Origin of the sequence: Hahella sp. KA22, from assembly GCF_004135205.1 — a bacterium.
GTDB lineage: Bacteria > Pseudomonadota > Gammaproteobacteria > Pseudomonadales > Oleiphilaceae > Hahella.
This window is the reverse complement of sequence record NZ_CP035490.1, coordinates 2,778,178-2,835,848: the sequence shown is the minus strand read 5'-3', so window position 1 is coordinate 2,835,848 and position 57,671 is coordinate 2,778,178. Positions and strand designations below refer to the sequence as shown.

Genomic DNA, 57,671 nt, shown 5'->3' with positions numbered 1-57,671 from the left:
GACCATACCGATCATCAGCTCCACCACCCCTTCGCCAGCCTTCAGAGCGACATTACCGACAAAACCATCACACACCACCACATCAGCAATGGTTTTAAATATATCCCCGCCTTCTACGTAGCCAATGTAGTTAACCGACTCACACTCCGCCAGCATACGGGAAGCCAACCGCACCTGCTCATTCCCCTTGATTTCCTCTTCTCCCACATTCAGAAGCGCCACCCTTGGCTCTGGCTTGCCTTCCAGCGCCTCAACCAAAGCAGACCCCATAAGAGCGAACTGATATAAATGCTCAGCCGTACAATCAACATTGGCGCCCAAATCCAATACATAGCAGCGATTTTTAGGCGACGGAATGCGTTTCACAATAGCGGGGCGATCCACCCCTGGATGCGTTTTCAGAATCGATCTGGCCAACAACATCAGGGCCCCAGTATTACCCGCGCTCACACAGGCATGAGCAGCCTTTTGTCGCACCAATGATAGCGCCACGGCCATAGAGGACTGCTGCTTTTTCCTAAGCGCATGACTGGGACGGTCATCCATTCGGACAACATCAGGAGCATGAACGATTGATATACGGGGAGAAGTAGGCTGATTGCGAAGCAGGCTTCTTAACTCAGCCTCATCGCCAACCAAAATCAAACTTACGAAGGGATTATTTTTGATGCATTTTAATGCAGCAGGAATCACGATGGAGGGACCGAAGTCCCCACTCATCGTATCGACCGCAACTGTTATATTGCGTTCCAAGACAGGGCTTCTTAGTCCTGAGAAACCTCAACCACTTTCTTGCCACGATAGAATCCGTCTGGAGTAACGTGGTGACGACGATGCTTCTCGCCAGTAGTCGGGTCGATGGACAACGCCGCTGAAGACAATGCATCATGTGAACGACGCATACCGCGACGTGAACGGGATTTACGATTCTGTTGAACAGCCATTGCAATTCTCCTGAGCTAGCTCTTTCGCTAAAACTAATAAAACAGGTCTACTTTTTTAACAGGTCGCCCAGCACCGAGAAAGGATTATCAGCCTTTGTCTCGAACGCCTGCCCCTTAATTTCGTTTAACTCACCGCTACAGTGCTCATCTTCATGATAAGCGAACATGGGCAAACTCAGCAGCAGCTCGTCTTCAATTGCCTGGAGCAGGTTAACCTCGCTCCCTTCCATAAGGACTGGCTCATAGGAACGCGGTAACTGATCTAATTCAGACTCGGAACCTAAAAAGGCGAAGGTAGTTTCACCGTTAATTTTCAGCCCAACTTCACCTAAACAGCGCTGGCAGGTTAGTCTCGCCAAAGTAGAATATGCGATATACGCCACTCTGGAACCCTGCTCATCACGCTTAAAACGAGCCGACGCTTCAACTTGATCACTATCAGTTGCGCCGCCCGCCAGCTGATCCGCGTATCTGGGGAGTTCTTTAGCCAAAATAATCCCTTCAAGCGTGAGTTCTTTCTCACACATCTTGTTGGGATCTACCAATTCCGGAATACCAGGCTTTTTCATAAGCGCGCAATTCTAGTGATGCGCCCAAACAAAGTCAAAGAGATGATTGCAAAATCACGGAATTAAAGCGATAAAAGAGCCGCAAAGCGATTATTCGCCCTGAACCACAAAGATTAAGCCCCAAAAATGACGAATAGAAACACACCTCCTTCTATTATATTAGGCTCAACTTCCCCTTACCGGGCCGCATTGTTACAAAAACTAAACCTGAGCTTCCAACAAGCCGCCCCGCCCTTTGACGAAAATACGACACCAGACAGCCGCCCCAAAGATATAGCCATCAACTTCGCAAAAGGAAAAGCAGAAAGCCTTCGCAAACAGTTTCCAGACCACCTAATAATTGGCTCCGATCAAACGGCCGCACTTGACGGACAGTTACTCAGGAAGCCAGGCGACAAAGCTAACGCTATTAAACAGCTAACCGCCTGCTCCGGCAAATCAGTGACCTTTTATAGCGGGATGGCGCTAATAAACACCAGACTCAACACCATAAGAACATGCGTCGATTGGCAAACCGTTTATTTCAGAGAATTATCTAAAGAGGAAATCGAGCGCTACCTTGAACTCGAAGAGCCTTACGACTGCGTCGGCAGCTTCAAAGTCGAAGGCCTAGGGATTAGCTTATTTGAAAAAATAGAAGGAAAGGACCCTAACACTCTCGTCGGCCTCCCCCTAATCGACCTTATCACTCTACTAAAAAAAGAAGGGTTACATATACCGTAACCCTTTCATTGCAGTGTTTACTACACCCCAACCAAAACGCTACTGAAGCTGAGGCCCTGAACCCAACACCGCCTGAGCCACTCCTTTACCGACACTTACACCGAGCTTTCCGAGCAGCTCATCAAATGGATTGCGCTTCGGCGTATAGTTAATAAGCTTTTCCGCTTTCACAACCTCTCTGGCAACATAACCAGAGCTGCCCAGACCATCAATCAAACCCAAGCCCAAAGCCTGCTCGCCACTCCACACCATTCCGGAGTATAGCAACGGATTATCTTTATGAATGCGATCGCCCCGCCCCTTCTCAACCTGTTCAATGAACTGCTTATGAGTTGTATTTAATACACCCTGCCACAGTTCGCGCTCATCCTCTTTTACCGGCACAAAGGGATCCAAGAATGACTTGTGCTCACCTGCAGTAAAGATTCGGCGCTCGACACCCAACTTATCCATCGCATCAACAAACCCAAAGCCGGAGGCTGTCACACCAATAGATCCTACAAGACTCGCTTTGTCAGCATAAATCTCATCCGCCGCGGCCGCGATGTAATAAGCCCCACTGGCGCCAATATCCATAATCACCGCATACACTTTCTTATCTGGATGCTCACCTTTCAGGCGCCCGATCTCATCATAAACATAACCCGACTGCACCGGACTTCCACCCGGGCTATTGATACGCAGGATAACCGCCTTTGCCGCATCCTCTTCGAACGCATCCCTTAAGGCCGACACGATGGCGTCAGCATTAGCCTCTTCAGTAGCAGCGATCACACCATTCACCTCAATGACAGCCGTATGAGGCTCCGTACGCGCGGCAACGTTTTTACCTACTCCTGGACTGATAGCGATCACAATGAAAAACAGATACAAAAAAGTCAGCGACTTAAAAAAGATACCCCAACGACGCGCTTTGCGCTGCTCATTGAGAGAGCTCATCACCATTTTTTCAATAAGACGCCATTCTTTTTGGTTTCCTGGTTGCCCAGTAGATTCGCGCATGACTTTATCTTCAGAATTTTCAAACATATTCGTTTTTACACACCTGCTAGCTTGGTCTTAACATCTATAGTCACAACTACAAGGCTATCACAGGAACAATTCCTGCAATTCAGCCACATTATTCGCGACCGCTACCGGCTGATATTTTTGCAACCGGGAAACTTGATGGGCGCCATGAGACATCGCCACACGATCCATACCCAATCGCATAGCCATTTCCATATCATATTCCGTATCCCCCACCATCACCGCTTCATGCGGCTGCAGCGAAAATTTTTCCAACAATTCCTGCAGCATAAGCGGGTCCGGCTTGGAACGAGTTTCGTCCGCACATCTGACAGCATCGAAGTAAGCACACATTTCCATTGCTTTGAGCGCCCTGTCCATTCCGCGCCGACTCTTGCCTGTTGCGATCGCAGTCAAATATCCAGCCTCACGCAAACCAACCAGCATATCGATAACGCCCGGATACAACCCGCTTCGAGTTATCTCAGCCAATAGAAATTGCGCCGAATACGCTTCTTTAAAGCTATCGACAAACAATTCATCCTCGATGCCAAATAACTCGATAATCGCCTCAGACAAACCAAGCCCGATTATATTCTTGGCCGCCTCTCTTCCTGGAAAAGGGGCCTGCATTTTATTACTAGCAGCCTCCAGACATTCCACAATATGAGAAGTGGAGTCAGCCAAGGTTCCATCCCAGTCAAATATCAACAACTTATACATATGATTCAGACTTCAGCTTCTCAGCACAGGAGAATGATCCTCATCCCACTCACATACAATTTTTTGCTCTGGGCGATCAGGCCAACTCAAGCGTAACGAATAGGCATGCAGACACAGCCTTTTAACACCCATATCCCGATAGACCTTATTCGTTTCCGAGTCGCAGTATTTGTCATCACCGATAATGGGATGTCCGGCAAATTTCGCATGCACTCGAATCTGATGCGTTCGACCCGTAATTGGCTGCGCTTCAACCAATGACCGCCCCGCCCCGGAATACAACACTCTAAAGCGCGTCTCACTGGCCTTGCCATCTTCACTTACACTCACCATCCGCTCGCCTGAGCGCAGAACGTTCTTTTTCAACGGAGCGGTTATCACTGACTTGTGCTTGGGCCATTTACCACACACCCATGCGTGATAGATTTTCTCAACCCTGCCCGCTTTCAACATACCATGAAACTGCACCAAGGCCCGGCGCTTTTTCGCCAACACCAAAACACCAGACGTATCACGATCAAGCCGATGAGCTAACTCTAGAAAACGCAAGTCCTGGCGCGCAGCGCGAAGTATTTCAATGACGCCGAAGCTAACGCCGCTTCCGCCGTGCACAGCGACGCCGCATGGCTTGTTTATGATAAGCAGTTCGTCGTTTTCAAACAGTGTCGACTGTGAAACCAATTCAATCAAGCCAGCAGGAATAGCAGGCTCCGAGTTATCGCTTTCCGACACTCGAATCGGAGGGATTCTGACCTGATCCCCATCTTTTAATTTGGTCTCGGGTTTGCATCGCCCTTTATTTATCCGCACTTCCCCCTTGCGAATTATTTTATATATCTTCCCTTTCGGCACGCCCTTCAGCTCCCGCACCAGGAAATTATCCAGACGTTGGCCATCAGACCCACTATCGATAGTAACAACTCGGGCGCCAACGCTGGCCCCGCCATCTAATTTAGTCACAAATATTTAACTCTGGCGTAAACCGCAAATATTCTTGGATAAAAACCGGACAAAACAAACGTGATTGAATGCCAGGGGTTTAACTGCTATATTTTCAAGGCGCTAACTCGGCGGAAAAAAGGTAGGCGATTTAGCATCCGAATAGCCGAGCGATGACATAACATCAAGCGCGAAGAGATTATACAGAGTTGAACACGGGTTATAAACCGAGCGTTGACTCCAAGCCTATATGCTGTAATCAGACTGGCAACCGATAAAACGGCGCCGAGAGACGCATATCCAGGCGGAACGAATTCCCGCGGTAGGGTCAATCACCTTCCCGCCCATCCTCTGATTATAAAAGAGGGTGGAAAACTAGTGACGACACGGCGCACGCATAGATAATGTACGGCTCGCACAATAGAGGCACAATCTGTAACTCTATGGTTGACCCGGATGATCCCATCCCATGGTCCACCAGCACACCTTCGCTGTGGCCTCACGCATCACCGTTCCGACTTGCTTAAGCGGTTTTTGGCGCCCACAGAACACTGAGTGGGACAAAAACATAAATGAAGCGAATGTTGATCAACGCTACTCAACCAGAAGAGTTGCGTGTAGCCCTCGTTGACGGACAAAAACTGTACGACCTGGACATTGAGTCCGGCACCCGCGAGCAAAAAAAATCCAATATCTACAAAGGCAAGATTACCCGCATAGAGCCCAGCCTTGAGGCCGCCTTCGTAGATTTCGGCGCAGAGCGCCACGGTTTCCTGCCCCTGAAAGAAATTTCCCGCGAATACTTCAAGAGTCAGCCGCAAAAAGGCGGCAAGATGAACATCAAGGATTTGCTGCAGGAAGGTCAGGAAATCATTATCCAGGTGGACAAAGAAGAGCGTGGCAACAAAGGCGCAGCACTCACGACCTTTATCAGCCTGGCTGGCCGCTATTTGGTGCTAATGCCAAACAACCCTCGTGCGGGCGGCATCTCTCGTCGTATTGAAGGCGATGAACGCGACCAATTGAAAGACGCCATGTCCGGCCTGACAGTTCCCAAAGACATGGGACTGATTATCCGCACTGCAGGAGTTGGTCGCTCCTCCAAGGAGCTGCAAAGAGACCTGGACTACCTGCTGCAATTCTGGGACTCCATTCGTCACGCATCGGATAGCAAGCCAGCTCCTTTCCTGATCTATCAGGAGAGCAATGTAGTTATCCGCGCCACTCGCGACTACTTACGTCAGGATATTGGCGAAGTTTTAATCGATCATCCACAAGTGCATCAGGACGCGCTTAACTTTGTAAAAGCGGTGATGCCGAACTTCGAAAACCGCATCAAGCTGTATCAGGATGATATCCCGCTATTCAATCGCTACCAGATTGAAAGCCAGATCGAGACCGCGTTCCAAAGGGAAGTAAAACTGCCATCTGGCGGCTCTATTGTTATCGACCCTACCGAAGCCCTGGTTTCTATCGACATCAACTCTGCTCGCGCCACCAAAGGCGGCGACATTGAGGAAACTGCGCTGCAAACCAATCTGGAAGCAGCGGACGAGATCGCCCGGCAACTACGCCTGCGCGACATTGGCGGCCTGATCGTTATCGACTTTATCGATATGACGCCCAACAAGAACCAGCGCGAGGTGGAGAACCGCCTGAAAGAAGCACTGGAGTTGGACCGCGCTCGCGTGCAAATCGGCAAAATTTCCCGCTTCGGCTTACTGGAAATGTCGCGCCAGCGTTTGCGCCCATCATTAGGCGAAACCCGCAACGAAATGTGCCCGCGCTGTAAAGGCCAGGGCTCAATTCGCGGAGTCGAGTCTCTTGCCCTATCCGTCATGCGCCTGATCGAAGAGGAAGCATTTAAAGAGCGTACGGCGGAAGTCCGCGCAATATGCCCTATCAGCGTCGCCACATACCTACTTAACGAAAAACGCGAGAACTTGGCCAAAACGCAAAAGCGTCATGGCGTAAAAGTGATTGTGGTGCCCAACTCGCATATGGACACCCCTCATTTCGAAGTTCAGCGCATCCGGGATGACAACGCCAATGTCAGCGAAATCAGCTACAACGTTAAGCCCGAGATGGAAGAGAAAAACCCGGTTGAAAGCCTGCTGCACAAAGAAATTGTACGCCAGGAAGCCGCGGTAAAAACTATTGTTCCAAGCTCAGCGCCTGCCGCCGCGCCAAGCGAAGAAATTGGCCTACTGAAACGTCTGCGACAGAAAGTGTCAAAAATGTTCTCCGGCGAGAAGAAGGACAGCGATCTCAAGATCACTGTTGCAGAGTCTCCGCAAGCGTCGCAAGACAAAGACGCTGGCCGCAGAAAAGTTAAAGTACGTGACCGCCAGGATGGCCAACGCGACAATCAACGCCAGGACAACCGTCAAGCCGAATCCCGAGATGGCGGACAGGATAATCGTCGCAGCAACCGTGGCCGCAATGACGACCGCAACCAGCGCCGCAACGAACGCAATGAGCGTAACGACGGACAGAAAGATAGACGTCAACGTGATCGCGACTCCAGCAAAGGCGACACTCCGCGTGAGCAAAGAGGCCGCAATGAATCAGCGAAAGCAGAGTCAGGCAGCCAGGAAAAGTCGGAGTTTAGTCGCCCGAGACGCGACCGCTCCTCCGGCAAGCCAGTTCCTCGCCCACAGCGCCAGGATAGACCTGAGCGCCAAGACAAGCCCGAAGCTCAGGAAAAAGTAGCCGAAGAGGCCGCAGAACGTCGCACTCCTGACGCAGCCGCCAACATCGCAGATGAGCCCGTAAAGTCTGAAATCGCTAAAGAGGTGTGGAACAAATCTGTAGAAGCTATCACTGAAGCAGAAACCACCGACAGCGCGCGCCCATCGCAGCCCAAAACGGAAGAAAAAGACGCAGCGCCTGCTCAGCAGTCAGCACAGCCCAGTGAAGCCGTCGAGCCTGGCAAAGCACCACAGGAACGCGCAGCAGAGCGGCCGGCGAAACAGCTCGATGCAGACACACGTCAACGCAAACACGATGTCGCCGAGGCCAAACAGCAGGACGCAAGCGAAGGCGAACAGGAAAAGCCTGCGCGCAAAGCCCGGGCGGATAACGATCCCCGCAATAAAACACGCAGACCCAAGCGTGATGCTGTAGAAGCAAAATCAGTGGAAGCGCCCAAAGAGAGCCAAGTAGAGAAGCCTGCCGCACGCGCAAAAGTAAGTGCGCCAAACGCAGACAGCCCCTCTGTGGAAACCAAGAGCAAGGAAGACAAAAAAGAGGAGCGCGCAGCTAAAGCGCCTGCTGTTGAGCAACCAAAGAAAGAGGCGCATACAGAGGCCAAGGACAAGCCAGACACGGCAACGGATAAAGGCGCAGAAAAAGCAGCTTCAGCACCAGCTGCTGAGAAGAAAGCTTCTGACAAGCCAGTTGCAGCTGCTGCGCAATCCGAAGAGGAGCCTAAGCGAGCCTTCAACGATCCTCGCGAGGTGCGCAAGCGCATACAGGCTCAGAAAACTCAAACCAGCAGCAACTCGACTAGTGCTTCCGCCCCTCAGCCAATGGCGGCCCCCAAAGCTCCCGAAGCGGCGACCATCGAATCCAAGGTGGAAGCGAAAGAGCCTGAGCAGCCTCCAAAAGCGCCAGTTCCAGTGGTGGAGAAAACTCGCGAGGAGGCCGAGCCTCCCAAGAGCGCTCCCAGCGCCCCAGAGGCGACTGTCGCTGACGTAAAGGCTGAAGACAAGCCTTCATCTCAGGACAGTAAGGCGTCACAAGCCTAAGCTGGCGCAACGACGCCGACGGCAGGCAACAGCGCCCGCCGTCGGCGTCTCGCTTTTTGCCCCCAGACTCAGACCGAGACACAGTGAAAACCGTTATAAACGGGGCGCTTATGTCAGTGCAAAATGCGGATATTAATACTTCACATTTTTGCTGTAGCATCCGCTATCGGCATAAATTAGACTGATTCAAAGCGTCCTCTAAGGAACCCGTCATGCAATCCGAAGCTTTTCCCTTTACCTCCCAGGAAATCGACCATCTTGAGTCACTGTTGTTCGACAACGACCAAGAAGAAGAAAACCTGGATCTATTTGGGATTCACGGTCTCTTGAGCGCATTTGCCGTTGGTCCGGCGGACGCGGACGTCAATGAGTGGCTACGCCTTATCCTCGACGGCTCCTGCCAGCTGGAAAGCCAAGAGCTTGAGGAAATCAAACAAGCCATTCTGAAGCTGTTCAAACACATCGAACAGCAACTTCACAGCGAGGAAAACGTCTCTGTACCAGAGGAAATTTTTGACGACGAGGACGCACTCGCCAACTGGTCTGCAGGATTTATTGAAGGCTTTCTGAGCAATGAAAAGCAGTGGTTTGAAGGCTACGACGAAGCCGCGGTAGCCTCGCTATTACTCCCGATGATGGCGCACTCTGAACTCTTCGAAGATGAAGACTTCGAGGATATCAAACACAATGACAAGCTGATGGCGGAGATGGCGGACCAGATCCCAGAAAATCTGACCGATCTCTACCTGCTCTATCACGCAAAGCAATAATCTTGTTTTTAGGCAGCCCTCAAACCTTAGTGAGGGCTGCCCTATCTCAGAAATCGAATCAGCAGTTCGTCTAGCTTCCCCATCAAATAGACCATCAACCGACTATACCAACCCATCTTATTCAGAGAGGCCAAGGTTACCGCCCTGCTCTTTCTACGACACTGTTCGAAAAAGCCCGCCACCTGAGTCGTAAATTCTGCATTCCATACTTCCTGATTCGCTTCCAAATTCCAACGATATGTCCAGTGATCAAGATTGAATGACCCGACTGAACACCAGTCGTCGCAGATATACACCTTGGCATGAATAAACGTCGGCTGATATTCAAACAACTCCACCCCAGCTCGCAACAAAGAACGATAATGGCGCCGCGCCGCGTAGGTCACCCCCGGGTGATCACTCGTCAGTCCCGGAACGATAATCTGCACCTTTACCCCTTGTCGCGCCGCCCAACGCAGAGCGCGCCTGACCCGCCAAGACGTAACAAAATAAGGCGTGATGATCCGCAAGCTTCCGTGTGAGCGCTTAATACGACGCAGTAATTCACGCACAATGTCCTGCTTTCGCCACCCCCAACCAAAGGCGGCGCGTCCAGCCATCTCTCCACCTTTAACTGCTGCACGACCCAGTGGGAGCACGATCTCACTGCTTTCACGCCAGATTTCCCGAAACCCCCTGTCCCAGTCCACCAACACAGGACCGGAGGTGGTCACCGCCACATCCAACCAAGCCGCCCTGTCTTCTTGACCAGTAGACTCAATAGTCTTTTCTGGCAAGGGCACACCAGGATCTGGAACTTGCGGGAAAAAGTCATCCGTAATTCCAAAGCCACCCACCAACGCAACCTCGCCATCCACTAACACCAGCTTGCGATGATCTCTATGGAAGTTTCGGGTCCAACGTCGATAATTTATGGGGTTGTATGCAGCGACATGAATATTCGACGGCAAGGCATGGGACAAAAAGAGATCGCGTAAGACAGGGCGGGAGCCGAAATCGTCCAGCAGTAAAAACACCTGCACACCACGCTTCGATGCATCTTCCAATAAGGCATATACCCATTGAAAGGCCCGCCCTCTCTCCACCAAATACATTTCAATAAATATGTAATGACGAGCGGAGGAAAGCGCCTTGTGCAGCGCATGCAAAATTTCAATGTGCCCGATACTGAAACTAAAAGCGTTGTCTCCGACAACCTTGCATCTATCCATGAGCGTTCATTTATTGTCGAGCGCGCAAGACGTCAATGAGACTGGGTAAAGACTGAGCCATTTTGGGAAATCGGCCCAATTGACGCCAAGGCATCATAGCGCCGTGATAGTCGCTACCAGCGGATTGCGCCAACCCAAGCTTTCCTGCCTCTTGCTGAATCCAGCCAAACTCGCCAGAGTTGATGTCGGGCACCGAGATCTCTACCGCATCTCCGCCACAGGCTTTAATTTCCGCCATTAGACGCCGCAGTTTCGTAGCCGTCATTTTGTATTTGAAAGGGTGCGCCAAGGAACTGTATCCCTTGCTACGCTTCACCGCAGTAAGAACCTCTTCCAGATCCGGCCAATACAACTTCACATCGCCAATTTTCCCTGCGCCCAAATACTTCTTGAAAGCCACATCAATGGATTCAACCGCCTCCATTTCCACCAACGCTTGAGCAAAGTGCGGGCGAGCTGGCACCCCACTTTCCGCAAAGGTCTCCGCCCTGGCGTACAACTCGCCAATTTTCAGCTTCTTCTCCAGCTTATCGGCGATCACTCTGGCGCGATCCAAACGACGCGTTTTCTGCTTTTCCAACAGCGCAGCGACTTCACTGCCTTCCAGATCAAAACCAAACGCCAACATATGTAACGTCATCCCTTGCCATAGGCATGAGAACTCCGTACCGGCAATCAACCTGATCCCTTGCTCCTTATCCAGTGACGCATTCATCAATGAACGCATCCCTTCCACTGTATCGTGATCAGTAATCGCTAAAGTTGTCAGCCCCCGGCTTGCAGCCAACTCCAACAGCTCTGCTGGACTTCGGGAGCCATCCGAAGCGGTGGTGTGACAGTGAAGATCGAAGTCATGATTGACAGTCTGCATAAATGGTTACAAAACCCTAAAGTACAACGCTAGTAGAAAATACAGTATCATCTCGTCTAATTTAAGTTCTAATTAAAAAAGTTCTCCGCGCGCCTAAACTTGCGTCATTCTAGGAGACAACAACGCCGACGGTCCTGACTGATCGTCGCCAAACGACACGGCTATCTATGAAACTGTTATTTGATTTTTTTCCGATCATTCTTTTTTTCGTGGTCTATAAAGCGACTAACGATATCGTCACCGCTACCGCCGCGCTTATCCCCGCTACTGCCGCACAAGTCGCCTTCTCCTGGTTTAAATACCGGAAAGTGGAAAAGATGCATTTATTCGCCCTAGTTATCGTTGTGATACTGGGGGGCGCTACGATTCTATTTAAAGACGACACATTTATTAAGTGGAAGCCCAGCGTAGTGTGCTGGCTATTGGCCGTCGTATTCCTGATTGGCGGCTGGGTAAGCAAGAAAAACCTTTACCAACGCATGATGGAGGCGAACATCAGCCTGCCGCAGCACGCATGGTCCAAGCTGAATTATTCCTGGGTAATTTTTAATGCCCTATTGGGGGGACTCAACCTGTATGTCGCCTACCACTACACCCAAGACCAATGGGTTAATTTCAAGCTATTCGGCATGCTCGGTTTGTCCCTGGTTTTCGCATTGATGCAGGGCGTTTACATCAGCCGCCACATGGAAGAGGACGAGCCAGCGCCATCCGATAGCGCTACAGGTAATGGCGATAACAAGTCCTTTTAGTTAACAAAGAAACTTCCAACATACTTCAAAGAATCAAGAGTCGCACAATGCTCTACGTCATTTACGCAGAAGATAAAGCTAACAGCCTGGAAGACAGAATGCAGGCAAGACCGGACCACCTGCAGCGTCTGGAAACACTGAAACAGCAAGGCCGCCTCATCCTCGCCGGCCCCACTCCGCACATTGACGCCATGGACCCGGGACCAGCCGGTTTCAGCGGCAGCGTAGTGATTGCGGAGTTTCCGTCACTGGAAGACGCTAAAGCCTGGGCGGACGCAGACCCCTATATAAAAGCAGGCGTGTACGAAAAAGTCACCGTCAAGCCATTCAAAAAAGTATTGCCCTGAGAACAGCCAAACGCTCCGGGCGCTTGCACTACCCTGTCGATATAGTTTAAAAAACATTCGACTAATACTTCCGCTGTTAAGAGCGGAAAGCAGAGTCAACTCAAACTGAGACAATGATACAAACGCGCCCGGGCTTTCCAACAATGTCACCGCATACTACTTAGGAATAACAACGTGGGAAAAAAAGCGCTTTTATTAGCCGGTTTGCTAATTTCCTCATTTGCATTTGCAGATACGAAATACATTGACGACACCATGTACGCTCCACTGAGAAGCGGCCAGGGACTGGAATTTCGTATCGTTCACAAAGGCGTCAAAAGCGGCACGCCGGTGGAGCATCTGCAAACCAACGCTGAGTCTGGATACAGCCTTATCCGCACCCCTGAAGGCATTGAAGGCTGGCTGCCCACCCGTTTTTTGATCAATGAGCCCGTCGCCAGAGACAAGCTCAACAGAATGACCCAGCAATATACTGCGCTACAGCAGAAATTTAACGACCTACAGAACGAATACAACCAGATCAAGGGCGAAAACTCCAACCTCGGCGGCGCTCGAGAGCAACTGGAAAAGTCCAATAAAGAACTCCAATTGGAGCTTAGCAATATCAAACGCATTTCCGAGAACGCCATTGCTCTGGATACCCGCAATCGTGAGCTCAGAGAAAGCAATGAGAAGTTGAAAAACGAAGTGGAGTTGCTCTCTGCAGAAAATTTGCGCCTGAAAGACAGCGATGAGCGCGACAAGATGCTATTGGGCGGCGGACTAGTGTTGCTTGGGGTCATTATCGCCCTGATTGTCCCCATGTTCAAAAGAGAGAAGAAAGCAGGCTGGTAACGCCAGCCTCCACCCCTCCTGATAATTTGTCCGCAATAACATCCGGGTATGTTTGCGGACGAGTGCTACACTATTCATATATAAGGAAGCAGGCGACCGTTTGCTTCTTTAAAATCTTTTATAACCGGATACTTTCATCACTATATTTTTTATACCACAGTGAGCTGAAAACGCGTCCGGAATAATGGAAGCGGGTGTGCTTGAAAGGGGGGAAAGGTTTTCATGCTATCAATATATAGTGCCTTGATTCAATAGCACATACCAAATGTTCTACCAATAGGCCAACTTATAACAAATCCAGCTTTGACAGGTCCTTTTTAGCAGCGTATAAAACTAAGGACCCAATAACAATAAGTGAGGCCGCGATGAGACTGACAACTATGCGCGATTACAGCGAGAAACGTGATTTCATCCGTATGAAAGTCGACTCAGAAATTGTGTTGACTATCGCCGACACTGGCAGAAGCTTAACAGGGGTTTGCAAAGACCTAAGTGGGGCAGGAATGTCCATCGAAATTGGTGAACCGTTCGCCGAGGGCGCGGAGTTCCAAACGTCCCTCCCCTCGTCCAACGAGGCATTTCCTTCTTTTGAGACCATCGTCAGAGTGATCAGATGTACGCCTGTATCTGAGGACAGATATGTCATAGGCGTAGAGATCACCAAGGTCGTCAATTGATATCCATGAAAGGCGTCATTCGACGCCTTTTTTGTTTCCTTTGGCTCAATTACTCTTGAGGCATACTTAGCTGCTCAGGAGATACAATCACGCCATTATTGTCTGCATAGATATAATGGCCTGGCTTAAATGTGACGCCGCCAAATGTAATGTCCACATTCAGATCGCCAATTCCCCTCTTATCCGTTTTCATGGGATGAGTACCTAATGCCTGAACGCCAAGTTCAGTTTGGCGAATCACATCAACGTCGCGAATGCATCCGTAGATAATGATCCCCTCCCATCCATTGGCCGCCGCCTTTTCCGCCAACATATCTCCCAACAGCGCCGCCCTTTTGGAGCCGCCGCCGTCCACCACCATAACCTTACCCTGTCCCGGTTGATCTACCTGCTGCTTGACGACAGAGTTATCTTCGAAACACTTAACCGTCACAATCTCTCCGCCAAATGAGCTCCTGGCGCCGAAATTCTGAAACATTGGCTCCACCACTTTAACCAGCTGTGGATATGCGTCGCATAAATCCGGAGTGACATATTTCACTTATTCGTTCTCCCTATTTTTATGAAAGTGCAGAGGCATTATTAAAAGGCTTTTACCAAAAAACTTAAACGGCCAAGGCCGCCTTTTAGAGAACCTTTTGCAGGCAATCGGATTCAAGCGTCAGAATAGGTGGTCGGTTTGTAGTTAAAGCTTGTTCCACTTCATGAACCATACGGTACGCCAGTTTGTTTGCATCCAGTCCGGCGTACTTTCTGAGCGGCCCTTGCATCAGCGGGTTCAACCATGCCGCCGCCTTCATACCTATTCCCTCCAAAAATCGAGACTCGTGACGCTCACCAAGCAACAACGAAGGCCTGAAAATCGTCACAAAAGGAAAACCCTCTTCCAATACCGCCCGCTCAACTTTTCCTTTGACGCGATTATAGAAAAACAGCGACTTTTCTGACGCCCCTAGAGCCGACACCAGCAAGAAGTGACTGGAGCCATTACGCTTCATCGCATGAGCCGCAGCAGCAGGGTATTCATAGTCGACTAACTTAAATGCATCCTGACTACCCGCCTTTTTCATAGTTGTACCCAGACAACAAAATACGTCATCTGCACTTATATCCGCCAGCTCTTGCTCCAACCAATCAAAATTGATCACTCTCTGATCTAACTTTTCGCATTCCATTTCAAGAGGACGACGCACAATCGCAGTAACTTGCTCATAGCACGCTGACGCAAGCAGGTGACGAAGACAAAACCCACCGACAAGGCCACTCGCCCCCAATACTAAAGCACTGCGCTTCCCATCCACCATTCAGTCTCCTTTATATTCTTTTCCGATCCGCACCTGACACAACAACAAACAGTCACCTAAACGCAAAAAGCCGGCATCAGCCGGCTTTGCAAACATACCCAACGCTGTCGTTACGCGTGCTTTTCCGCCAGGAAGAACCAGGTATCCAGCACAGAGTCAGGGTTCAAAGAGACACTATCGATACCCTGATCCATCAGCCACTTGGCGAAATCAGGGTGATCGGATGGACCTTGCCCACAAATACCGATGTATTTATCCGCGTTCTTACAGGCCTGAATAGCCATGGACAGCAGGCGCAATACCGCATCGTTACGCTCATCGAACAGATGCGCCACAATGCCGGAATCACGATCCAAGCCCAGGGTCAGCTGAGTCAGGTCATTGGAACCGATAGAGAAGCCATCGAAGTATTCCAGGAACTGTTCGGCCAATAGTGCATTGGCGGGCAGCTCACACATCATGACCAGTCGCAGACCGTTTTCGCCGCGACGCAGTTCATTTTGCTCAAGCAGTTCAACTACCTGTTTGGCCTCGCCCACAGTCCGCACGAACGGAACCATGATCTCCACGTTGGTGAAGCCCATTTCATTACGAACTTTCTTCAGCGCGCGACACTCCAGCTCAAAACAGTCGCGGAAAGAATCCGAAATGTAACGGGAGGCGCCACGGAAGCCCAGCATGGGGTTTTCTTCTTCCGGTTCATAGATGGTGCCGCCGATCAGGTTAGCGTACTCATTGGACTTGAAGTCAGACAAACGCACGATGACGCGCTGCGGATAAAACGCCGCCGCCAGTGTGGAAATACCCTCAACCAGTTTCTCAATGTAGAAATCGACAGGAGACGAATAGCCGGAAATACGCTTCTCCACGACCTGCTTAACATCGCGTGGAAGTGTGTCGAAGTTCAACAGCGCCTTGGGATGCACGCCGATCATACGGTTAATGATGAACTCCAAACGCGCCAGGCCCACGCCTTCGTTGGGCAATGCCTGGAAGTCAAACGCGCGATCCGGGTTGCCGACGTTCATCATGATTTTGAACGGCAGTTTAGGCATGGATTCAACACTGTTTTTCTGCAATTCGAAGTCCAGCAAACCTTCATAGATCATACCGGTATCGCCTTCGGCGCAGGATACCGTCACATTGACGCCGTCCTGCAACAGCTCAGTAGCGTCTCCGCAACCGACGACCGCCGGAATACCCAACTCACGGGCGATAATCGCCGCGTGACAGGTACGACCGCCGCGATCTGTCACGATGGCGGAAGCACGCTTCATTACAGGCTCCCAATCCGGATCGGTCATATCAGTGACCAACACGTCGCCATCCTTAACCTTATCCATCTCGGAGATATTGGTGATGACCCGAACTGGGCCGCTTCCAATTTTTTGACCGATACTACGCCCTTCACAAAGCACTTTACCCTTCTCTTTCAACAGGTAACGCTCCATGACGGCGGATGCGCGGCTCTTAACGGTCTCCGGACGAGCCTGTACGATATACAGCTTGCCATCGTCGCCGTCTTTCGCCCATTCGATATCCATCGGACGGTCGTAATGCTTTTCGATAACTAAAGCCTGACGCGTCAGCTCATAAATTTCCGCGTCAGTCAGAGAAAACTTACCGCGATCTTCCTGATCGACATTCACTGTCTGCACGGACTTGCCGGCGGAGCCGTGATCGCCATACACCATTTTGATGGCTTTACTGCCCAAATTACGACGCAATACGGCGGGACGACCGGCTTCGAAAGTGGGCTTATGGACATAGAATTCATCAGGGTTCACTGCCCCTTGTACAACCGTTTCGCCCAGACCGTAAGATGCGGTGATAAACACAACATCCTTAAAGCCTGACTCCGTATCCAAGGTAAACATAACCCCACTGGATGCGGATTCGCTGCGCACCATGCGCTGAATGCCCGCGGACAACGCCACGTGACTGTGCTCAAAACCATGGTGGGCGCGGTAGGAAATAGCGCGATCATTAAACAGAGACGCAAAAACTTCTTTCACTGCGTGTCTGATGTTTTCGACGCCGACGATATTCAGGAATGTTTCCTGCTGGCCTGCGAATGAGGCGTCCGGCAGGTCTTCTGCAGTAGCGGAGGAACGAACCGCCACCGCCATATTCTGATTGCCTTCCTGCAGTTTAGCGACGCCAGAGGCGATCGCATCATCCAACTGCTTAGGGAAAGGAGTGTCAGTGATCCACTGGCGAATACGGGAACCGGTTTCCGCCAACGCTACCACATCGTTCACATCCAACTTGGCCAGCTCATCATGAATACGCTTATCCAATCCTTCGGTTTGGAGGAACTCACGATAAGCGTGAGCGGTAGTGGCGAACCCCAACGGAACGGTAACCCCGGCGTGAGCCAGGTTACTGATCATCTCGCCAAGTGAGGCGTTCTTTCCCCCCACTTTGTCGATATCGCCCATACCCAGGCTTTCAAACCAAATGATGTAATCTTCCAAGGTGCTTCTCCCTAGTCAAATCATAGCGTTTGGCGTCAAACTACGAAGCATGTCGCAAATCATAGCTCAGCGGCGCCACACAGTTGTAACCGTTTACCGAGATAACTACAAGTAGCAGCCATCCCTATGATGTTTATGCCTAATCTTATTTGTGATTCACTTTATAAGCGACTTATCCGGCGTAGTCTAGCATCTGTATACTGGGCTCTGCACCCAACAATACAGGAAGACAATTAGCAATTAGGCGATTACGATCAAGTCTTGCGATTGCAGCATTCCAAGCCAGTCTTGTCGGCGGCGGGACTCGCGACAAAGGAAACGCACAAATACATTTAAATCATAACTAACTATTACTTCCGCCTTTTATATGCTTTGAGCAGGTTAAACTTCATGAAAAGAACCGCATTTTTTATATCCGACGGCACCGGTATTACCGCCGAAGCCCTGGGACAGAGTCTGCTGGCGCAGTTTGAATTCATAGAATTTGAAAAGATCACCCTGCCATATATCGACTCACTGGAAAAAGCCCGCAAAGCCGTCGCACGCATAGATAAAGCATCGGAAATAGACGGCAATAAACCCGTCATATTCGACACCATCGTCAACAGTGAAATTCGCGCTGAAATACGCAAAAGCCAGGGGTATATGATTGATATCTTTGGCACTTTCCTGGAGCCGCTGGAGCAGGAACTGGGATCAAAATCCACTTACACTGTCGGCAAATCCCACTCTATCGTCAGCAACTCCTCTTACAACCGTCGTATTGACGCTATGAACTACGCTCTGGAGAACGACGATGGCGCACGGGTCCGCTACTATAATGAGGCGGACATCATTTTGGTCGGCGTCTCTCGTAGCGGCAAAACGCCCACTTGTATTTACCTTGCGCTGCAATACGGCATCAAAGCGGCCAACTTTCCTTTGACCGAAGACGACATTCTGGACCAGCGCCTGCCGGAATCACTACGCAGCTATCGCGAAAAGATTTTCGGCCTGACCATAGACCCCGAGCGTCTCGCCGTCATTCGTAATGAGCGCAAGCCCAACTCCAAATACGCCTCTATCAAGCAGTGCAATTACGAAGTAGAGGAAGTAGAGCTGATGTACCGTCGCGAGCGTATTCCTTACCTCAACTCCACCGACTATTCCGTCGAAGAAATATCCACCCGCATCATGATGATGACGGGCATAGAGCGCCGCATTCGCTGATAAAAAAGCCCCGACGATCTGCATCGTCGGGGCTTCTGTGTCATGACATCGCCGTGAGGCGAAGCAATTTATATCTTGTGAATAGCCAGATTCAGCTTGGTGAACGTGTCTTTGGCGTTCTCTCCACTCACCACCGCTACACTGGCCTCTTTGTTCAGCAGATAAGTGCTGGCCACTCTCTCCAAATCTTCCATCGTCACAGCAAGCACACGACGACGGAACTGCTTCCGCTGCTCAGCCGTACGTCCGAACAACTCACTGTGGAAAGCGGACTTCGCCTCGCCAGCAGGAGAGCGCGGTTTATCAATGTTGCTCACCACTCCCAATACCGCCTGCTCAAGCTCAGCAGGATCGTGCTCACGATTCAGCAGCCAAGTGACTGATTCGTCAAAGTCGCTCAACGTTCCTTCTATCCGCGGGTCGCGGTAAGAGTAGAAACGGAATACGGAGTTGGCGTTATCCTGGCCCGCCCCTGCTCCATAGGCGCCGCCCTGCTCACGAATCGCCCGATGCAGGAAACCGTTGCGCAGATAGTGCCCCAATACAGTCAGTGCAGCAGCATCACCATGTTCACTGGGAACCGTCGCATAGACTTTGGCGCAGAAACTTACCTGGCTATTGGTGATCCAGCCCACCTGACAATGCTCTCGCGTAGCAGGCAAGTTAAGCAGACTGACGTCAGAATCAGACGCAGCCTCACCCCATCCAGTAAATGCGGCCTGATTGAACGCATCCAAATTGGCGGGCTCTGCAACGCTCAGGAACTGCGCCGGATTGGCGACAAGCTTCTGGTGCAATTGCTTCAAGCTATCTGCAAACGCCTGCAGCTTCGCTTTATCCGCAAAGGATTTATCCAGCGCCTTAATCCACTGGATGCCAGCCAAACCGCCAGTGCGGTGACCAATCGCCCCTGCAGGACTCAGACGACTGGCCGCCGCCATCATCGCCATACCGTGACCATTACTGGTAACGCCCTGCTCCCGCCTGGAAGCCAGCAGCGCCACAAGCTCTTTGATACGATCAAGCTCATCAAAACGCGGTTGATATAAAAACTCTTTCATCAGGCCAATCAACTCGGCTTGATTGCGCTGCAAAGCCTTACCGGAAACTACCAGAAAGCCCTTACACTTCTGCTCATCCGCCACTTCGCCGCGAATCTCCCAATAACAGGAAACGCCGCCGGTGTAGGCGGACTGACGCTCTTGCATTTCCAAGTAAGAGCGCTCACCAGCGCCGACTTCCGCCAGACAGAAAGTCAGCAGCGGCAACAGCGACAATTCCTCATCACTCAGATCCGGCAATGGCAAAATAGCCTGATGGTAGATTAGGCCGTTAGTCCCCTGAGCATACGCCGTCAGCGGCAGAGCGCCTTGAGCCTTGACCGGCTCAGGAATCGCGATATCCAGAGGAACATCATCCAACCCTACTTTAGGAAGAATATCTTCCGGGTCTTTTTGGTTCTGGCGCTCGTTCAATGCTTGCGCCTGAGCGACGATTTTCTGCTTTTCTTCATCCGACAAACGGCTCTTAACCGCCTGCAATTTCGCGTGCGTATACTTTTCCCGTTGAGCTTCCAGTTGCGCGTCTGGCGCCAATGTCAGAGTAATGCGATGTGGATTATCCAGCAGTAGCTCTTTCACCAGGGTCTTAATGTATTCAGGGTTCTTGATGCGCTCACGCAACTTCACCAGCACCGGATCGATGTCCAATAATTCCGCGGGATCTACGCCTTGCAGCGCAGGCGACATCGCCGCCAGAATCAATTGCAGACCATAAGGATAGGAATCTCCGGAAATCTCACGCTGACTCAGTTCCAACTGGTGCAACACAGCTTCCAGTTTCTCCAGAGGCACGCCTTCCGTTGCTACTTTTTCCAGCACGCCCACGACCAAAGACTCAAACGCCGCTGCGCGCTCAGGCTCAGAGCCCTCTATTCCGCACACAAACGCCATCTCTTTATAGGAGTCTTCCAAGCCGCAAAGTCCGGACGGCGAATGGCCCAAATCCGTAGTCTCCAATGCATGCATTAATGGAGATGCGCTGTTTTCCAGCAGAACATTGGACAGCAGGTGGGCTTCCAAATTGCGCTCGAGATCGCCGCTCGGCGTCAACAGCCAGCCCATAACAATATGTGACTTGGAAGCGGACTCTTCTTCCGCCGCCAGCGGATAGGCCTCTTGCACACGAATTGGCGAGAAGTAGCGTTTTTCATCACTGATGACGGGAATATCGTCAGAACGATCAAACTGCTGCAGCGCCTTGTCTTCAAACACTTTCTGCAGCTCATTCGCCGGCAGGTCGCCAAAAGTCATGAACACCGCATTGCTGGGATGATAATGCTTACGATAAAACTGCAGCAGTTGCTCGTGAGTCAGGTCGGGAATATGGTCAGGCTCGCCACCACTGTTGTAGTGATAAGTGGATGTCGGGTACAGATATTTGGTGACCGCCCCCCACAACTGCGACATCGGCGAACTCATTGCGCCTTTCATCTCATTGTAGACAACGCCTTTGTAGACCAGGTCAGAATTGGGATTTTCCGCTTCTTCAAACTCAAAGCGGTGCCCTTCTTGCGCAAAATCCAGCTCATTCAGATTCGCAAAAAACACGGAATCCAAATAGACATCCAGTAGATTAAAGTAATCTTTGCGGTTCTGACTGGCGAACGGATAAGCCGTCCAGTCACTACTGGTGAACGCGTTCATGAAGGTATTCAGTGAACGCCGGGTCATCATGAAAAACGGATCACGCACAGGGAAATTCTTGCTGCCGCACAGCGTCGTATGCTCAAGAATATGGGCGACGCCAGTAGAGTCCGTCGGCACCGTGCGCAACGCCACCAGAAAGACGTTTTCTTTTTGCTCGGAACTCAAGTGAAAGTGCCTGGCTCCGGTTTTCAAATGCCGGAATTCCTGAAGCTCAATTTTCAACGCATCTATTTTGCGTCGGCTAATGCATTCAAATGTGGGATGGGCGATATCCAAAGACAACGAGTCAGACATTTATTTCCAGCCAATCTTTACGAGTGTCGAGTTAGTTTTAGTTCCTTGCGCCGCCCTCCTGAAGACTGCCGGCACGCTCAAAACCGCGCCTACAGAGAACGACAATTGAAACAAGTGTAACAGAGAGAACAGATATTTACCGAATACCGCACCAGACATATCTTTCTATCTCCTCGATTGCGCATTCCTATGGCAGACAATCATTTACCAAGAACATCCCGGTTGAGATAGGAGTCGAAATCCGGACGCTGCGGCAGAAACTCCTCAAACAAGTTTGAGTTGACCAAAAAGTCAGCGGTCGCCGAATTGCAGGCGCTGGGCACATTCCATAAAGTCGCTAAACGCAGCAGCGCCTTGATATCCGGATCATGCGGCATCGGCTCCAACGGGTCCCAGAAGAATATCAGCAAATCAACTTTTCCCTCTGAGATCAAAGCGCCTATCTGCTGATCTCCGCCAAGTGGACCGCTATGGCAGCGCCTGACATCCACTCCCGTTTTTTCAGCAATTAATTTTCCCGTCGTGCCTGTCGCGTAGACTGTACATTTGTTCAGTTTAACGCTATTTTTTTCCACCCAGGCAATCAGGTCGGCCTTTTTGTTATCGTGAGCGATAAGAGCGACACTGGTGACGCCCTTGGGGCGATTTACTTGATCTGTCATGTAGTTACATCCACTATTTCAGACTTTATTCTATACATGCTAAAACGCTGACATCGGCAGATCGGATGTAGCTTTTTATACGAATATGTCAGAACCCAAAGGCAAAGACCAGACTCTATGACAAGCGAAAACAACAACGAAACGCCGACCGGCGAGTCTCCAGCTCCAGCTCCAGCTCCAGCTCCAGCTCCAGCTCCAGCTCCAGCTCCAGCTCCAGCTCCAGCTCCAGCTCCAGCTCCAGCTCCAGCTCCAGTAGAGATTGAAGCCTATTGGGTGGAACGCAAGCGCTATTTAAATGAAATCAAGAAAATCCCGGAGCTGCGCACCCGTTATATGAAATCAGCGCTCATCTACCTGCTACGGCGCTTTTTATGGTCATTCACGTTCTTTCCTGTATTCATCGCATTCTGGGTGCCTCTGGTGCTGTCCCGATTCAACCCGGTAGCGATGGTTCAGGACATTCTTCCCAGTTTGCAATCTTTTGTGGAAGCCAACCCGCAAAGTCAGGCGGCGACAATAGAAACTTTATTTATCGCCTGGTTTTCAATCGGCTTCACCTTCGCAGTTTTTGACTTCATACTTACGCCCTTTAAAAGCCCTTATGAATATGAGGCGGATGTCCACATGCGCGCCTGGGAGGAGTTGCAAACTCGCAACAAAACTTAACAAGGACAGATATTTAGCGTGAGCCAATACCAACAGCAATGTGACACTATATGCATTTAATAGAAGCCGTGACCTATTTGGTTACAATCAGCAGGATTAGGGGCTAAGATGAATTACAATTTACACATGGGTTGGTAGGCAAGGTAGTAATAATGGTCGATCTGAGACCACTTTTATTTATCAATGCGCTTGTCCTGATGCTGCTGGTGACCGCCGGCTTCGCCCATAGGCAAGATATCAACATACCGGTGCTGGCGGATACCTTATCCCCCGCGACCGAGCGCAGGGCAGGCGATATTAAAACCACCGATTACGGCACGCCCATCGGCAGTGCGGATCTCAGCGCCCAGCTGGAAAGTTTCCGTTCTACTGAAAACGCACCAGGGGAATCGCTGGAAGAGGCTATCCTGTTCGTCGATCAGTTAACGCCGGAACAACAGCAGGCGCTTGAAGCATCGAACGCCGCACAAGATGCGGAAAACGGCGCGCTAATGGCCTCAGCGGACGCGGACCAGACGCTCTCCTTACCACAGCAGGTTGTTGCGAAAGAAACCCAACAGTCGCCCTCCCCCACTATGTCGGATACCGGCAAACTGTTTATCCGTTCGAATGTCGCCAATGATAATGTCCTCATCAATGGAAAACCCTATGGAGCCAGCGCCGTCGAAGTAGAGTTGCCAGCAGGCGAATACGACATAGAAGTCAGCAAAGAAGGCTACAAAACCTTTCGCAATAAGATCGACCTCGCCCGAGGCGACTCTCGCACCATCAGCGTAACCCTAGATCGCATCACGGTTGTGGAATACAAAGATGGCGTCTGGAAACACGGCGTGGTAACTGGCGAAGGAACCTATGTCGGCAAAGACGGCTCCCGCTATCAGGGAGAGTTCGTCAACAAGCTGTTCCATGGCAAAGGCCTGCTAAAAATGGCCAACGGAGCGGAGTACAACGGGGAATGGTATGAAGGTCGCAAGCACGGACACGGCTCTTTCAAACAGCCGAACGGCGACCTGTATGTCGGCGATTTCAGAGACGACCAGTTCAATGGCGAAGGTACGCTGACGCTGAAAAGCGGTGATATCTACACAGGCTACTGGGTTGATGGAAAGCTGAACGGCGAAGGCACGCTGACCGGCAAAAACGGCATGCTCTTTGTTGGCGGTTTTTCCGAAAGCAAATATCACGGCTCCGGTTCGTTAACCTATCCGGACGGAACTCATTACGAGGGAGGTTTCGCCAACGGGCAGTTCCAGGGCAAAGGGGAACTCATCTATGCGGACGGCAAAAAGTACACCGGACAGTTCTTTGAAGGGAAGTTTCATGGACAGGGGGAATTACTGAACCCCAATGGCAGTAAGATCAGCGGTACATTTAAATTCGGTAAACCATATGGACTGGCGACGCTGACGACGCCGGAGGGCGAGATCTTTACCGCCCGCAGCAGTAACCCCGGCGTTTGCTATCGCCTGAAAAGTTATAGAGCAACTCAATGCCCGCCTTTAGAAGGCTGGTAACAAACACCCAAAGTCAGCTATGTTAGCCCGCTGTGACGGTGACATTGGTATTTGAGGTACACCATGACAATTAAAACTGCGTTACTCGTTGACGACTCCAAAGTAGCGAGGTTTGCGCTCAGCAAGCTACTTGAGAACGTCAGCATGAACGTAAATCTGGCCGGCTCTGCGGAGGAGGCGCTCGATTATCTGAGCAAGAACTCGCCGCCCGACGTGATATTTATGGATCACCTAATGCCGGGAATGAACGGAGTGGAAGCCTCCAAGGCGATCAAGTCCAATCCGGATACCGCCGCCATTCCGATCATTATGTGCACGTCGAAAAAGTCCAAGGAATTTGAGGACGCAGCAAAACGCTTCGGCATTTACAACATTCTGACCAAACCGCCGCAAACTGATGGCTTGCACAGTATTCTGGAGCAGCTTAACCGGGATATTGAAGCCGGCAGTCTCACTTCAGCGCCTATCGATCTGACCGCCATGGATTTCGCCTTCAGCGACCATGACGTAGATGATGCTGAGGAAACCGCCGTCACGAAGGTCAAGGCTAAAGAAGAAGAGCAACCACCCTCTCCTCATGACGCCTTGCCCGTAAACGGAAAAGCCTTCAGCCTGCCAATAGAAATGATTGAACAGGTCGCGCGCTCTACAGTGAAAACCAGCTTGAACACGCGCGTTCACGAACTATTAAGCGACCTGTTCGATGAGCAGTACGCCCACCTCAAGCGCTTATCGGAAGAACTACAAAACAGACATGATGAGCGTATAGAAACTTTTTATAGCCGCATTGAAAGCCAAATTACCACCAGCTTCGCAGCACTCAAAGAAGAGGTGTCCGCTGAGCTGGCCAGAGAAATCAGCCAAGAGCTGAATGAAATCAAGGAAGAGCTTAAAAACGCCGCGCCGGCGGCTCCCGCCGCAGGCGCTTCACCCGCCATCACTCAGAAGCAATTGGATGAACTGAAGGACCACATGACGACAGTGCAATCCATTGACACCGAGTTCTGGCAAACCCTGCAGGCGGAAGCCATCCAACAAGCGCATGATATCTCCCGGGAAACGGCGGAAGACATCGCTCAGCGCACTATTGAGCTGTATGGGGAATCACAGCGTAGCGCCAGTAATAAAGCTTATATGATTGCTTTATCTATCAGTATCGGCGTTTTCGCCGCCGGCGTCGCCTTTATCTCCGGCATATTTGGCTGATTGCTCTCCCATCATCTCCCGCCCCCATTCATTGATTGGCGAGGCGGGAGAAGTCCCAGGAAAATACTCAACTTTACTGGACTTACACGCTTTTAAGCGATATAACGCAGCATTAATTTCGCACACATAGCTCATTTTATAGCCACCCCTTATGAATCGTCTGTTTGTTGATCACCTTACCGTTCTTGATTTCTCTTACCTTCACCCTCTCCGCGGCATCGTTGGAGAAAGCTGGATTATGGATATTGAGCTTTCCGGCGACCTGGACGAACAAGGCATGGTGTTCGATTTCGGCGACGTCAAAAAAATCCTTCGCCAGGCTGCGGAGGATATGATTGATCACAAACTGGTGGTGCCTCAGGATCTGCTGGACATGAATGTCGAGCAAAAGGGCGAGCGCATTGAAGTCAGTTGCAGCTTTCCCGGCGACGCGCAGTTTCACATCTCCTGCCCTACTGACGCCATCGCCGCCCTGCCTCTGACGGAAATTGATATCGAGTCGGTAGAACCTTTATTGACTAAACACCTGCAAAGCGTGGTGCCGGACAATGTAAAGAAGGTGAAAATCCGCTTGCGTGAGGAAAACATTCAGGGCGCTTACTACCACTACACCCATGGTTTGAAAAAGCACGCCGGTAACTGCCAGCGCATCGCTCACGGTCACCGCTCCAAACTGGAAATATTCGCAGACGGACAGCGCAGCCAGCTCACCGAGTATCAATGGGCCAAAAAATGGAAAGATATCTATATCGGTAGCTGGGAAGATGTCGCTCAAGAAGAGACTATCAATGGCGTTGAGCACATACGCTTCAAATATGTCGCCTCGCAAGGTGACTTTGAGCTATTGATGCCGAAGAAGCGCGTATACATGATTGATACTGATTCCACCGTCGAGTGGATCGCTGAACATATTGCGCAGACCCTGAAAAAGCAACGCCCGCAAAACTGGTTTACTGTGCGAGCGTACGAAGGCGTAAAAAAAGGCGCTATCGCTGAACGTTAGCGCCTCTATATACCGAAAAAGCGGAGCGGGCTAAGCCCACTCCCCTCTCAAAGCCTTAACTTTCTCTTCCAGCGCCTCGGAACTGACCTTTTCAGGCTCCCAACTTGCGTCTGCGACCAGTTCAACTTTAGACCAAAAGCGCCGGGGCAGTTTAGCTAACGCCATGCCATCTTTATGGCTGAAGAATGAACCCCACAACCCTCGCAGCGCCATTGGCGTTACAGGCACAGGGTTACGCTGGATAATCAGCTCAATTCCCTTTCTAAACGCGTCGATATCCCCCGTCTTTGTCAAACGTCCCTCAGGGAAGATACAAATCACCTCACCATTCTCCAGCGCTTCGCTAATCGCCTCAAAAGCGCGATGGTAGGTATCCTGGTCTCTCTTTTCGGAAGTAATAGGGATGGTGCGCGCAAGCTTGAAAAACCAGTGCAGCCCCGGCATTTCGTATATGCCTTTATCCATGACAAAACGCACAGGTCTGCGCACGGCGCCGCCAATCAGCATTGCGTCAACATAACTGACATGGTTGCATACCAGCACAACAGGCCCTTCTTGAGGAATATTGCTCAAACCTCGATGCGTAACCCGATACATCGTGTGACCTAACAACCATATGCAAAAGCGTAATGCGAATTCCGGCACTTGCTTGAATATATACACTGCGACAACAGCATTCATAATCGCCAGCACCAGGAAGTATTCAGGAATGGTCAACCCTATTAGCGTCAGGAAAACTATGGCGAAGGCTGCGCTGAACACCATAAAAATAGCGTTCATTACATTATTCAACGCAATGACCTGCGCCCGTTTCTTTTCTTCTGAGCGCTCCTGAATCAATGCATACAAGGGCACAATATAAAAGCCGCCAAACAAACCTATAAACAATAGATCCAATAACACGCCATAACCGGAAGGATCAGCCAGAAATTCTCCAAACGTTCTTAGCTCTATGACATTAACGTCAGGCGTAGCAAAGTAGAGATGAGCGCCAAACAGGGTAAGACCCAGTGAGCCGATAGGAACTAGCCCAAGCTCCACTTTGCCGTCGGACAATTTACTGCACAGTAACGATCCCGTCGCAACGCCGATAGAAAACAACGTCAACAGCCCCGTAGCGACGGCAGGATTCCCCAGTAAATATTCTTTGGTGAAGAGATTGAATTGAGTCAGGTAGCTCGCCCCTAAAAACCAGAACCAGCTGATGGCCATCACCGAGAGAAACACCGCCCGATTGTCTTTAACATCTCGCACGGTTCCCATGGTCTCTGTAATCGGGTTCCAATTAATTCTTAGCTGCGGGTTGACCGAATCCGCCTGCGGTATCGAACGACTTGCGACATATCCAGCGATCGCACAGACAATGATGCCGCCGGCGATCAGATTTACGCCGCCCTGATGACTAAACAAAACGCCAGCGAGAATGGTGCCGAAAAGGATCGCCAAGAAGGTCCCCATTTCAACCAGCGCATTTCCCGCCAATAACTCTTCGTGCTTCAAATGCTGCGGGAGAATGGAGTATTTCACTGGACCAAACGCTGCCGACTGCACGCCCATCATAAACAACAAGAACAACAGCAGGACTTTGGACTCAGAGATAAAAGCAAAGGCGGCCAGCGACATGAGCGCTATTTCCACCAACTTGATGACCCGGATAAGTTTCCCCTTCTCAAACTTATCGGCGAGCTGGCCCGCCAATGGTGAAAAGAGGAAAAAAGGAAGGATAAACAAACCCGCCGCCACATTGACCAGCGTTGCGCTTTCTTCTTCGCTAAGCCTGTATGCGAACAGCAGCAGGATACCCTGCTTGAAAAGGTTGTCGTTAAAAGCTCCAAACGCCTGCGTCAAAAAATACGGCAGAAAACGAATGGAGCCGAGCAAATTAAACACGCCTTTATTAGCCATGAAGGAACTCCGCAAGGGCGAAACGCGATCGGATAACGGGACGTTATCCGGCGAATTTTTTATAACATTTTGTTTTAGCGAAGATTAGCAGCAGCGCTACCAGTACGCCATGCAACATTCGGCAGGTTGCGAATAATTGCCCATCAAGTATCGATATACGCATCATTCCATTAATACATCAACTTGTTACAACCTTCAGAAGCCAAGTCCATTCCATTATCGCCCGCGTCTCTACGAGTTGCAGGCGCTCCAAGAACATTCATCAAGCCCTTACATTCTGTAATTTTTTGTTGAGAAACAATTCGTTACCGAAATAAACAGAATCCCGTCACAGGCTTGGTTTAAACTCCATCGCAAAATTAGGAGTTGGTATAAGGCGGTACCTACAGTGAAGTCCAAGTCATTTGCAGGATTTGCATCAATTTTATCTGCTTGCGTACGTAATAAATCCTTACCCATATTCACAGGCATTTTCTTTCTGACAACCTTGGTTACCGGTTGTGGCGGAGGGGGAGGAAGTTCACAGTCATCGTCAGGAGCCAATGGCGTATATGTATTCTGGGATGCTCCCGTTACTCGGGAAGATGGCACGCCATTAGCTGCGTCAGAGATATCAAGTTATCGGATTTATCACAGTTTCACTCCCCCCAAAGCATCCGGGAGCAACAAAGCAGCGAGCAACGACGAGTGGAAGTCAGTCAAAGTTCCAGCCGACACGGATTCCTATTACTTTGATAATCTTGAGGTGGGCGACCACTATTTTGCAGTCACCGCCGTAGATACCTTTGGAGTTGAAAGCGATCCTTCACAAATTCTCCCCAAAACCATTCACTAACCAGTTTTACACACCTTCCCCTTAGTCCTTGTGTAAGCGCCGCTGAAGTTTTCGGCGCTCTTCTTCCATTCGCGTTAATAGTTGCTCAAGCGGCGATTTAAATTTCACTGTAGCCGGAGCCATCGCTTCCAAATATTGCTTCTGCTGCTCTCTAAGCTCATTTAGCCTCGCAAGCACATCCTGCATACCAAGTACAAAGCTTGAGCCTTGTACGTCATCTGAGACCCCCTGAGCGCTCTCCAAATTAAGCTCAGCCCGAGCTTCTTCAATTACTTCTGCAGAAAAGGGCCTCATACTGGCTGGAGCGGAGTGCGCAAGGTCAATTTCCTGCAAGGTGCGCACATCGCCATTTTCCATCAACATGATGCCCGTAGACTTAGTGCGCCCAAGCACCCGACCATAATCCCCCACCAATTCAAACGAGTCCGAAGTGGAGCCCAAATAGATTGCGCCCACACCCACTTCCTTCAGTGACAATAGTTGCTTATCGCCATTTTCCGAAGCCGCCCAAACGCGCAAGCTGGAGAAGACTGGATCGGATTCGTCAATCCAGCGATTGCCGTCCGCATCATAACGAGAGAGGTCACCAAGACCATCGCCGCTATAGGCGCCGAACATTTCACCGCCATCATTAATTTTTCCATCGCCATTTACATCCAGCACCAAATAGCCGCTGCCAACGCCCAACTCTGCAATATCTTCCTGCCGCCCATCTCCATTTAGGTCAAAGCTGAAGGATGTATTACGCAACGTCGCTGTCTCCGCCCCAAAGTTAAGCACCAGCGGGTCAGTCATTACTCTGGCGCTGACCAAAAGGTTAGATTGGCTTTCAACCACACTCGCACGCTCACGATTAAGATATAAAGTGAACGCAATCTCCCTGCCATCTTCCAGATTGATCACACCGGAAGAAACAGTTGTGGAGCTTTGTGACTCAGAAACAAAGGAATAGCGACTGAATGCGACAACCGCCTCTCCCGCGACGGTCACGCCACCTGTCGCGCCGCCTGAGATCACCTGCACAGCCTCCTCTCCCTGCACCCCAACCTGAACGATCTGCGATAAGGCCGAGCTTCTATCCAGCACCTTTGCCTGACCGTCGCCAGAAAGCACCCTGGAGTATACCTGAGCGCTTTCAGACTGATTGGCGTCATAGTTGAAATAAGACTGTCGCTGACTAAGCAAATAAGAACTGGAAGTATCTACCGGCGAAGATTGCGAGGAGACAAACAAAAGCCGTTCGCGCTCCAGCGTTTTTTCCTGTGAAACACTCTGATTGGTCAACTGAATGGAAGAGGATTGGATCTGCATGAAGCCTCCGCTCAACAAACTGCAGTCACTAACAGTTTATCGGCGGCGATGAGAAAAACTTCAGCCTCGAAAGCATAAAAAAAACCCTCATATCTTTCGATATGAGGGTTTTCGATTTGGCGTCCCCTAGGGGATTCGAACCCCTGTTACCGCCGTGAAAGGGCGGTGTCCTAGGCCTCTAGACGAAGGGGACTAGAAACTTGGTGGAGCCAGACGGGATCGAACCGTCGACCTCAACGCTGCCAGCGTTGCGCTCTCCCAGCTGAGCTATGGCCCCGTGTCACAACGGAGGCGTATGTTAGAGAGATCCCCCCATTGAGTCAAGCGTTACCTTTGAAAAAATTCTAATTTTTTTCAGCCGCGTCGATAGCGGTTGAAATTTGAGCGAACTCTTTCTCCGCCGCCTTCAGCCCCTTCTTGGACAGCCCACCCAATACTTCCAGCGCAAAACGCAGTCTGGCGCGCGTCATATCAGGCCCCAGAGTTTCCATGGAGTCCACTACTGACCAAGAATTTGGCGTGCCCGCGATAGATACGAAAATCGGCATCATGAAGTCGCCCATTTTCACACTCATTGCTTTGCTGAGCGCTTTCAGGTCAGCGAAGATATTCTCTTTGCTCCAGTGACGCTGCGCTTCCAGTCGCCACAGCGAATATTGCAGCACCTTCTTGAGCTGTTCAGCCTCCAATTTAGAGGCGGCGAAATCTTCCTCTTTAATCGGCAAATAGCCACTGAACATAAAAGCCGCCAACGGAGCTACATCGGAAAATGTCTCCGCTCTGCTTTGCACATGAGGAATCATCTTGGCGGCGTAGTCGTTGTTGTAAGACCAGCGCACCAGACGCTCCAGGAACTGAGTTTCGCTCAGATTCTCTCTCATCCAGAGCCCATTCAGCCAACGCAGTTTCACTATGTCAAAAACCGGTCCACCAAGCGAAACACGCTTAATGTCAAAGTTTTCGATCATTTGGTCCAGCGTGAACTTTTCGCTCTCGTCAGGCATGGACCAGCCCATCCGGCCCAGATAATTCAGCAGCGCTTCCGGCATCACGCCCAAACGCTCATAGAAGTTGATGCTGGTTGGGTTCTTGCGCTTGCTCAGCTTGGTTTTATCCGGGTTGCGCAGCAACGGCATATGGCACAGCGTCGGCATTTCCCAGCCAAAATATTTATACAGCAGCATGTGCTTAGGCGCCGAGTTGATCCACTCTTCGCCGCGAATGACGTGGGTGATCTCCATCAGATGATCATCCACCACATTGGCCAGGTGATACGTCGGCATACCGTCGGATTTCAATAGAATCTGACAGTCAACCTGCCCCCAATCGATTTCGATATCCCCGCGCAACATGTCCTTCACAACGCACACACCTTCATCCGGCACTTTCATCCGGATAACGTGAGGTTCACCAGCAGCCAGGCGACGCGTCACTTCATCTTCAGGCAACTCAAGATCGCCTTTTATGCCTGGCGGCAAGCCTTGCGCTTTACGCTCTTCACGAATGACATCCAACTCTTCTGGCGTGCGGAAACAGTAGTATGCATGCCCTTTAGCGACTAATTCTTCAGCATAAGCGCGGTAACTGTCCTTTCTTTCGCTTTGACGATAAGGAGCATGAGGACCGCCCACATCCGGGCCCTCATCCCATTCCAGCCCCAACCATCTCAAAGCGCTCAGAATGTCTTGTTCCGATTCTGTCGTACTGCGAGTCTGATCAGTATCTTCAATACGCAGAATGAATTTACCGCCGTGCTGACGAGCGAAGCACAAATTGAAAAGCGCAATATAAGCGGTTCCTACGTGAGGATCGCCGGTGGGAGATGGTGCAATACGGGTTCTTACCGTCATGGTAGCAGTTACCTGTTTTATATCTCAGTGAATCGGGCCCGATTTCAGGCCACAGCAAAGTGAACAGGCATTATAAACATGGCGACGGCGACTGCACACACCCCCGAGGAAGGTTAGTCGGGGAAGACGTTAAACTCTTACCCCCCCACGCTCGCCAGTGGGCAGATCAAAAATTTTAATGCGGAAATCCACCCTCACATCGTCAACAGGAACCGCTTCTGAGAGGTAGTGCCCCTGCGCCTGATCAGCGCCGACAGTAAGCGCCTGCTCCACTTGCGCACGGCTCTCCACGCCCTGCACCACCACTTTCAGCTCAAGACTACGCGCCAGATCGCAGATCGCCTTAAGAACAACCGGGCTTTCTTTATCCACATATAATTCCTGCATAAAGTTTGGCGAGACTTTCAGCGTATCGATAGGCGCACGACGCAACGCCGACAGTGAGGAATCGCCAGAGCCGAAATCATCCAGCGCCACAGACACTCCGCGCTCACGCAATCGATTCAAGAGAATCAAGGCGTCCTTGTTTTCCGCTTTCAGCAAGTCTTCTGTAATCTCCAGCTCTAGGGTTTCCCCCGGCAGACCGTAACGCTCCAGGCAATTACTGATCTCGCTGAGCACTTCGTTCATCCTTAAGTGATGTGGAGAGAGATTAAATGACACGGTCACGTCCTTACCGACGCTTTGTTGCAGACTCTTTATCGCGCTGCAAACGGCCTCCAGTAACTGTTTGCCTAGCTCAATAAGATGGCCGGACTCTTCCGCCACAGAAATAAATTGCTCAGGGAGCAATATACCCAGGCGCGGATGATTCCATCGAGCCATCGCCTCAAACTCCGTGGCGACTCCAGTCTTTAAATTAACGCGAGGCTGCAGGTGCACCGTAAATTCTTTTACGATCAGGCCATCCTGGATATCCCGTTCCAGCTGCAACCGTTTCTCAGCCGAAGTATTGAGGGCGTGCGTAAAGAAACGGAAGCACGCCCCACCGGCTTGCTTGGCTTCATACATGGCCAGGTCCGCACTTTTCAACAGCAGCTCCGGCGACTGGCCGTCCACAGGATACAAGGCAATGCCAATACTGACGGACATGGAAACGCTGTGCTCATCCAAGGTAAACGGGTGATCAAATGCAGCGAGAATTCGGGAGGCGACCAATGAAACCTGATGCGCCTTGCGGATATCTCTCAGCAGAACGGTGAACTCATCCCCTCCTGTGCGCACCAGAACCCTGTCCATATCGCCAAATTCCGTCATCACCTGTCGCGCCACCTCATCGGAAAGACGCAGGCTGGCGCTGATTCGGTCAGCCACCTGCCGGAACAACTCATCGCCTACCTTGGAACCATAAGTCTCATTGACGCGCTTGAAGTGGTCGATATCGATAAACAGCACCGCCAACGCCTGATCCTGCCTGCGGGTGTAACTGACCGCTTTTTCCAAAATGCCGGAAAAGGCGGTGCGATTAGGTAAGCCCGTCAGCGGATCTAAATTCGACATGCCCTTCACGCGCTCAATTTGCCCGCGCTGGGTTGAGGCCATTTCCTCAAACTCCGCGCTGAGACGACTTAGCTCATCGTTACCGTCGAACACCCAGGCGATTTCAGCGCCACTGCGAAATGCGGCGATTTGGCGCTGAAGGCGATTAATCGGTTCCAGCAGCAGCTTGTTTAGTTTCGAATAAACCAACAAAAACGCCACTATAACCACAATCACCACAAACCAGCCCAAGGCAATCAGAATTGGCGTCACCATCCGGTCCACCACCTCCTCGGTGACGATACCGGTAATAAAAAGCTGCTCATTAACGCGATAGAAGCCCCCAAGGTAATCCTGATCCTCCAGAGTAAATCCTCTCAATCGTCCTATGCCTGAGGTAATAATCTGCTTTACCAGAGGGCCCCATAGCTTCAGTTCCTTATCGTTAAGAAAGTAAGATTTTCCCTGGGGATCGCTGACCACAACGTAGCCTTCCGGATTATTCAGCTTTTTGCGCAGCATCTGCATCACATCCTCAATCCGCATGACTACCAGAAGATAGCCTTTGGTCAGATCTGTCGTGCCCAGATACTCCACCGCCTCGTTGCGGTGATCTATTCGTTGCGCCTGCACATATTCGATGTACCCCCCCTCTTCCACGAAAAACAATTGTTCCGCGTAGCTCGGTCGCTGGGCCGCCACTCGCTCGATAAAATCGTGGTATTTAGGCGGAGCCTTGGGGTCTTCCGCGTCCCTTGAGTCAATACTGCCGTCCGGCAATAACAGGGCAATATCGACATATGATGGAAAGGCTTTACGGTAGTCGGCGAATAATCCCAGCAAGGCGGGCTGCATGACTTTATAGCGCACCGTATCAGGGAGATTCAGGTAGCGGCGAACAATGTCATTGGAGACGAACAACTCCAAATTGGCGCGGGCGGAGCTAAAATCCTTGTTGAGCTCATCACGCCCACTGCGCAAAGAGAGATCAAGCTGATGCTCCAGTATGCGCATGGTATTCTCGCGAATATAAAGGTAGGAGAGACTGCCGAACATGAGCAGCGGCAATACGATAAAAGGCAGGACAAATAGAAAGATGCGCGCTCTTAACTGCAGTTTTAGCATGGCGGCGTATCCATTCTAGCGCTTAATCGAACGAAACATCTGATTGCGCAACTTTAACACCTCCGGCGAAATGACTTTGTAAGTATCCGCCTTATCCATCACGTTTTTAGGCGGGTAAATGTCAGGATTTTCCAGGTGCTCCTTTGACAACTTGGAGGCCGTCGCTTTATTCGCCGAAGCATAGTGCAGAAACTCAGACAGTCTGGCGGCGTTTTCTGGACGCAGTAAAAAGTCGATAAACTGATGCGCCTCCTCTTTATGTTGGCTTTTTTTGACGACGCCAATGTAGTCCACCCACAAATTCGTGCCCTCAGCCGGCGCCACGAACTCCACTCTTGGGTCCAGTTCGTGCAGGCCTACCGCATCTCCGTTGTACATCATGGCCATTACAATATGGCCTTTGATCAGTTCAGAGTTCTCATCAATAAGCGGATAGGCGTAACCCGCCACATAAGGCTTCTGTTGTTCCAGCAGTACGCCAGCCGCTTCAACCTGAGCCAAGTCCGTCGCGTTCATGGAATATCCCAACGCCACCAACGCCATACCAAATGCGTCGGCGGAATCGTCGATCACCATGATTTTTTGTCGCAGGCTATGGTGGGGTTTAAAAAAGTCCCGCCAACTGGAAGGCGGCTGTGGAAGCTTGTCACTTCGGTAGGCGATGCCGATGGTTCCCCACAACAAGGGCACACCGTAACCCTCCACCTCTCCAAACATTTTCATCCAATGTTCGTCCACATTGGGTAAATGGGGCAGTAGCTCCGGCTGCAACGCATCAATCCATTCTGGAATCACATATTCACGCATTGATGCGCCAGCGCTGATAATCAAATCAAGCCCAACGCCCTGGGTTTCCGCCAGCAAGGCTTGCTTACTTTCATCGGAGGAGTAATAAAGTTCCCGCACCTGAACCCCCGTTTCCTTTTGAAAGGCGTCCAGTAACTCAGGAGGCATGTAGTTCGCCCAGTTATACAAAACCAGCTCAACACTATCCGTCCCCCTCGCCGCGAGGGGATAGAGAAGGCTAACCCCCCATATGGTCAACCATAGAATCAGTCGATGCTCCATGTCGGCGGTGTCTATCAGTTGTCCGATATCCGTGTTTTTGCACTACGCCGGGGATATGACGGTATTTGCCGGAAGCCCTGGCCACTCTCTTTGAGATTAGCAGAAGCCTCGGATATAGAAAGAAAAAAGCCGGGAGACTCTCATCACCCGGCTTCTTTAAAAGATTCTTCCATTAGGCCTTGAATTCAGCGACCCATTCGCCGTTAACGTCAGGCCAGCATTGAACCAGCAGCACTGTGTTGGCTGCTATGAACGCGTCCAGTGCGCCATAAGATGCAAAACGTCTAATCACAGCTGGTACCTATTTTCATTTTTTCATTAATACAACTTTACTTCTTTAGCCACCCGGTTAAAGAGCCCGGCATGACTCGACTTCCTGACGACGATCAGCCAATCACCGACAAGTAAAGATGAATTTTAGTCATCTCTATAGGAATAAAAATCCGAGAATCTCCTTATCCTAAAGGGCATACAGAGATTTGCGGGCGTTTGGGACAGGAAGCCTGACAACATCGCCTGCTATAAGCGGAACCTCACCATGTCGTCTTCGACCGTAATTTCTCGCACAGCGCCAACAATTTTACTTGCAATGCTAACAGGCTCTTTCAGCTTATAGACTGGATAGGCTCCATAGTACGCGTTCAGCCAATCGCTAATGCTGCTCCACAACGGCTTACGAACCCCGTCGGGCACGAAACGATTAATAAAGCGAGACTCTACGTTCAGCACTTGAATGTTATCCAGATACAGAGCGCCTGAATCCGCCTCCCACCTTACCGCCGCGCTTCCGGTAATTCGGAGCGGTTCCTCAATACCGACGCCCAAAATTCGGGTGGACAACATCGGCTCGGCATCTAACATGACATAACCACCTTGATCACCCAACAAAGCAATATTCAGTCTCTGCAGGTCCAATTGAGCCTGAACGGACAGGCTTTGCCGCATGAGGTCCGGCAGGATGCCGTCCAATCCACCCAAACCTTCCGGCGCACGAACCTGCACATTGATAATGCCTTGAATAGGGAGCTGCTTGTTAATACTGGCCTGAATTTCCGCCTCCCTTACCGTAAAAGAATCACAGCCGGATAAAACGAAGCTCAAAGCGGATGAAAGCAGGGCAGCAAAACGCATAAAAGTTCACCAAGAATTCGAGATAACTTTGAAAAAGGAGTCAGGCGCTTAACTATAACGCCCAAGTGCGGGAGGACAAATGCTTAAGGGTTGACCGAGTTGTAGGAGCCGCTGCGTTTCATATTGCGCAAATCCGCAGGATTGATCGCCGCGAATCGATTTCGTCCAGATTCCTTGGCTTTATATAAGGCTTCGTCCGCCAATCGAATCCACTCCTCTTTTGTCTCGTCTTCGCCAGGAGAACCTGCCGCGACGCCACAGCTTACGGACACATACTGCGCGACTTGCGAAAAGTGGTGAGGGAGTTTCATTTCATACACGCGTTTAACCAGGCGCTCCGCCACCTGCTCTCCAATATGAAGATCAGCGCCTGGCAACACGATTAAAAACTCTTCCCCTCCATAACGGGCGACTAGATCAAGGCGCTTGTTAGCGCCTCGACGCAACGCCGAGGCGACCTCCTTGAGCACTTCATCGCCCATGTCATGACCATAGTGATCATTAAAGTCCTTAAAGTAATCAACATCGCAGATAATAACAGCGATATCCGACTTCTGCTCCAAAGCCAGTTTCCAGCGCTCATCCAGATATCCAATGACCGCTCTACGGTTCGCCAGCCCCGTCAACTCATCACGAAAGGACATCTCACGCAGCTTTTCACTTTGCTCCTGCAACTGACATAACAACTGATAGAACGCCCTGCCAAGCTTCCCTATTTCGTCTCTAGGCAGCTTGGGTAGATCCAGTTTTTCCAGTTGCGGCTGACTTTGAACACGCCTGACATAGGCCTCCAACCGCGCCAATGGGCGCAGCACCAGCATCAAAACAAGGAAGGCGAAGATGCCCAATACCGCCGTCAGTAAATAAGAGGCGTAGCTCATCGCCCGGTCAAACGTCGCAGCTGTGAGATTAAAAAAGTCGCGGTCGGCGTTGATGCGTACCAGAATACTAAGGTCGCTCTCAATATCGGGAATCAGCGTGTAACCCTCCAACTTGGAGTTGCTGACTTCCCGGGTATAAATAGGTTCATCCACCGTCAACCTGTCGGCGATATTGCGCAAGCCATCATTGAGCTTTGGGTCATGCATCCAAAAGACCGCGAATGGCACTCCCACCAACTGCTGCAGATTCTGTAGCAATCGCCCGCGCACTAAACGGCCAAACAACAACACGCCATTCGCCGGTCCAGTCAGGTTGGAGCGAAACACTGGCCGAACACTGACAAACATCAGCCCGGATTCAGTCCCCATAATCCCGGAATATCCCGAATACGGGTCCTTAAAATCACCGAGCGCCACCCCCAGGATAAAACCAGGATCAGGCGGGCCGTCCAAAGGCAGCTCTTTAACATGCAGCGTTTCCCCAGTTTCCTGATCCAGTGTCTTTCCCCAAACTACCTCGCCGTTGGGCTTATAAAGCATCATCGCGTCGATCTTGAGATTAACGAATGTAGCGTCGCCGAGATTGGACTCTATGTATTCAGGATAAGGAGATTCAACAAAGCGATAGGTGTCGTCCCAAGCAGCCCAGTCCAGGGTATATTGATGCAGATTGGTTAGTTCATGGAATAAAGCGCCAGTCACCCGGTCTATATCAAGACGGGCGCGCTGAGATTCCAAGTCCCTGGCCATTGGGGCAAAAAATACCTGCAACCCCGCCATAAAGATCATGATCAAAATCACGGCGAAGCAGACACAAATTGCTCCGAATTTGAACCAAAGCGATCTCAAATTCATGGCGGATTGTTCTGGTGAGTCTAAATTCACCATAGCATAGAAAATGCAAACCCGCCGGGCTAAAGTATGTCGGCATAAATAGTTAAGACTGATCAAAGCTGAGCTGAGAAAAAAGGGAGGAGTTACAATGGCTAATATTGCTGTGGTTTTGTCAGGCTGTGGGTACCTCGATGGCGCAGAAATCTACGAGTCTGTCATCACTCTTTTGGCGCTGGACAGCAACGACGCGAAATATCAGTGCTTCGCTCCAGATATTAATCTGGTGCAAGTGGTGAATCACATCAGCGGAGAGCCTGTTCCTGAAGCGTCACGCAACGTATTACTGGAGTCCGCCCGCCTTGCGCGCGGCGACATCAAAGAGCTTTCGGAGCTTGATCCCGACGAGTTTGACGCACTGATCTTTCCAGGCGGATTCGGCGCAGCGAAAAACCTATCCACCTTCGCTGTCGACGGCGTTGACATGAAAATTCTCCCGCAGGTGGAGCGAGTCGCCAAAGCCTTTGCCGAGTCAGGCAAACCTGCCGGTTACATCTGCATCGCTCCAACCATGATTCCTCATATTTATGGAGACGGCGTCAAATGCACTATTGGCGACAATAGAGACGTCGCCGGAGCAATTGAAAGTATGGGCGGACAGCACGTGAACTGCGCCGTAGACGACATAGTCGTGGATGAAGGGCGTAAAGTCGCCTCCACGCCAGCCTATATGCTGGCGGGCCGCATTTCAGAGGCCGCCACAGGCATTGAAAAGCTGGTTCGCCAGATTCTAACCTGGATCGACTAATCCCTTGCTCTGCTTCCGCCGGCTTCAAACCGGCGGATTTCCTCTCCTTAAACCTCCTGTCCGAATGCCTGCAAATTAGGATGATTATTCTAATTTTTGCTTCTAGTATTTGATTCAAATTTAGCCATATAACCCGATTTCAAGGCGCTAAAATGTCGGCAAAAAACTCAAAAAGCCAAGTGGACCGGCTAACTACTTTAAAGGACCAGCTACAACGCCAACTGCAATCCGGCCTGAGCACGGTTGAGCAGGAAGGAAAAAAGGTACTGAATCAACTAGGCGCAGATCTGGATAACGAAGATAAGAGCCTGAAAGCCGTCGTCACCCGAATCCGAGCCAAAAACAACACCCTCAAAGACTTCGCCCGCAACATCGACGCAGCCACTTATGACGTACGCGGCAGAATACGCTGGAACGCAACAATGATGTCAGCCTACGCCAAAATGCAAGCCGAAAAAGCCATGGACAAAGAAGTCAAACCACGGCTCGAAACTTACAAGCACAACCTCGAAAGCAGAATTAAAGATCTTTTGGACAAGGTCACCCTGCTCAAGGAAAAGATTTCACACTGAGTAAACCTCACTAGTTTAGAGCTAGAGTAGACTCAGCCCCTTCCCCAGGGGCTTTTTTTAAAAAAGCCCCAAATAAAAACTTTTAAAGTCAAAAAATTCAACACAAACGCCCACGCCCCCTTCCCCACAGAATAGTTAATCGCCACAAAGGTGGCAGGCAGCTTTGAGCTTAGGAAACAATCCTGCTTCTATTGCGAGTAGTAGGTTGACGCTCGATGATAAGGCACCCCAAGAACCAAGAGTTTTCTTGCGGTACTTCTCGAGTACTATCGTTAAGGAGAGAAACCAACCTTTCACGAGATACGCGCATTGGGTGAAAAATTGTACAAAGACCAAGGAAAAGACCCCAAGCAACTGGGCGGATGGGCTTCAGAAAAGATGGTGAAGAACTACGATTCCGGACACAGCGAAATTAGGTGGATAAATGCCGTCGCGGACCTAAAAATAGCTGAAATTTAACGGGAGGTTTTGCAAAACATTTGCAAATCTTTTGCAAGAATAAAATTTAACCACAAGAAAATAGTGGTGTAACTTATTGATACTAGAAAGGAAAATTGGTCGGGACGGAGTGATTTGAACACTCGACCCCTTGCACCCCATGCAAGTGCGCTACCAGGCTGCGCTACGCCCCGACTCGAAGAGGTGCGTATGATAGATAAAAACACCGCACCCTTCAACCCCTAAAAAACCAAATAATTCAGTTTTTTACTTTGATGTGACGGTCCTTGAAACCTATTAGGCTTCAAGGACCAACAACACTTCTTCTAACTCAATAATCATCTGACGAATGAGTTGCTTGGCCTGCGTAGCGTCTTCCTTGGTTTCGGAGCCCGCCAATTTCTGCTTGGCGCCGCCGATTGTGTAACCTTGGTTGTATAGAAGGTCTCGAATCTGGCGAATCATCAACACGTCCTGCCGTTGATAATAGCGGCGATTTCCGCGCCGCTTTACGGGAGCGAGTTGAGGAAACTCCTGCTCCCAATATCGCAGCACGTGAGCCTTAACACTACATAGATCACTAACCTCACCGATGGTGAAGTAGCGTTTTCCTGGAATGGGTGGGAGCTCGTCGTTATGACTGGGTTCCAGCATAAGCTTCTACTTTAGCCTTTAATTTTTGACCTGGTCTGAAAGTAACAACCCGTCTGGCGGTGATAGGAATCTCCTCACCAGTCTTAGGGTTGCGGCCAGGACGCTGTTTTTTGTCCCTCAGGTCAAAATTGCCGAATCCTGACAGCTTTACTTGCTCGTTGTGGCTTAATGCATCTCTGACCTCGTCAAAGAAGGCCTCGACCATTTCTTTAGCTTCACGCTTATTGAGACCCACTTCCTGATAAAGCCGCTCAGCCATATCTGCTTTCGTTAAAGCTCCCATGACTAACTCCTCAAAGACGCACCGAAACGATTACCAAGTTCTTTCACCACGTTGTCAAATGCCTCCGTGATTTCTTCGTCGCGTAATGTTCTTTCAGGATGGCGCCACACGATACTGATGGCCAGGCTCTTCTTGTTCGCACCGACCGATTCCCCATGATATACATCGAACAGCTCGTGGTGAACACGCCACTCCCCTGCGCTCTGAGCAATCGCCAGGGCGACATCCGCGTAAGGTGTTTGTTCATCTATTACAATAGCAAGGTCTCTTCGGATCTCCGGGAAGCGGGAAACTCCTTTAAAAGAAGGCACTTGCCCGTCTGCTATTGAATTTAAGCATAGCTCAAATAAATAAAGTGGGCCATTTAAATTCAAAGTTTTAGCAATTCTGGGATGCAGTGCGCCTAACACACCAATAGGTTGCCCATCTTTTAGAACTTCAGCCGTCTGTCCAGGGTGCAATGCTGGATGCCGAGCGCCTCTGAAACTCAAGTTACAGCCAGGAATTTCCAAAAGCGACTCCAGATCTCCCTTCACATCATAGAAGTCTACCGTGCGCTTTTTGCTTTCCCAGCCTTCCGGCATACTGGCGCCCATAATCAGCCCCGCCAACATCGGGTCTTGTTGAATTTGCCCGCTCTTCTTAAGGAAGCGTAGACCAGATTCAAAAAGACGAATGCGATTTTGTTGGCGATTTTGATTATACAAAGCAGTCTGCAAAAGGCCCGCCCAGAGCGTCGTACGCATCGCAGCCATATCGCTGGCGATAGGATTCGCCAAATTAATGGTATCTTCCTCAGGAGTCAGCAGATTCAACACTTTCTGATCTACGAAAGAGTATGTAATTGCTTCCTGATAGCCTCTCGACACTAAGTGCAGTTTCAAGCGACGCAGAGATACCTTACTCTCTGGCAACGGCTTGATTCCCAACGGCGCCATCGGCTCGGTGACGGGCAGCTTGTTATAGCCATACAATCTCGCCACTTCTTCGATCAGATCAACCTCAATACTGATATCGAAGCGATGGGTCGGGGCGCTGAAAGTCCAGCCGTCTTTAGCAACCTTATGCACGCTAAGACCCAACCTCGCGAGCATTTCCTCTACTCTGGTGCGATCCAGGTGAACGCCAAGCAACTCATCAACACGAGCATGGCGCAGATTGACCAATGCTTTGGCAGGCAAGTGCTCTTTGCTACAGACTTCAGTAACCGGGCCAGGCTGACCGCCCACAATCTCAAGCAACAACTCAGTGGCCCGCTCTATGGCGCGCGCCTGGTGAGCATAGTCAACACCACGTTCAAAGCGATGAGATGAGTCCGTATGCAAACCGTATGATCGCGCCTTCCCAGCCAAATGTAATGGAGCGAAGAACGCGCTTTCCAGGAATATGTCCTTGGTTTTTTCAGAAACGCCGCTGTGCTCGCCCCCCATAATACCAGCCAAGGCTAGAGGCTTTTCTTTGTCGGCAATGACCAAGGTATCAGGATTAATAGTTATTTCCTGCCCATCCAGCAGAACCAACTTTTCACCCGGCGCAGGCATCCGAACCACGATGCCGCCCGCAAGCTCGTTAAGGTCAAACGCATGCATAGGCTGGCCTAACTCGATCATGACGAAGTTAGTGACGTCCACCACTGCGTCAATACTGCGAATTCCGCTACGGCGCAGCTTTTCAACCATCCACTGAGGAGTAGGCGCGGACAAATCCACCCCTTTGATAACGCGCCCGACATACCGCGGACAGGCATCCGGAGCGTCGATTTGGACAGGAAACACGTCGTCAGTAACCGCCGCCATTTTCTTCACTTCAGGCGCTTCAAAAGGAATCTTGTTGAGAGCGGCCACTTCCCGCGCCATCCCCAGAATACTGAGGCAATCGCTACGGTTGGGAGTCAGATCAACATCAATAATATTGTCATCCAGCTTCAAATAGCTGCGAACGTCAGCTCCAACAGGCGCATCTGCGGCCAACGGCATTAAACCATCGGACTTCTCCGCCAGAGTTAGCTCCTCTTCTGAGCACAACATGCCCTGAGACTCTATGCCTCGCAACTTAGCTTTTTTGATTTTGAAGTCGCCGGACAACACAGCGCCAATTTTAGCGAACGGAACTTTCATTCCCGCTACGACATTGGGAGCGCCACATACTACCTGAAACTGCTCTTGACCATCTGAAACCTTACAGACACGAAGCTTATCTGCATCGGGGTGAGGTTCGACTGACAGCACCTCACCCACCACGATTCCACTAAAAGGCTTGGCTACGCGCTCAGCAGCGTCCACTTCCAGGCCCGCCATAGTGATTTGCTGAACCAATGCCTCTGAGCTCAGCTGCGGATCGACCCACTCTCGTAACCAATATTCACTGAATTTCATATCACAAAGCCTATTATTAATCCTTACCGTGTTTTAAGGGGTAATCACGTCTGAGGTTAGAACTGGTCAAGAAAACGCATGTCGTTTTCGAAAAACATCCGCAGATCGTTCACGCCGTACCGGAGCATCGCCAATCGCTCAACGCCCATACCAAAGGCAAACCCTGAATAGGTTTCAGAGTCAACGCCCGCGGCTTCAAACACTTTAGGATGAACCATGCCGCAGCCCATCACTTCCAACCACTTGATTGAACCGTCTTCATTTCTTCCCCACTCAATGTCCACTTCAGCGGAAGGCTCCGTAAACGGGAAGTAAGAAGGACGGAAACGTACTTCAAGGTCTTTCTCAAAGAACTCGCGCAGAAACTCAACGATTGTGCTTTTCAGGTCGGCGAAGCTGACGTGCTTATCCACCATCAAACCTTCTACTTGGTGGAACATGGGCGTATGAGTCATATCCGAGTCACAACGATAGACTCTTCCAGGGCAAATCATGCGGAATGGAGGCTTGCTTGACTCCATTACCCGAATCTGCACTGGGGATGTATGCGTGCGCAGTAATGTCTTGGGATCGAAGTAAAAGGTATCGTGCATGGCGCGCGCCGGATGATGAGACGGGATATTGAGGGCCTCGAAGTTATGATAGTCATCTTCGATTTCAGGCCCCTCTTCCACGGTGTATCCAGATCGCGCGAAGAAGTCTTCTATACGTAACATCGTCCGGGTGACAGGATGAAGAGTTCCCAGTGACTCTTTACGTCCCGGCAGGGTTACGTCGATTGATTCCGCTGCCAGTTTGGCCGCTTCGTTTTTGCTGGAGAGCTCGCTTTTGGCTTCGTTGATAAGGTCTTGCACCAACAGCTTGGCTTCATTGATCTTTGCTCCCGCCGCAGGTCTCTCCGCAGCGTCAAGACGCCCCAGTTCTTTCAGAAGTTGGGTGATTTGCCCTTTCTTGCCAAGGTAGTCAACTCTTAGTTGTTCAAGGCTCTGTTCGCTCTCCGCCTTGGCGACGGCGTCTTTGGCGCGATCAACAATGCCTTCAAGATTCTCCATTTTTCCGCTCCGAGAAACAAAAATAGGGGAAGAGCAGCCCCTTCCCCTATCAAATATTAATCAACAAAATCAAGAATTTGCTGAAAAGTTAGATTACGCCAGGGCCTCTTTAGCTTTCTGAACTACAGCAGCAAAAGCTGCTTTTTCGTTCATAGCCAGATCCGCCAAAACCTTACGGTCAATTTCGACGTTGGCGCGCTTCAGACCAGCGATCAAACGGCTATAGGACAGACCGTTGTCACGCGCACCGGCGTTAATACGGGCAATCCACAGCGCGCGGAATTGACGCTTACGCTGACGACGGTCACGGTAAGCATATTGTCCGGCTTTGATAACCGCTTGTTTGGCTACACGGAATACACGACTACGCGCTCCGTAGTAACCCTTGGCTTGATTCAGAACTTTCTTATGGCGACGGCGAGCCGTTACACCACGTTTAACTCGAGGCATATTTCAATCCTTCCGTATTAATTACTGGCAGAGCATACGCTTGATCAATGGAACATCCGAAGGGTTCACTTGCTTCTTAGGACGCAGGTGACGCTTACGCTTGGTGCTCTTCTTGGTCAAAATATGACTGGTGAAGGATTGGCGGTGTTTAAAGCCGTTAGCGGTTTTTTTGAACCGCTTCGCCGCCGAGCTTTTGCTTTTCATCTTAGGCATATGAATACTCCGCATTCATTTAGATATAAATGAGCAGCCTCTATATTGCTGACAAGGCTACTTTTTCTTTTTCGGGGCTACCACCATCATAGCCTGACGCCCTTCCATCTTGGGCCTTTGCTCGACGACGCCGAACTCCTCCAGGTCTTTCTCGACCCTTTGCAGTAACTGCAGCCCGAGCTCTTGGTGAGCCATTTCCCGTCCGCGAAAGCGAATGGATACTTTGGCCTTGTCCCCGTGCTCTAGGAAACGTATCAGGTTGCGCAGCTTTACCTGATAATCCCCTTCTTCCGTCCCTGGTCGAAATTTCATTTCTTTTACTTGCGTCTGCTTCTGCTTCTTCTTAGCAGCAGCTTTCTGCTTCTTCTCTTCAAAAATCTTTTTCCCGTAGTCCATTATGCGGCAGACTACCGGGTCAGAATCCGCGATCTGCACTAAATCCAAGCCTTCCTGCTCTGCTTTTTCCAAGGCTTCTTTTATAGGAACTATACCGACCTGCTTCCCGTCGGATGCTATCAACCGAACTTCGGGTGCAGTTATGTTCTCATTTATTTTTGGACGATCGGATTTGCCTTGTGGCGTATTGCGCTTAATCGTGTTTTCTCCGTGTTAATTAATCATTTCTAGCTACGGCTGCGTTTGGCTTCTTCTTTTTGAAGCAATTCTTCAAACGCAGAAATGGACATCACGCCGAGGTCTTCGCCTTGACGAGTCCGGATAGCTAAACATTGAGTTTCGACTTCTTTGTCCCCGACCACTGCCAAAAAGGGGACTCTGTTCAAAGTATGCTCGCGAATTTTATAGTTGATTTTTTCGTTTCTCAAGTCCAGACGCACCCTAAACCCTTTATCATTCAGGATTTCGCCTATTTTTTTACAATAATCCGCTTGTTTATCGGTAATATTGAGGATTGCCACCTGAGTTGGCGCCAGCCAGGAAGGGAATGCACCTTCGTAATGCTCAATGAGAATACCAATAAATCTCTCAAAAGAACCCAAAATCGCCCGGTGCAACATGACTGGCGTTTTTCTGACCTGCTCATCGGATACGTATTGCGCGCCCAAACGGCCTGGCATAGAGAAATCCACCTGCACAGTACCGCATTGCCACAAGCGTCCCAGGCAGTCTTTCAGTGAAAACTCAACCTTCGGACCGTAAAACGCGCCCTCACCGGGCAACTCATCCCAGGGCAAACCTTTTGCGTCCAGCGCATCAGCCAAGGCCTTTTCCGACTTATCCCAGATTTCGTCTGAACCTACACGCTTCTCTGGACGTGTGGACAGCTTGTAGATGATCTCAGAGAAGCCGAAGTCCGCATAGACCTCATGCAGGAAGTCGATAAACTTACCGACCTCTTCCTGGATTTGCTCTTCAGTACAGAAAATATGCGCATCATCCTGCGTAAAACCACGCACTCTCATCAGACCGTGAAGCGCGCCAGAAGCTTCGTTACGGTGGCAGGAACCAAACTCGGCCAATCGCAACGGCAGATCACGGTAGCTACGAAGCCCTTGATTGAACACCTGAACGTGACAGGGGCAGTTCATCGGCTTGATGGCGAAGTCGCGATCTTCAGACTGAGTGGTGAACATATCGTCGCGGAACTTCTCCCAGTGTCCGGACTTCTCCCACAAAGTGCGCTCAACTACCTGAGGCGTTTTGATCTCTTTGTAGTCGTGCTTGCGCAATTGCTTACGCATGTATTGCTCGATTACCTGGTACAAGGTCCAGCCATCAGAGTGCCAGAACACCATACCCGGCGCTTCTTCCTGCATGTGGAACAGGCCCAGCTTTTTACCGATTTTACGGTGATCGCGCTTTTCCGCTTCTTCGATTCTGTGCAAATAGGCCTTGAGGTCCTTTTTATTACCCCAGGCGGTGCCATAAATTCGCTGCAGCATGGCGTTGTTGGAATCGCCACGCCAATATGCGCCCGCCACTTTGGTCAGCTTGAAGGCCTTGATTTTGCCTGTGCTGGGAACATGGGGGCCGCGACACAAATCAATAAAGTCGCCCTGAGAATAGAAAGACAGATTTTCTTCGGTAGGAATACTGGCGATGATTTCGACTTTGTATTCTTCACCCATTTTCTTGAACAGCTCTACCGCCTCGGAACGAGACATCAACGAGCGGGTGACCGGCAAGTCGGCGTCGGACAGCTCCTGCATTTTTTCTTCGATCTTAATCAGATCGTCTGGAGTGAAAGGGCGCTCAAAAGCAAAATCGTAATAAAAGCCGTCTTCGATAACTGGACCGATAGTTACCTGCGCACTGGGAAAAATGCTTTGCACCGCCATCGCCAGCAAGTGGGCGCTAGAGTGTCTGATCACATCCACGCCTTCAGGGTCCCGCTCCGTTACAATCGCCAGTTCGGCGTCGCTATCAATAACATGAGAGCAGTCGACCAGTGTTCCATCCACTTTACCCGCCACGGCGGCTTTGGCCAATCCAGGACCGATGTCGGCAGCAACATCCAGCACAGTGACAGGGTTGGAAAATTCTCTCTTACTGCCATCCGGCAATGTAATTACGGGCATAAAAAACTATCCTTCACCAGTGGTGGTCCATACCAAAGACCACTTGCACACACATTTCAGGGGCAGAGATTCTAGCAACTATGGGGCTGCGTTACTATGGCAAAAGCGCCTCAGCATGCGATTGTTTCTTGATTTTACAGTTAAAGCCTATATAACTCTGACAGAGTAACCGAATTATAAAACCCTGTCGGCGAAGCCTGACTGTTCGCACTCACCGGCGCTCCAAGGAAGTATGACGTCATCGCCGGTTAATAAAGGCCCCAGCCGACCATAACAACAAGGCGCCATCAGACTCCATGAAAACCATAGCGGTATACAATCTCAAAGGCGGGGTTGGAAAAACCGCCACCGCCGTCAATATTGCCTATCTCAGCGCCGGAAGCGGCCAGCCTACGCTACTGTGGGACTTTGACGCTCAAGCGGCGGCGAGTTGGTATTTTCAGGTTGAGAACAGCAAGCGCAAGAAAGCCAGCAAACTGATCAAAGACAAGCTCGCGCTGGGCGAACTGATTCAGGGCACCGGTTATGACCGGCTGGATATCATTCCATCCGACATGAGCAACCGTAATATCGACGTCAACCTCACCGGCGTCAGCGGAGGCAAGCTCGACTCCTGGCTATCCATGCTGAGCGAGACATATGGCGTATTGGTTTTGGACTGCCCTCCCACCTTATCGGAGCTGGCGTTGCGCATACTCAAGGCCGCCGACGCTGTATTAGTCACAATGATACCGACCCATCTGTCGTTTGAAACTTATCGTCATGTGACGGAGATGATGGAGCAGAAGAAAATCGATCAGGCCAAGCTGTATCCTGTGTTGACCATGATTGATCGCCGTAAGAGCATTCATCAGGAGTTCACCGCCAGCTGCAAGAAAACCCTTGGCAAGACGCCGATCGGCTTTATCCCCTACTGTAGCGATGTGGAAAAGATGGGGGAATTCCGTGAGCCCTTGCCGGTATTCGCGCCAAGGTCGCCGGCCACCCTCGCCTATCAGCTGCTCTGGGACAACATACGCAAAAAAGCCCTGCGCCGACGCTAAGGTCGGCCATACAGGGAGCATGTTCGACGATCAATTACCAATCATGCCCATTTCCCGATAGTATTTTTCAGCGCCGGCATGCAGCGGCGCGGTCAGGCTATCGAAGATCATCTGCTCTTTCTTCAGGTTAGCCAGCGCGGGATGCAGGCGTCGAAACAAGTCGAAGTTCTCAAAAACCGCCTTAACAACGCTGTAGACCACCTCATCGGACACTGCCGTAGTCGTCACAAAGGTAGCGCCAACCCCGAAGGTGTTCACGTCTCTCTCATTGCCCCGATACATTCCACCTGGCACCACAGCGCGGCGATAATAGGTGTTAGCGCGGATGAGCTTGTCGATTTCTTCCCCTTCCACTGACACCAGCACGCTGTCGCACAGAGTGGTCGCCTCTTTTACTGCGCCGCTTGGGTGGCCCACGATATATAACATTACGTCAATCTGGCCTGAACATAACGCCCGCGGCTGTTCGATCGCCTTGATTTCCGAAGCGGATTTGAAGTCATTGAGGGACCAGCCATACGCATTCATGAGCACTTCCATCGTGCCACGCTGGCCAGAGCCTTCATTACCCACATTGACCCGCTTGCCCTTTAAGTCCTTAAAACTTTTCACATTGGCGTCTTTACGCGCCACGATGGTAAACGCCTCCGGGTGGATAGCGAATACGGAGCGCAGTTCTTTATGAGGCCCCGCCTCTTTGAAAATACTGCTGCCATGATAGGCGTGAAATTGCCAGTCGGACTGTACAACCGCGAAGTCCACTTCACCGGCGCGCAATGCGCGCAGGTTGTAGGGAGACCCGTCCGTACTTTCAACAAAGCAGCGAAAGCCATACTCCTTACTGGACTTGTTCACCAACCGACAAATAGCGCCGCCGGTAGGAAAATACACTCCGGTTTCATTGCCGGTAGCGATACTGATGTGAGAAGGCGTGTCTGCGGAATACGTCAATGTGGCGCATAGAGCTGCAATGCTCAGAACCAAGAAGCGCAGCATAGCGTTAATCAATGGCATTGGGAGATGAGTACCTGCTTTCAAGACTGCTTTACGCAAACCGGGTGATGTATAGGCCCGCAAGCCGCTTTACAACCCAATTTACTATTCAATTCCAGACGCTTACCAATTAATTATAGTCAAAGAAGGGCCTTTGACCGGGCCCTGCTCGTTACAGAGATATACGGCGGCAAACTTGCCTAGCCTGTCAGACTCCGCTTTCCGCAGCTTTCGCCTTGGCGAGCATCTTTTCTGGATTAAGCAGAAAGCGAGCCAATGCCGGCAGCAGCCACAATGCGCCAACCATGTTCCAGAGGAACATAAAGAACAGCAACAGCCCCATATTCGCCTGCAGCTTGATGGGCGAGAATATCCAGGTGCACACGCCAATCGCTAGCGTAATCCCCGTAAACATGACCGCCTTGCCTGTGGAGCGTAAGGTTTCGAAATACGCATCCTGCAAACTTTTACCTTCAAGAATGTAGTGCTCAAACTTGGTGTAAATATAGATGCCGTAATCCACGCCAATGCCCACTCCCAGTGCAATAACCGGCAAGGTTTCGACTTTGATGCCAATCCCCATCTGCGTCATCAGCGCTTCGCACAGGATTGAGGTCAAGCCAAGAGGCACAACGATACACAACACGGCGCGGATAGAGCGGAACGTGACAAAGCACAGTACGCTGACCACTGAGTATACGAAGATCAGCATCAGATCCTTGGCTTTGGATATAACCTGGTTTGTGGCCGCATCCACGCCGGCGTTACCCGCCGCCAGCAACAATTGGTAGTCTTCACTGGCGTTCTCCCGGGAGAATGCCTCTATGGTGTCCACCACTCGCTGTAAGGTTTCCGCCTTATGATCCTCCAGGAAGGCCAACAAAGGCGTCATACTGCAGTCGGAGTTCACCAGCCCGGACGGCGCACGCTGGATGGAGGAATTAATGATCTGCTGATTACGGGACAGTTCGTACCACTTGAAGTTACCTTCATTCAGCGCCTTGGTGACAATTTTGGATACGGTCGCCAACGAGGCGGTCGACTCGACGCCAGGCGTGTTCTCCAACACCCACTGCAGCTCATCCATCCCTTTCATGACTGGATAACTGGAGCATTTTTCCTTATCCGTCTTCACCATCACCACCATCACGTCGGAGCTGGTGCTGTAGTTATTGATGATAAAGTCATTGTCCTGGTTGTATCTGCTGTCAGGGCGCAGTTCAGCAGCACCCTTGTCCAGATCGCCAATCTTCAGGTCCTGCTTGTAGTAAATTCCCAGGCCCGCGCCAACCAATGCAATTAACAAAGAGACTCGTGCCACCGAGGGATGGGCGAAATAAGACATACGCAGCCATTTACGGTCGCGCTCTTCGCCCCGATTCTTCTGATGCTTGATCCCAGACTTGGTGATGCCCACATAGGAGAGAATAATCGGGTGCAGCACCAGATTGGTGATAATGATCACCGCCACGCCAATGCTGGCGGTGACAGCGAGATCCTTGATGACGTCAATCTTAATGAACAGAAGTGTCAGGAAGCCCATCGCGTCGCTCACCAACGCCAGCATCCCAGGTATATACAGCGCTCTGAACGCCAGACGCGCGGAAGTGGTTGCGTCAAACCCGCGAGCCGATTCGATGGACATTGCATTGACGATTTGTACGCCGTGGCTGATGCCGATTGCGAATACCAGGAACGGCACCAGAATAGAGTAAGGATCTATCCCATATCCCAGCAGGCGCAATATCCCGACCTGCCAGATCACCGCCACGACGGAAGCCAGAACCGGCGTCAATGTGCCGGACCAGCAGCGCGAGTACCAGTACAACAGCACGATGGTAAGAACAATAGCGACCAGGAAGAACACCACGACAGAGCGCATGCCCTCAATCAAATCCCCCAGCTTCTTCGCAAATCCAATGGCGTAGATGCGAATATTGGGGTTTTGCGCCTGAAACTTCTCCCTGATATTCGTCTCCAGATCACGAGAGAACTGTTCGTAATTCAGGGATTGTCCGGTATCCGGGTCGACCTCTAGCAAAGGCGCGTAAATAATGGCGGAGCGGAAGTTGTCCGCCACCAGTCTTCCCACCTCGCCAGAGCGCAAAATATTCTGGCGCAGCTTGTCCAGGCTTTCCTGACCGCCGTTGTAACCATCCGGAATAACAGTGCCGCCCTGAAAACCTTCCTCGGTGACCTCCACCCAGCGCACATTAGGCGTCCATACAGAACGCACGCCAGAGCGGTCCACGCCGCGCAGATAAAACACTTCATCCGTAATCAGCTTCAGCGTTTCCATGTAGGAATCAGTGAAGATATCCCCTTCCTCGACCGCCACCGCGATACGGATGGAATTCCCAAGATTCTCCAGATCGTCGCGATTCTCCAGCATATTCTGGATATAAGGATGCTCCAGCGGGATCAATCTCTCAAAGCTGGAGTCAGGCTTGATTTTCGCCGCGCTGAAAGCCATGAAAACGGTAATCGCCAGGAAAGCGATAAGAATGATCAGGCGGTTGTTAAACACCAGCCGTTCCAGCCACGGCTCCGCCTTCGGCGTTAAAATGAAGTGATCGCCTTGATCGTGCAACTTGTTCGACATTCAAGTTTCCCCTGTCTGATTGTTCTACTGTGGGTTGCTATCGAACTATGGCTAGTTCAGCTTACTTATGCTTTTGAGGACGTTCACGCCACCCTCGCCGACTAGCAACAATTGGTCGGAAGACAGGAATGTCGCCGCCAATAATCCCTGGCGGTTCGCCTGCGGATGCACCTTGAAGTCCTCGCCGAAGTTCTGGCTTAACAACATAACGCCGGAATTACCCACAACCGCCATGCGCCCGCCCTCGCCTACCGCAGCGCCCATCAGCGATTCTTCCACATCTACGCCCACGCGCTCCCATGTAGAGCCTGAGTCCTGAGAGTAAAACAGGTGCCCACGCAGACCGAACACAAACACTTCATTAACATTGCCATTGCCGCTCACGCCGAACAGCGAGCCGTCATAGGGCGACTCAAGAGTTTCCCAGGTTGCGCCAAAATCCGTCGAGCGGAAGACATAACCCGCCTCGCCAACAATAAACATGGCGCCGCCGGTGATCTGCGCAATCGCATTCAAGTGAAAGCGCTCGGTGTTTTCCAGCCTGGGCGCCCAATTGGTCCAACTGGCGCCGCCATCTTCCGTATGAAAGAAAAATCCATAAGCGCCGACGACAAAACCTTCCTGCGCATTCTTAAACCAAACGTCGAGCAGAGGCTTGCCTGGGCCGACTTCCGCGTCCGCCATAGCGTCTTCAAGAGCAAAGTTGGCGTCTTCCAGCTGATACTCCAGATCTGACGCCTCCTCTTCCGGGGCCGTTTCCAGTTGTTCCTTCAAATTCGCCACGCGCTTCTGCGCCTGTGCGATAACCATCTCATTCGCGGCCACACCGTCAAACTGCTTGCTCCAATTGACGCCGCCATCTTCGGTATGCAGCACCACAGCGCCATGACCTACCGCCCAGCCTTTCTTATCGTCCACAAAATACAGGGAGGTCAACAATGTCGAAACAGGCGAGTTGGCTTGCGTCCAGTTTCCCCCCTGATCATCGGAATAAATGATGTGCCCCCGCCGCCCAACCGCCACAAGACGCTCACCTGCCTTCACCACATCCACCAGCAATGTGGACGGCGCCAATTCAGTTTTCATTGCCGGAGTGCTGAGCACATCGCCCGCCAGCGACCAAGGAGAGTTCAGCGACGCACATAACGCGCACGCGAACATCATTTTCCGCAGAACTGTCGTTAACTTCATTTATTCCTGCCTTTTTCTGAGCCCATCACTGTCTATGCCCACTTCTTCCTTTTGCACATTGCGCCTCACGGCGCCCCTTAAAAAATTAGCCGCTATCGCGCCAACTGCAAGCGCTCTAGCGTATTCCGCGCCGTCGCAGCGACTGCGGACTGAAGTAACGGCGATCCGGCACCTCACTGGTGAATACCCGCGTGGAGCGCTCTTCGCTGTCCAATCCCTGTACGTGATACCGGCGCGCCTGCAAATCGTAAAACACGTCCAACGCCGTCCATGTGGAAGGCAGCTCGTAGAAGTTTTTCAGGAACGCCATACTGACTCGCCATAGCTCGCCACGGCCATCGTATTGATCAACCAAAGCGATATTCCAGCTGTCCTCATCGATATAAAACACGCGTCGGGAATAAATGTGTCGCTCGCCCGCTTTGAGCCTGGCTTCAATGACATGCACCCGATGCTTTTCAAAACGGGTGTAATCAGGATTGATATGAGAAACGCCCAATACATCCGCATATTTCAAACCGGCCTGGGATATTTGGTAGCTGTTATAAGGTATATACATTTCCTTCAGCCCCAGATAATTCCAGTCGTATCGATCCGGAGCGCCGTTGTACATATCCGTGTCGTCCGCCGTGCGCAGATTATCCGAGGCGGCGATTGGCGAGTCATAAGCCAGATTCGGCGCTCTTCTGACACGTCGCTGCCCAGCGTTATAACCCCATGCCTGGCGGGGCTCTTTCACCTGATCCAGCGTTTCATGCACCAACACCGCTCCGCCAGCGAGGCGCGCAGGAGAAATGGTGAACGACAGATAATAGAAAAGGATATTCTTCAGATCCTTTTCACTGCCTTCCGGGTTATAAAAATTCCAGAACACTTCCTGCTGAGAATTGACCAGACTGAACTCGCCGTTGCGCTGCACCGCTGTTTCCGATGCGCGACGGGTGACGAAAACGCCACGCCAGCGTGTAAGATGATTCCAGATCGCCTGCAGCGCCTTGCGCTCGTTCGAACCATGCAACACGGGGAATGGAATGCCGCCATAAGCGCCGGTAACGCCATTTCCATCTCTGGTCAGATCAGCTTTGACGGCATTCTCGTAGGTGTTCTGGTTCACCCAGTCCGGCGCGGAGTGCGAACGCCGGGTAACATACACAGGGATCTTGAATGTGGTGGGATAAGTCTTAAACAGCGCCTTTAACCCTTCACTCAGATACTTTTCGTATTTGGTGAAGTTCTGGGCTGTAATTACTTCTTTAGGTTTATCACTTCTAAAGGGGTCCGGATGGTGCTGCCCCTCGCGCTGATACTCTTTTGGAGGCTGAGTAATCCCCCCTTCCCAACGGGGAATGTCCGCGCCATTACCTTCGCGGATTGCGCCAAAGGGAGTGAGTTCTCCCGTTAGTTTTTTGGCTTCAGCGGGACTGACGGCCGCCCCTGCGCATGCGGCGTATAAGGAAAACAGCAATAAGCTTCCAAGCAGTACTTTTTTATTCTGCATCATAGATACTCTTATTCCTAATCGAAGACAGCTGGATTATTGAACGACTCTTTCGGCGGACGCGGCGCTCAGCTGAGTGATTGAGCGCCGGACTTAGAGGTCATCTCCTGCTTTATTCTTATTTTTGCTCTGCTTCAACAGGGCTTTATTGTATGTAAAAGCTTAGTTCAGCAAGTAATTTTGTCTATTCCTCCGGGACTTAACGGACTTTTATCGACATTTTCTCTACAAGTTACGCCTATTTCAGGCTCTTTGACACCACTTCGTACGCATCTCTGGACAAGCCGGGGTGCGCCATGATTTCCTGCAGCTCTTTCTGCATGAGCGCAGAGCGCTGCGGCTCCAATTTACGCCAGCGAGTCAGAGGCGTCAGCAGACGGGAAGCGATCTGAGGATTCAGACCGTCCATCTTTATGATCCACTCGCGCAGGAAGCGATAGCCGGTGCCGTCTGCGGCATGGAAGTGGCGCCAGTTCTGCCCGCCAAAGGTTCCAATCACGGAACGGACCTTGTTTGGATTGCGTTCAGAGAACAACTCATGGGCCGTCAAAGCCTGAATGCTTTCCAGTGCGCCATGATGCTCGCTGGCCGCCTGCACGCTGAACCACTGCTCCATGACCAACTGATCTTTCTTCCACTTACACAGGAAGTCGGCCAAAGCGGATTGCGCCGCCTCAATATCCGGCCCGTTCACCAGAGCGGCCAGAGCGCCGAATTCGTCTGTCATAGTCTGCGCCTGCTGCATCTGCAGCTTCGCCAGGGAGACGGATTCTTGCGCGCCACCCTGAGCGAGCAGCATCAAGCAAGCGTTCTTATAGGCGCGCAACCCCATGGAAACGCTGTCCAATGCATTACCCGACTGAGCATGCAGCTGACGGTATTTGCTCAACAACAGCTCCGACAAAGAAGCGCCGATTCTCTCATGCACGCGCTGACGAGCGTTGAGGATGGCGTCGACATGGACCACCTCGGCCTGTTCCGCCAGCAGCGATACGCCGGGCGCCTGAACCATCTTCGCCAGCATGGCGTGGTCGCCTTTGTCATCCAGCAATACCTGACGCATTGCATCGATGTAGCGTTCATCGATTTCCGCCTGTTCGCCTTTCAACTCGGCATTTATCAGTTCATTGAAGACTGAGACAGCCAGTTTCTGTCCCGCGTCCCAACGGTTGAAGCCGTCGCTGTCAAAAGACATGAGGAAAGTAAGCTGATTTCTGTCGTAGGGATAATTCAGTCGCACTGGCGCAGAGAAACCGCGCAACAGCGAAGGCGTCGGTTTTTCCGTTACGCCAGTGAAAACAAAGCTTTGCTCGGACTCCCGAACCTGCAGGACTCGGGTGAAATCGCCATCCGCGCCGAAGGCTTCGCCCTGACCGGCCTTCAGCG

49 protein-coding genes and 3 tRNA genes (2 of these 52 only partly in view) are annotated in these 57,671 nt (G+C 51.0%); 16 read left to right on the top strand and 36 right to left on the bottom strand.

Features of this window, described 5'->3' with window-relative positions; genetic code table 11:
- The 3 genes in view from plsX to EUZ85_RS12685 are tightly spaced (at most 47 nt apart) and all read right to left on the bottom strand, a layout consistent with a single transcriptional unit that may run on beyond the window.
- Positions 1–753 carry the 5' portion of a phosphate acyltransferase PlsX gene (plsX, locus tag EUZ85_RS12695; RefSeq protein ID WP_127969640.1) on the bottom strand. 255 nt of this gene lie to the left of the window's left edge, so the window shows 753 of its 1,008 coding nt (coding positions 1–753); it begins with the start codon at positions 751–753; its stop codon lies off the left edge, out of view.
- A gap of 11 nt (positions 754–764) precedes the next feature.
- The gene (gene rpmF, locus EUZ85_RS12690; RefSeq protein WP_011396041.1) at positions 765–944 is read right to left on the bottom strand and encodes a 50S ribosomal protein L32; all 180 of its coding nucleotides are present in this window, start codon (positions 942–944) and stop codon (positions 765–767) included.
- Between the two features lie 47 nt (positions 945–991).
- On the bottom strand, positions 992–1,513 hold the full coding sequence (locus EUZ85_RS12685) for a YceD family protein (RefSeq protein ID WP_127969639.1): 522 nt from the start codon (positions 1,511–1,513) through the stop codon (positions 992–994).
- Between the two features lie 126 nt (positions 1,514–1,639).
- Between EUZ85_RS12685 and EUZ85_RS12680 the strand changes: the two genes are divergently transcribed.
- The gene (locus EUZ85_RS12680) at positions 1,640–2,236 is read left to right on the top strand and encodes a nucleoside triphosphate pyrophosphatase (RefSeq protein WP_127969638.1); all 597 of its coding nucleotides are present in this window, start codon (positions 1,640–1,642) and stop codon (positions 2,234–2,236) included.
- Positions 2,237–2,275: 39 nt separating this feature from the next.
- Here EUZ85_RS12680 and sppA read toward each other — a convergent pair whose 3' ends face one another.
- From sppA to EUZ85_RS12665, 3 genes are read right to left on the bottom strand one after another with little or no spacing between them, the layout of a single operon-like run.
- Entirely contained in the window at positions 2,276–3,265 is a 990-nt protein-coding gene (sppA, locus tag EUZ85_RS12675; protein ID WP_127969637.1) for a signal peptide peptidase SppA, read from the bottom strand.
- A 60-nt stretch (positions 3,266–3,325) separates the two neighbouring features.
- A complete protein-coding gene (locus tag EUZ85_RS12670) occupies positions 3,326–3,967 on the bottom strand; it encodes an HAD family hydrolase (protein WP_127969636.1) in 642 nt (213 codons plus the stop codon).
- Positions 3,968–3,979: 12 nt separating this feature from the next.
- Complete coding sequence (locus EUZ85_RS12665) at positions 3,980–4,927, bottom strand: RluA family pseudouridine synthase (RefSeq protein ID WP_127969635.1); 948 nt, start codon at positions 4,925–4,927, stop codon at positions 3,980–3,982.
- Positions 4,928–5,478: 551 nt separating this feature from the next.
- On the opposite strand from EUZ85_RS12665, the gene rne reads away from it, so the two are divergent.
- On the top strand, positions 5,479–8,655 hold the full coding sequence (gene rne, locus EUZ85_RS12660) for a ribonuclease E (protein WP_127969634.1): 3,177 nt from the start codon (positions 5,479–5,481) through the stop codon (positions 8,653–8,655).
- 212 nt (positions 8,656–8,867) lie between these two features.
- Positions 8,868–9,425 (top strand): YecA family protein, encoded by a 558-nt coding sequence (locus EUZ85_RS12655; protein ID WP_127969633.1) that lies wholly within the window; start codon positions 8,868–8,870, stop codon positions 9,423–9,425.
- Positions 9,426–9,466: 41 nt separating this feature from the next.
- Here the strand turns inward: EUZ85_RS12655 and EUZ85_RS12650 are convergent, their stop codons facing one another.
- Both EUZ85_RS12650 and EUZ85_RS12645 read right to left on the bottom strand, forming a co-directional pair.
- A complete protein-coding gene (locus tag EUZ85_RS12650; protein WP_127969632.1) occupies positions 9,467–10,636 on the bottom strand; it encodes a phosphatidylserine/phosphatidylglycerophosphate/cardiolipin synthase family protein in 1,170 nt (389 codons plus the stop codon).
- A 10-nt stretch (positions 10,637–10,646) separates the two neighbouring features.
- Positions 10,647–11,507 (bottom strand): PHP domain-containing protein, encoded by an 861-nt coding sequence (locus EUZ85_RS12645; RefSeq protein WP_127969631.1) that lies wholly within the window; start codon positions 11,505–11,507, stop codon positions 10,647–10,649.
- A gap of 167 nt (positions 11,508–11,674) precedes the next feature.
- Between EUZ85_RS12645 and EUZ85_RS12640 the strand changes: the two genes are divergently transcribed.
- The 4 genes from EUZ85_RS12640 (at position 11,675) to EUZ85_RS12625 (ending at position 14,117) form a co-directional block, all read left to right on the top strand.
- Positions 11,675–12,259 (top strand): septation protein A, encoded by a 585-nt coding sequence (locus tag EUZ85_RS12640; RefSeq protein WP_127969630.1) that lies wholly within the window; start codon positions 11,675–11,677, stop codon positions 12,257–12,259.
- A 47-nt stretch (positions 12,260–12,306) separates the two neighbouring features.
- Complete coding sequence (locus tag EUZ85_RS12635; protein ID WP_127969629.1) at positions 12,307–12,606, top strand: YciI family protein; 300 nt, start codon at positions 12,307–12,309, stop codon at positions 12,604–12,606.
- Between the two features lie 174 nt (positions 12,607–12,780).
- Positions 12,781–13,440, top strand: coding sequence for a TIGR04211 family SH3 domain-containing protein (locus tag EUZ85_RS12630; RefSeq protein WP_127969628.1), 660 nt, complete (start codon positions 12,781–12,783; stop codon positions 13,438–13,440).
- Positions 13,441–13,805: 365 nt separating this feature from the next.
- Entirely contained in the window at positions 13,806–14,117 is a 312-nt protein-coding gene (locus EUZ85_RS12625; RefSeq protein WP_241567020.1) for a PilZ domain-containing protein, read from the top strand.
- A gap of 49 nt (positions 14,118–14,166) precedes the next feature.
- Here EUZ85_RS12625 and rraA read toward each other — a convergent pair whose 3' ends face one another.
- The 3 genes from rraA to ppsA all read right to left on the bottom strand — a co-directional run bounded on the left by rraA (position 14,167) and on the right by ppsA (position 17,862).
- Positions 14,167–14,658, bottom strand: a complete 492-nt coding sequence (gene rraA / locus EUZ85_RS12620; RefSeq protein ID WP_127969627.1) for a ribonuclease E activity regulator RraA — start codon at positions 14,656–14,658, stop codon at positions 14,167–14,169.
- A gap of 85 nt (positions 14,659–14,743) precedes the next feature.
- Entirely contained in the window at positions 14,744–15,421 is a 678-nt protein-coding gene (locus tag EUZ85_RS12615) for an oxidoreductase (protein ID WP_127969626.1), read from the bottom strand.
- A gap of 110 nt (positions 15,422–15,531) precedes the next feature.
- Positions 15,532–17,862 (bottom strand): phosphoenolpyruvate synthase, encoded by a 2,331-nt coding sequence (gene ppsA, locus EUZ85_RS12610; RefSeq protein ID WP_370454961.1) that lies wholly within the window; start codon positions 17,860–17,862, stop codon positions 15,532–15,534.
- 426 nt (positions 17,863–18,288) lie between these two features.
- Between ppsA and EUZ85_RS12605 the strand changes: the two genes are divergently transcribed.
- Complete coding sequence (locus EUZ85_RS12605) at positions 18,289–19,107, top strand: pyruvate, water dikinase regulatory protein (RefSeq protein ID WP_127969624.1); 819 nt, start codon at positions 18,289–18,291, stop codon at positions 19,105–19,107.
- A gap of 68 nt (positions 19,108–19,175) precedes the next feature.
- Here EUZ85_RS12605 and EUZ85_RS12600 read toward each other — a convergent pair whose 3' ends face one another.
- Positions 19,176–22,109, bottom strand: a complete 2,934-nt coding sequence (locus tag EUZ85_RS12600) for an insulinase family protein (RefSeq protein WP_127969623.1) — start codon at positions 22,107–22,109, stop codon at positions 19,176–19,178.
- Between the two features lie 200 nt (positions 22,110–22,309).
- Positions 22,310–22,771 carry a methylglyoxal synthase gene (locus EUZ85_RS12595; RefSeq protein WP_127969622.1) on the bottom strand — a complete coding sequence of 154 codons (462 nt, stop codon included), beginning with the start codon at positions 22,769–22,771 and terminating at the stop codon, positions 22,310–22,312.
- Between the two features lie 117 nt (positions 22,772–22,888).
- On the opposite strand from EUZ85_RS12595, the gene EUZ85_RS12585 reads away from it, so the two are divergent.
- From EUZ85_RS12585 to EUZ85_RS12570, 4 genes are all read left to right on the top strand, one after another.
- The gene (locus EUZ85_RS12585; protein WP_206618049.1) at positions 22,889–23,437 is read left to right on the top strand and encodes a hypothetical protein; all 549 of its coding nucleotides are present in this window, start codon (positions 22,889–22,891) and stop codon (positions 23,435–23,437) included.
- Between the two features lie 152 nt (positions 23,438–23,589).
- Complete coding sequence (locus EUZ85_RS12580; RefSeq protein ID WP_127969621.1) at positions 23,590–24,951, top strand: PEGA domain-containing protein; 1,362 nt, start codon at positions 23,590–23,592, stop codon at positions 24,949–24,951.
- 63 nt (positions 24,952–25,014) lie between these two features.
- A complete protein-coding gene (locus tag EUZ85_RS12575; protein ID WP_127969620.1) occupies positions 25,015–26,157 on the top strand; it encodes a response regulator in 1,143 nt (380 codons plus the stop codon).
- A gap of 151 nt (positions 26,158–26,308) precedes the next feature.
- Entirely contained in the window at positions 26,309–27,160 is an 852-nt protein-coding gene (locus EUZ85_RS12570) for a 6-carboxytetrahydropterin synthase (RefSeq protein ID WP_164887232.1), read from the top strand.
- A 30-nt stretch (positions 27,161–27,190) separates the two neighbouring features.
- Here the strand turns inward: EUZ85_RS12570 and EUZ85_RS12565 are convergent, their stop codons facing one another.
- Positions 27,191–29,065 (bottom strand): MFS transporter, encoded by a 1,875-nt coding sequence (locus tag EUZ85_RS12565; RefSeq protein WP_127969619.1) that lies wholly within the window; start codon positions 29,063–29,065, stop codon positions 27,191–27,193.
- A 388-nt stretch (positions 29,066–29,453) separates the two neighbouring features.
- Here EUZ85_RS12565 and EUZ85_RS12560 point away from each other — a divergent pair, with 388 nt between their 5' ends.
- Complete coding sequence (locus EUZ85_RS12560) at positions 29,454–29,900, top strand: hypothetical protein (RefSeq protein ID WP_127969618.1); 447 nt, start codon at positions 29,454–29,456, stop codon at positions 29,898–29,900.
- A gap of 21 nt (positions 29,901–29,921) precedes the next feature.
- Here the strand turns inward: EUZ85_RS12560 and EUZ85_RS12555 are convergent, their stop codons facing one another.
- The 8 genes from EUZ85_RS12555 to EUZ85_RS12520 all read right to left on the bottom strand — a co-directional run bounded on the left by EUZ85_RS12555 (position 29,922) and on the right by EUZ85_RS12520 (position 39,600).
- The gene (locus EUZ85_RS12555; protein WP_127969617.1) at positions 29,922–31,211 is read right to left on the bottom strand and encodes a hypothetical protein; all 1,290 of its coding nucleotides are present in this window, start codon (positions 31,209–31,211) and stop codon (positions 29,922–29,924) included.
- Between the two features lie 117 nt (positions 31,212–31,328).
- A tRNA-Glu gene (locus tag EUZ85_RS12550) sits at positions 31,329–31,404 on the bottom strand.
- A gap of 8 nt (positions 31,405–31,412) precedes the next feature.
- Positions 31,413–31,488, bottom strand: a tRNA-Ala gene (locus EUZ85_RS12545).
- Between the two features lie 67 nt (positions 31,489–31,555).
- Positions 31,556–33,061 (bottom strand): glutamate--tRNA ligase, encoded by a 1,506-nt coding sequence (gene gltX, locus EUZ85_RS12540; protein ID WP_127969616.1) that lies wholly within the window; start codon positions 33,059–33,061, stop codon positions 31,556–31,558.
- A 129-nt stretch (positions 33,062–33,190) separates the two neighbouring features.
- Positions 33,191–35,665 (bottom strand): EAL domain-containing protein, encoded by a 2,475-nt coding sequence (locus EUZ85_RS12535; RefSeq protein WP_127969615.1) that lies wholly within the window; start codon positions 35,663–35,665, stop codon positions 33,191–33,193.
- Positions 35,666–35,680: 15 nt separating this feature from the next.
- Positions 35,681–36,619, bottom strand: coding sequence for a spermidine/putrescine ABC transporter substrate-binding protein (locus tag EUZ85_RS12530; protein ID WP_241567019.1), 939 nt, complete (start codon positions 36,617–36,619; stop codon positions 35,681–35,683).
- 633 nt (positions 36,620–37,252) lie between these two features.
- Positions 37,253–37,864 carry a DUF1439 domain-containing protein gene (locus EUZ85_RS12525; RefSeq protein ID WP_127969613.1) on the bottom strand — a complete coding sequence of 204 codons (612 nt, stop codon included), beginning with the start codon at positions 37,862–37,864 and terminating at the stop codon, positions 37,253–37,255.
- 83 nt (positions 37,865–37,947) lie between these two features.
- On the bottom strand, positions 37,948–39,600 hold the full coding sequence (locus EUZ85_RS12520; protein WP_168199899.1) for a diguanylate cyclase: 1,653 nt from the start codon (positions 39,598–39,600) through the stop codon (positions 37,948–37,950).
- Between the two features lie 127 nt (positions 39,601–39,727).
- Between EUZ85_RS12520 and elbB the strand changes: the two genes are divergently transcribed.
- Both elbB and EUZ85_RS12510 read left to right on the top strand, forming a co-directional pair.
- Positions 39,728–40,384, top strand: coding sequence for an isoprenoid biosynthesis glyoxalase ElbB (gene elbB / locus EUZ85_RS12515; protein WP_127969611.1), 657 nt, complete (start codon positions 39,728–39,730; stop codon positions 40,382–40,384).
- A gap of 152 nt (positions 40,385–40,536) precedes the next feature.
- Complete coding sequence (locus EUZ85_RS12510) at positions 40,537–40,956, top strand: hypothetical protein (RefSeq protein ID WP_127969610.1); 420 nt, start codon at positions 40,537–40,539, stop codon at positions 40,954–40,956.
- A gap of 555 nt (positions 40,957–41,511) precedes the next feature.
- Here the strand turns inward: EUZ85_RS12510 and EUZ85_RS12505 are convergent.
- From EUZ85_RS12505 to thrS, 9 genes are all read right to left on the bottom strand, one after another.
- Positions 41,512–41,588, bottom strand: a tRNA-Pro gene (locus tag EUZ85_RS12505).
- A 103-nt stretch (positions 41,589–41,691) separates the two neighbouring features.
- On the bottom strand, positions 41,692–42,048 hold the full coding sequence (locus tag EUZ85_RS12500; RefSeq protein ID WP_011398340.1) for a MerR family transcriptional regulator: 357 nt from the start codon (positions 42,046–42,048) through the stop codon (positions 41,692–41,694).
- Positions 42,029–42,331 (bottom strand): integration host factor subunit alpha, encoded by a 303-nt coding sequence (gene ihfA, locus EUZ85_RS12495; protein WP_011398341.1) that lies wholly within the window; start codon positions 42,329–42,331, stop codon positions 42,029–42,031. The genes EUZ85_RS12500 and ihfA overlap by 20 nt, the downstream gene beginning before the upstream one ends.
- Before the next feature lie 2 nt (positions 42,332–42,333).
- Positions 42,334–44,706, bottom strand: a complete 2,373-nt coding sequence (pheT, locus tag EUZ85_RS12490) for a phenylalanine--tRNA ligase subunit beta (RefSeq protein WP_127969609.1) — start codon at positions 44,704–44,706, stop codon at positions 42,334–42,336.
- A 56-nt stretch (positions 44,707–44,762) separates the two neighbouring features.
- Entirely contained in the window at positions 44,763–45,758 is a 996-nt protein-coding gene (gene pheS, locus EUZ85_RS12485) for a phenylalanine--tRNA ligase subunit alpha (protein WP_127969608.1), read from the bottom strand.
- A gap of 93 nt (positions 45,759–45,851) precedes the next feature.
- Positions 45,852–46,208, bottom strand: coding sequence for a 50S ribosomal protein L20 (gene rplT, locus EUZ85_RS12480; RefSeq protein ID WP_011398344.1), 357 nt, complete (start codon positions 46,206–46,208; stop codon positions 45,852–45,854).
- Positions 46,209–46,229: 21 nt separating this feature from the next.
- Positions 46,230–46,421: a 50S ribosomal protein L35 gene (gene rpmI / locus EUZ85_RS12475; protein ID WP_011398345.1), complete on the bottom strand. Its 192-nt coding sequence runs from the start codon at positions 46,419–46,421 to the stop codon at positions 46,230–46,232.
- Positions 46,422–46,478: 57 nt separating this feature from the next.
- Positions 46,479–47,015 carry a translation initiation factor IF-3 gene (gene infC / locus EUZ85_RS12470; protein WP_083769803.1) on the bottom strand — a complete coding sequence of 179 codons (537 nt, stop codon included), beginning with the start codon at positions 47,013–47,015 and terminating at the stop codon, positions 46,479–46,481.
- A gap of 29 nt (positions 47,016–47,044) precedes the next feature.
- On the bottom strand, positions 47,045–48,958 hold the full coding sequence (gene thrS / locus EUZ85_RS12465; protein ID WP_127969607.1) for a threonine--tRNA ligase: 1,914 nt from the start codon (positions 48,956–48,958) through the stop codon (positions 47,045–47,047).
- Positions 48,959–49,254: 296 nt separating this feature from the next.
- Between thrS and EUZ85_RS12460 the strand changes: the two genes are divergently transcribed.
- Entirely contained in the window at positions 49,255–50,001 is a 747-nt protein-coding gene (locus EUZ85_RS12460; RefSeq protein WP_127969606.1) for a ParA family protein, read from the top strand.
- A gap of 30 nt (positions 50,002–50,031) precedes the next feature.
- On the opposite strand, the gene EUZ85_RS12455 is transcribed toward EUZ85_RS12460, so the two are convergent.
- The 5 genes from EUZ85_RS12455 to pepN all read right to left on the bottom strand — a co-directional run.
- Positions 50,032–51,015, bottom strand: coding sequence for a TAXI family TRAP transporter solute-binding subunit (locus EUZ85_RS12455; protein ID WP_127969605.1), 984 nt, complete (start codon positions 51,013–51,015; stop codon positions 50,032–50,034).
- 187 nt (positions 51,016–51,202) lie between these two features.
- A complete protein-coding gene (locus tag EUZ85_RS12450) occupies positions 51,203–53,596 on the bottom strand; it encodes an RND family transporter (RefSeq protein WP_127969604.1) in 2,394 nt (797 codons plus the stop codon).
- 51 nt (positions 53,597–53,647) lie between these two features.
- A complete protein-coding gene (locus EUZ85_RS12445; protein WP_127969603.1) occupies positions 53,648–54,787 on the bottom strand; it encodes a YCF48-related protein in 1,140 nt (379 codons plus the stop codon).
- A gap of 115 nt (positions 54,788–54,902) precedes the next feature.
- Positions 54,903–56,288, bottom strand: coding sequence for a DUF1329 domain-containing protein (locus EUZ85_RS12440; RefSeq protein WP_127969602.1), 1,386 nt, complete (start codon positions 56,286–56,288; stop codon positions 54,903–54,905).
- A gap of 235 nt (positions 56,289–56,523) precedes the next feature.
- A protein-coding gene (gene pepN / locus EUZ85_RS12435; protein WP_127969601.1) for an aminopeptidase N crosses the window boundary here: on the bottom strand, positions 56,524–57,671 show its 3' portion. It continues 1,513 nt past the right edge of the window; only the last 1,148 of its 2,661 coding nucleotides appear in the window; its start codon lies beyond the right edge, outside the window; the stop codon is at positions 56,524–56,526.

Excerpts from the sequence above, each read along its gene's own strand:
- EUZ85_RS12670 (WP_127969636.1), bottom strand. The coding sequence starts at position 3,967 with ATGTATAAGTTGTTGATATTTGACTGGGATGGAACCTTGGCTGACTCC.
- EUZ85_RS12460 (WP_127969606.1), top strand. The coding sequence starts at position 49,255 with ATGAAAACCATAGCGGTATACAATCTCAAAGGCGGGGTTGGAAAAACC.
- EUZ85_RS12520 (WP_168199899.1), bottom strand. The coding sequence starts at position 39,600 with ATGAATTTGAGATCGCTTTGGTTCAAATTCGGAGCAATTTGTGTCTGC.
- EUZ85_RS12565 (WP_127969619.1), bottom strand. The coding sequence starts at position 29,065 with ATGGCTAATAAAGGCGTGTTTAATTTGCTCGGCTCCATTCGTTTTCTG.
- EUZ85_RS12455 (WP_127969605.1), bottom strand. The coding sequence starts at position 51,015 with ATGCCATTGATTAACGCTATGCTGCGCTTCTTGGTTCTGAGCATTGCA.
- sppA (WP_127969637.1), bottom strand. The coding sequence starts at position 3,265 with ATGTTTGAAAATTCTGAAGATAAAGTCATGCGCGAATCTACTGGGCAA.
- rne (WP_127969634.1), top strand. The coding sequence starts at position 5,479 with ATGAAGCGAATGTTGATCAACGCTACTCAACCAGAAGAGTTGCGTGTA.
- EUZ85_RS12585 (WP_206618049.1), top strand. The coding sequence starts at position 22,889 with ATGACAAGCGAAAACAACAACGAAACGCCGACCGGCGAGTCTCCAGCT.
- EUZ85_RS12595 (WP_127969622.1), bottom strand. The coding sequence starts at position 22,771 with ATGACAGATCAAGTAAATCGCCCCAAGGGCGTCACCAGTGTCGCTCTT.
- EUZ85_RS12640 (WP_127969630.1), top strand. The coding sequence starts at position 11,675 with ATGAAACTGTTATTTGATTTTTTTCCGATCATTCTTTTTTTCGTGGTC.
- EUZ85_RS12680 (WP_127969638.1), top strand. The coding sequence starts at position 1,640 with ATGACGAATAGAAACACACCTCCTTCTATTATATTAGGCTCAACTTCC.
- EUZ85_RS12650 (WP_127969632.1), bottom strand. The coding sequence starts at position 10,636 with ATGGATAGATGCAAGGTTGTCGGAGACAACGCTTTTAGTTTCAGTATC.
- thrS (WP_127969607.1), bottom strand. The coding sequence starts at position 48,958 with ATGCCCGTAATTACATTGCCGGATGGCAGTAAGAGAGAATTTTCCAAC.
- EUZ85_RS12615 (WP_127969626.1), bottom strand. The coding sequence starts at position 15,421 with ATGGTGGATGGGAAGCGCAGTGCTTTAGTATTGGGGGCGAGTGGCCTT.
- EUZ85_RS12555 (WP_127969617.1), bottom strand. The coding sequence starts at position 31,211 with ATGCAGATCCAATCCTCTTCCATTCAGTTGACCAATCAGAGTGTTTCA.
- EUZ85_RS12570 (WP_164887232.1), top strand. The coding sequence starts at position 26,309 with ATGAATCGTCTGTTTGTTGATCACCTTACCGTTCTTGATTTCTCTTAC.
- ihfA (WP_011398341.1), bottom strand. The coding sequence starts at position 42,331 with ATGGGAGCTTTAACGAAAGCAGATATGGCTGAGCGGCTTTATCAGGAA.
- EUZ85_RS12530 (WP_241567019.1), bottom strand. The coding sequence starts at position 36,619 with ATGCCTCCTGAGTTACTGGACGCCTTTCAAAAGGAAACGGGGGTTCAG.
- EUZ85_RS12645 (WP_127969631.1), bottom strand. The coding sequence starts at position 11,507 with ATGCAGACTGTCAATCATGACTTCGATCTTCACTGTCACACCACCGCT.
- EUZ85_RS12500 (WP_011398340.1), bottom strand. The coding sequence starts at position 42,048 with ATGCTGGAACCCAGTCATAACGACGAGCTCCCACCCATTCCAGGAAAA.
- gltX (WP_127969616.1), bottom strand. The coding sequence starts at position 33,061 with ATGACGGTAAGAACCCGTATTGCACCATCTCCCACCGGCGATCCTCAC.
- EUZ85_RS12525 (WP_127969613.1), bottom strand. The coding sequence starts at position 37,864 with ATGCGTTTTGCTGCCCTGCTTTCATCCGCTTTGAGCTTCGTTTTATCC.
- EUZ85_RS12445 (WP_127969603.1), bottom strand. The coding sequence starts at position 54,787 with ATGAAGTTAACGACAGTTCTGCGGAAAATGATGTTCGCGTGCGCGTTA.
- pheT (WP_127969609.1), bottom strand. The coding sequence starts at position 44,706 with ATGAAATTCAGTGAATATTGGTTACGAGAGTGGGTCGATCCGCAGCTG.
- rpmF (WP_011396041.1), bottom strand. The coding sequence starts at position 944 with ATGGCTGTTCAACAGAATCGTAAATCCCGTTCACGTCGCGGTATGCGT.
- EUZ85_RS12440 (WP_127969602.1), bottom strand. The coding sequence starts at position 56,288 with ATGATGCAGAATAAAAAAGTACTGCTTGGAAGCTTATTGCTGTTTTCC.
- rpmI (WP_011398345.1), bottom strand. The coding sequence starts at position 46,421 with ATGCCTAAGATGAAAAGCAAAAGCTCGGCGGCGAAGCGGTTCAAAAAA.
- ppsA (WP_370454961.1), bottom strand. The coding sequence starts at position 17,862 with ATGGGCGATATCGACAAAGTGGGGGGAAAGAACGCCTCACTTGGCGAG.
- EUZ85_RS12605 (WP_127969624.1), top strand. The coding sequence starts at position 18,289 with ATGAAAAGAACCGCATTTTTTATATCCGACGGCACCGGTATTACCGCC.
- EUZ85_RS12600 (WP_127969623.1), bottom strand. The coding sequence starts at position 22,109 with ATGTCTGACTCGTTGTCTTTGGATATCGCCCATCCCACATTTGAATGC.
- EUZ85_RS12575 (WP_127969620.1), top strand. The coding sequence starts at position 25,015 with ATGACAATTAAAACTGCGTTACTCGTTGACGACTCCAAAGTAGCGAGG.
- EUZ85_RS12535 (WP_127969615.1), bottom strand. The coding sequence starts at position 35,665 with ATGCTAAAACTGCAGTTAAGAGCGCGCATCTTTCTATTTGTCCTGCCT.
- EUZ85_RS12635 (WP_127969629.1), top strand. The coding sequence starts at position 12,307 with ATGCTCTACGTCATTTACGCAGAAGATAAAGCTAACAGCCTGGAAGAC.
- rplT (WP_011398344.1), bottom strand. The coding sequence starts at position 46,208 with ATGCCTCGAGTTAAACGTGGTGTAACGGCTCGCCGTCGCCATAAGAAA.
- EUZ85_RS12685 (WP_127969639.1), bottom strand. The coding sequence starts at position 1,513 with ATGAAAAAGCCTGGTATTCCGGAATTGGTAGATCCCAACAAGATGTGT.
- EUZ85_RS12510 (WP_127969610.1), top strand. The coding sequence starts at position 40,537 with ATGTCGGCAAAAAACTCAAAAAGCCAAGTGGACCGGCTAACTACTTTA.
- EUZ85_RS12580 (WP_127969621.1), top strand. The coding sequence starts at position 23,590 with ATGGTCGATCTGAGACCACTTTTATTTATCAATGCGCTTGTCCTGATG.
- EUZ85_RS12450 (WP_127969604.1), bottom strand. The coding sequence starts at position 53,596 with ATGTCGAACAAGTTGCACGATCAAGGCGATCACTTCATTTTAACGCCG.
- elbB (WP_127969611.1), top strand. The coding sequence starts at position 39,728 with ATGGCTAATATTGCTGTGGTTTTGTCAGGCTGTGGGTACCTCGATGGC.
- EUZ85_RS12655 (WP_127969633.1), top strand. The coding sequence starts at position 8,868 with ATGCAATCCGAAGCTTTTCCCTTTACCTCCCAGGAAATCGACCATCTT.
- EUZ85_RS12625 (WP_241567020.1), top strand. The coding sequence starts at position 13,806 with ATGAGACTGACAACTATGCGCGATTACAGCGAGAAACGTGATTTCATC.
- pheS (WP_127969608.1), bottom strand. The coding sequence starts at position 45,758 with ATGGAGAATCTTGAAGGCATTGTTGATCGCGCCAAAGACGCCGTCGCC.